Raw genomic sequence first — 57671 nt, forward strand, 5'->3', positions numbered from 1 at the left:
TTTCCCGAAAATCGATAAGGAGAAATGGAAGATTTCTGCCGAAGAATTTCACGAAAAGGACGAAAATCACGAATATTCTTTCACCTATCTCACTTATGAACGGAAATAAATTTTCAGAAATTATAAATACCGCAGCAGAAGAACATGGTTTTTTCATAAAAAGTACCAGTCCGCTCTCCGGAGGGGACATTAATGATGTATTCTTGATTGAAACCGGTACGGGAAAGCTGGTAATCAAAATTAACGATGCCTCCCGCTATCCGGGAATGTTTGAAGCTGAAAAAGCAGGACTGGATGCGCTAAGGAAACCAAAAATTATTGATGTGCCGGAGACTTTATTTACCGGAGAAGCGCATCAGCAATCTTATCTCATGCTGAAATTTTTGGAAACAGGCACGAAAACTTCAGATTTTTGGGAAATCTTCGGAAAGCAAATGGCCCAACTGCATAGAATTTCTGCTGAAACATTCGGATTTGAAACCGACAATTACATTGGCAGCCTTCCGCAATATAATTCAAAAGAAAAATCTGCAGCCGAATTTTATATTAATCAACGACTGGAACCTCAATTAAAAATGGCCGCAGAAAAGTCATACAACCTGGGCAACACTGACGGATTTTTAAAAAATTGTGCCGAAATTATTCCTGATGAAGCTCCCGCTCTAATTCACGGTGACCTGTGGAATGGCAATTACATCACGAATGCTTCCGGAATGCCGGCTCTTATTGATCCTGCCGTGGCCTACGCTCCAAGAGAAATGGACCTGGGAATGATGAAGCTTTTTGGAGGGTTTAATGCCGAATTATTTAAATCTTATGAAGCACATTACCCGCTTCAGGACGGATTTGAAGAACGGGTCCCAATTTGGCAATTATATTATTTGCTGGTTCATTTAAATATCTTCGGAACCGGTTATAAGGCTTCCGTAGAAAAGATAATCCGCTGCTTTAGTTAATTTCACAATTGTTAACAGAGACATTTTAACTTTTAGGAGTTTATTAGCTCAAAACATTGTTCTTGCTTCTTACCTTCCTTTTTCATAAAAAAAACTGCATATGAGTACCAAAAATCTTAATAATAAAGAAGCTAAAGAAAAATTAACCTCACTTGTAAAAGACATTAAAACCGGCTTTTTAATGACCGGCCTGGGTAACAAACCCGTAAGTGCAATACCTATGTCTACAAAAAAGGTTGATGATGAGGGTAATATTTGGTTTTTAAGCAGCATGGCCAGTGACCATAATGCAGATATTGCCAAAGATGATGAAGTGCAACTACTTTACAGCAACACTTCAGATATGGAATTTATCAGCATTTTTGCGAAAGCTACAATTGTGACAGATAAAGAAACTCTTGAAGATTTCTATTCTAATGTAGATGATGCATGGTTTTCAGGATCAGATGATCCCAATCTTTCAGCGATAAAGATACGACCACAGGAAGCTTATTACTGGGATTCTAAGCAAAACAAGTATATCACACTATTTAAAATGGGGCTTGCTGCCTTAACCGGTGATCAGAAAGACGTTGGTGAAAAAGGAAAATTAGACATGTAAACCTTTATATGTTAGAAAAGACCTTGTAATATAACGATTATTATGAGGTCTTTTTTATTATCTCTATTTTAGCTTCATAAAATTTATAGGAATGAATGCATATATTTTCCCGGGCCAGGGAGCGCAGTTTTCAGGAATGGGTAAAGACCTTTATGAAGGTTCTGCAGCGGCAAAAAAACTCTTTGATGAGGCAAATAAAATCCTTGGTTTCTCTTTAACCAATACTATGTTTGAAGGTTCTGCAGAGGACCTGAAACAAACAAAAGTTACCCAACCCGCAGTTTTTTTACACTCGGTTGTTCTTAGCCAGGTAATGGGAGATAAATTTAAGCCCGATATGGTTGCGGGACATTCACTAGGTGAATTCTCTGCCCTTGTGGCCAATAAAGTTCTAAGTTTTGAAGAAGGCCTGCAACTGGTGTATAAAAGAGCAATAGCCATGCAGGAAGCTTGCGAAATAAAACCTTCCACCATGGCCGCAGTGTTAGGTTTGGAAGATGAAATGGTTGAAGCAATATGCGCCGATGTTGATGGTGTGGTGGTTGCTGCAAACTATAATTGTCCCGGCCAGCTGGTAATTTCAGGGGAAGTTGATGCCGTAGAAAAGGCCTGTGAAGCTTTAAAGGAAAAAGGGGCACGCAGAGCCATGTTATTGCCTGTGGGAGGTGCCTTTCATTCTCCCTTAATGGAACCGGCCAGACAGGAATTAGCAGATGCTATTGAAAAAGTAAAATTCGGACAACCTATTTGTCCTGTTTATCAAAATGTAAGCACATTTGCAGTAACAGATCCTGAGGAAATCAAAAAGAACCTGGTTTTTCAACTTACTGCGCCGGTAAAATGGACCCAGTCTGTTCAAAATATGATAAATGACGGAGCTAAAACATTTACTGAAATAGGACCAGGAAAAGTATTGCAGGGACTGGTTAGAAAAATAGACCGTAGTGTCCAGGTAGGCTCAGGAGAAATTAAATAAAAAAGATACAATTTAAAGAAAGCCCGGCTTCTTATAAAAACCGGGCTTTTATATCTTAAAAGGTAGATAAATTCTACATATTAAAAAATTCTTTAATTGTCCTGGTAATATAAGTAATCTGTTCATCGTCCAGTTCTGTATGCATCGGTAAAGAAATCACCTCTTTCACAAGAGTATTGGTAACGGGAAAATCTGCTTCCTTATAACGTTCATCCACATAAGCTTTTTGAAGGTGTAGCGGGATAGGATAGTAAATTCCAAAAGGAATGTTTTTCTCCTGTAAATGTTTCGCCAGCTCATCTCTTTTACCATTGGTAATTTTTAATGTATACTGATGGAACACATGCGCATCACGATCTTCTTCTCTTTTGGGAATTTGAATATCTGACTGCCCTTTAAAGGCCTCATCATATTTATCTGCTGCTTTCTGCCTGGCATCATTATAAGTATCAAGCAGCGGGAGCTTCGCTCTTAACACTGCCGCCTGTAGACTATCTAACCGTGAATTAACCCCCACAACATCATGATGATAACGTTCGTACATTCCATGGTTAACAATCCCTCGAATAGTATGGGCAAGCTTATCATTATTTGTAAAGATAGCACCTCCGTCTCCATAGCAACCAAGGTTTTTAGACGGGAAAAATGAAGTAGCTGAAACATCTCCCATTGTTCCGGTTTTATAAACATTGCCATCTATTGAGTGAAAATTTCCTCCAATTGCCTGCGCATTATCCTCTATAACATTAAGATTATGTTCTTTGGCAATTTCCATAATAGCATCCATATTTGCCGCCTGCCCAAAAAGATGCACCGGTACAATGGCTTTAGTTTTGGACGTAATTGCCTTTTTAATGGCTTCAGGATCTATATTAAAAGTATCAGGTTCCACATCTACCAATACCGGGGTAAGCTGCAAAAGGGCAATTACCTCGACTGTTGCGGCAAAGGTAAAATCGGCAGTTATTACCTCGTCCCCTGGCTTTAATCCAAGTCCCATCATGGCAATTTGCAAAGCATCGGTACCATTTGCACACGGAATAACATGTTTTACGCCTAAATAATTTTCTAATTCTTTCTGAAACTTCTGAACCTCCGGCCCGTTTATAAAAGCTGTGGAATCTATTATTTCTTCAAAAGAACGGTTAACCTGATCTTTTATAGATTCATATTGAACCTTAAGGTCCACCATTTGTATCTTTTTCATAATTTTTTTATTCTGGAGTACGAAAATACAAAATATCACTCCTATCGCCAATGCTATTCTGGGGAAAGGCCTATTTTAGCAACCTCTAAAAACACTTGAGCCTTGCATTTCTTTTATAATCTTTTTATTTGTTTTGCTGAAAAGCTACTGCCGCTTTTTGCCATTTTCAATTCAAAACTTAAACTGTTTGTAAAGGGCAGAAAAGCAGTTGCACAGCAATTGAGGGATAATATCAGGAAAAATGATAAAATAGTCTGGTTTCATGCGGCTTCCCTGGGAGAGTTTGAACAGGCTGTTCCCGTTATGGAAATGTTTAAAAAAGAACGGCCGGAATATAAAATTTTGGTAAGCTTCTTTTCTCCTTCGGGATTTGAAAATAAGAAAACGCACCCCCTGGCCGATGTTATCGTTTACCTCCCGTTGGACACCCCAAAGAAGGCAAAACAATTCCTGGACCTGGCCCATCCTGAAATGGTGTTTTTTGTGAAATATGAAATCTGGCCAAACTATTTAAAGGAGTTAAAAGAGAGAGGAATTCGTACTTTTCTGCTATCCGGCGCCTTCAGGGAAAATCAGATTTATTTTAAAAGCTACGGAAGCTGGATGCGAAAATCCCTGCAGACTTTTGAACATTTTTTCCTTCAGAACAAACAATCCCAGGAGCTGCTGAAGTCCATAGGCTTCAACAATACCGGCATTAGCGGTGATACCCGTTTTGACCGTGTTTCCCGACAGATTGAATACGACAATAAACTTCCTTTTATTAAAGAGTTCCTGCAGGAAAGTTTATGCCTGGTAGCCGGAAGCACCTGGCCCGAAGATGAAAATTATCTGTTGGATTATATTAATAAAGGTCCGACCAATGTAAAAATTATCATTGCTCCCCACGAGATAAAAGAAGACAAAATTAACAGTCTTCAGGAAAAATTGAAGCATAAAAATGTACGGTATACTCAGCAAAAAGAGAATCTCAAAGAATTCAAGGTGCTTATAATAGACTCCATAGGCCTGTTGGGGAGAATCTACAGTTACGCCGATGTAGCGTATGTAGGTGGTGCTGCCGGAACCACCGGCCTTCATAATATTCTTGAGCCTGCAACTTTTGGAATTCCTATAATAATAGGCTCTAATTTCTCCAAATTTCCTGAAGCCATCCAGCTTCAGCAGTTGGCAGGATTATATTCGGTTTCTTCCGCAGAAGAAACTGCTTCCCTTCTTGAAAAGTTTATGCACGATGAAAATTTCAGAAAAAATACAGGAATGATAGCGGGACATTTTATCAATACTAATACCGGTGCCACTGAGACAGTAAGATCTTATCTCTTTTAAGTAATTCATCTAGCCTCTGCATTTCAATGAAATACAGTTTTACGTAATTTTATGAAAAATTTAGCAGGAACTTTAAAGATTTAGATAAATACATGACTAATTTTGAACATTAATAACCTGAAATTATCAAATAATGAAACGACAACTTTTATTACTTGCTTTTATATTTACTCTTGGCACCACATTTACCTCCTGCCGGGATATGGAAAATGACAATCCTGATGATGTTAGACTTGAAAATCATGATGAGGAAATGGAAGAAGATGAAATGCAGATGAATGAGGAAAATGATCTGGATGAAGTAGAGCAAGATCTCGAGAATGCAGCAGAAGATACAGGGGAAGCCATAGAAAATGCCGCTGAAGAAACAGGCAATGCAGTAGAAAATGCCGGCAATGAAGTAGAAGAAGAACTTAATGGAACTGACGATTATTAATATAAATCACTAAAAACTGAATTATGAAAAAAGTAATGTTAATATTGGCGCTGGTATGTTCAACCACTGTTTTCACTTCCTGCAGGGAAGAAAAATCCGGAGTAGAACAGGCAGCCGATGATGTTGAGGATGCCGCAGAAGATATTGCGGACTAAACGTTATTATGCCTATAAATCAAGAAGCCCTTTTACAGGGCTTCTCTTATTTTTATTTCTTAGGAGGGTAACCTTCAAGTGCCTTTTGCACTACCTTATCAAATAATGCCTGGCGATCTTCAGGGCTTGCGTTGGGGTTAAATTTAATATCTATAATTGCCTGCCACACCAGACTATCTCTGTTTTTATCTATAAAATCCAAGGTTAACCTTAGGAAAGTTTTAGAACTTCCCAGTGGTATTCCGCCGGATACTCCAACTCCTACACCACCTCCCCCGCTTCCAACTCCTAGGCCTAAGGAATTATTGCTCTCCTGTTGATATTTCTCAGTATATGCATTTACATAAATTCCAGGATTATCGGCAGTGGCAAAATCCTTTTGTGGCATTGCATTGTCTAATGCCCTTATAAGCCTTTGCTCATCCAGCTGACTTAAGCCCGTATTAAATTCAGGAAAAAGCGCATAAGTGGAATATTTGCTGAAATTGGTATTCTGATCATAATCGTAAGCAATTTTAGGAGAATTACATCCTGCTAAAATCGCACAAATAATTAAAATTTTTACTATTCTCATATTAGTAGTAGGATTATAAAGAAGCTATAATAATCTCTCGTATTGATTTTTCTACCAGAAAATAATCAAAAATCAGCCCAGAAAAGGAAAAAATAAAAGGAAGTTTATACCGGCGGTTTATTAAGCATTTCCCACAGCCGGTCTTTTAATTCAGCAAGACCTTGTTGAGCTACAGAGGAAATAAATAAATAATCGGCTTCAAGCTTTTCATCCAGCTCCTTTTTTAATTCCGCTTTTAACTCGGTGTCCAGCATATCACTTTTAGAGATAGCAATTAACCGGTCCTTATCCAGCATTTCAGGATTATACCTGCGTAGCTCATCTACAAGAATTTCATATTGTTTCTTAACATCGGGGGCATCTGCAGGAATTAGAAAGAGCAAAGTGGAATTTCTTTCAATATGGCGCAGAAAACGATAGCCCAAACCTTTTCCTTCGGCAGCGCCTTCAATAATGCCGGGGATATCAGCCACCACAAAAGTTTTAAAGTCACGATATTGAACAATTCCCAGGTTTGGCTTTAGCGTGGTAAATTCATAATCTGCAATTTTTGGCTTAGCCGCAGTGATTACCGAAAGCAACGTGGATTTACCTGCATTTGGAAAACCTACAAGACCAACGTCTGCAAGAACTTTAAGTTCAAGTGTAATGTCCACTTCCTTACCTTCGATCCCGGGTTGGGAATAGCGCGGAGTCTGATTGGTGGAACTTTTAAAATGCCAATTCCCAAGACCTCCTTTTCCTCCTTCAGCTATTACATACTCTTTTCCTTCCTCAGTAATTTCGTGGATTATCTCCTGGGTTTCGGTATCCCGAATTACAGTACCCAGTGGAACATCTATATACTCATCGGAACCATCGGAACCGCTACTTCTTTGTTTCCTACCATTTCCACCATGTTCTGCACGCACATGCCTTTTAAATTTGAGATGAAAAAGGGTCCATAGATTTTTACTCCCGCGAATAATCACATGACCGCCCCTGCCACCGTCCCCACCATCGGGGCCACCTTTGGTAATATATTTCTCCCGGTGTAAATGGGAAGAACCGCTGCCGCCGTTTCCAGAAGAAACGTGAATTTTTACATAATCAACAAAATTACCTTCAGTCATATTTGTATTTTCTCCTTTGCGGGAAGTTTATATTCGGCGGCCAAAATTAACAGTAATCTCTATTAAATAAGCTTTTCAATAACTTTACTAAGCCTCCCTGTTATATCTTCAATAGAGCCTACTCCGTTAACTCCGTAATATTTATCCTGTTTCTGATAGTATTCCTTTAAAATGGCGGTTTCTTCATAGTAAACCTTTATTCTTCTTCTTACCACGGTTTCATCTGCATCATCTGCCCTTCCAGAAGTTTTGCCTCGTTCCAGCAGTCGCTGAACCAGAATTTCATCATCAACTTCCAGCGCAATCATGGCATCAACATCTTCTCCCATAGAAGCAAGCAATTCAGCTAAAGCATCAGCCTGGGCTACTGTTCTTGGAAAACCGTCAAAAATAAAGCCTTTGGCATCTTTGTGCTCTTCAACCTTTGCCCGGAGCATATTTATTGTTACCTCATCGGGCACAAGCTGGCCTCTGTCCATAAAGGATTTGGCGCTCAGGCCGAGTTCAGTTTGATTTTTAATATTTTGCCTGAAAACATCTCCGGTTGAGATGTGAACCAGTTGATATTTCTCCTTTAACACGATAGCCTGTGTTCCTTTACCGGCTCCTGGAGGGCCAAAAAGCACCAGATTTGTCATTTTTTATTCTTTGCGTTTATAAACTTTTGTAAGATTTCTGCCCAGGCCATCGTAATCCAATCCATACCCAACTATAAATTTATTGGGAATTTCAAGGCCTGCATATTTTATATTAAATTCTTTCTTGTAGGCTTCAGGTTTAAAAAAGAGAGTGGCAACCTGATAATCGGCTACCCCTTCTTTTTTCAGAATCTTATTTATTTCTTCCAGTGTATTTCCTGTGTCTACAATATCTTCAATAATAATTACCCTTCTCTCCTTTAATTGTTGATTGAGTCCCAGCAAAGTTTTTACCGCCCCGGTAGTAGACGTACCTTCATAAGAACCCAGTTTTACAAAACTCACCTCACAATCGCCTTCAAATCTCTTAATCACGTCTGAAGCAAACATAAAAGCTCCATTTAGGACACCTAGGAAAACAGGGTTTTCATCTTTATAATCCGCGTTAAGCTGACTGGCCACTTTCGCAATAGCTTCTTCAATTTCTGCTTCTGAAATAAAAGGTTCAAATTGTAAATCGTGAAGTTGAATCAAAACATTAAAATTTTAAAGAGGCAAAGATAAGGATTCTCAATTATTCACCCTATCAGATTTCTATAGAATAAGTGGCGGTTTCCACCGTAAAAAATTATTTTTGCTTAAACCTGAAATTTATATGCTAAATTACTTTTCTTCAGATTTTAAACTGGGTATTCTTGGCGGGGGACAGCTGGGAAAAATGATGCTTTATGAAACCCGTAAATTCGATATTCAAACGCATGTTATAGATCCAAATCCTGAAGCTCCATCTAGGATTGCCTGTAATTATTTTGAACAGGGCGACCTCATGGATTATGAAACCGTGCTCAAATTTGGGAGAAATGTGGATGTGCTTACTTTTGAAATTGAAGGAGTAAACATTGAAGCCTTGAAAAAGCTCGAAGAAGAGGGGATAAAAACCTATCCTTCGGCTGCCACGTTGGAAAAAATTCAGAATAAGGGAATTCAGAAAAATTTCTATCTGAATAATAAAATTCCTACTGCAGGTTTTGATATTTTCAGTAGCAAAAAAGCTCTTTTGGATGCAATTGAAGAAGGAAAAAGGAAATTTCCGTTTGTTTGGAAAAGCACTACAGGAGGCTACGATGGGAAAGGTGTGGCTGTAATAAAATCTAAAGCAGATCTGAAGGAATTATCTGAAGCAGAATGTATTGCGGAAGAGATGATTCCCTTTAAAAATGAACTTGCCGTAATTGTGGCGCGAAATCCTTCAGGAGAAGTTAAAACTTATCCTGTGGTAGAAATGGAGTTTCATCCTACCGCCAACCAGGTGGAATATGTAATTTGCCCTGCAAGAATAGATCCTGAAGTAGCTAAAAAAGCAAGAAATCTTGCCAAAAAAGTTTCCGAAGCCTTTCAACATGTAGGCTTGCTTGCGGTAGAAATGTTCCAAACCAAAGAAGATAATATTCTTGTAAATGAGGTTGCGCCGCGACCCCATAATAGTGGTCATTACAGCATTGAATCCAGCTACACCAATCAGTTTGAACAACATATAAGAGCTGTTCTTGATTTGCCATTAGGAAATACTAACAGTAAGGTAGGCGGAATTATGGTTAACCTTGTTGGGGATGAAAATCATGAAGGAGAAGTTCTTTATGAGAATATTGAAAAAATAATGGCCATTAACGGGGTGACACCCCATATATACGGAAAGAAAATTACAAGACCTTTCCGCAAGATGGGCCATGTGACTATTATAAACGAAGAAATTCAGGAAGCCAGGAAAATAGCCGAAGAAGTAAAAAATTTAATAAAGGTAATTTCAAAAAAATAAAATGGGAAAAGTAGCAGTAATTATGGGCAGCACCAGCGATTTGCCGGTGATGCAGGACGCAATAGATATTCTTGAAGGTTTTGACATTGAAGTTGAGGTAGATATAGTTTCTGCACACCGTACACCTGAAAAATTATTTGATTATGGAAAAAACGCCCATAACAGGGATATACAGGTAATTATTGCAGGTGCCGGCGGGGCAGCCCATTTGCCCGGGATGATTGCCTCTCTCTCTCCACTTCCCGTTATAGGAGTGCCTGTTAAATCCAGCAACTCTATAGATGGCTGGGATTCGGTTTTATCTATTTTGCAAATGCCCGGTGGCGTACCCGTGGCAACGGTAGCATTAGACGGTGCTAAAAATGCAGGTATCCTGGCGGCACAAATTATTGGCTGTTCAGATAAATGTGTATTGGATAAAATTCTGGTTTATAAAGAAGGTCTTAAAGAAAAAGTAATTGAAGGCGCCAAAAAAGTGCAGAAATAAAACAAGCCGCATAAAATGCGGCTTGGGAAGTAGTAGTTTTTTAATCTTGTAAATTCTATTTATTAACCATTCTAAATATATTAATCCAAAACTTTAAACTTACTACATTTTAAATGTTTTCTAAATGAAAGCGTAAAAGTAGTTAAAAAATATACAAATCCTCGTTTAGATTATAAAAAATATCAATAACGTTAATTAAGAAATTTATGAATTCCATATATAATCCACTTTTAGAATCATTTGAGGAAGCTCCTTTTTCAAAGATTAAAGATGAACACTATAAACCTGCTATTCTTGAAGCAATTAAAACAGCAGGTAAAGAAATAGATGCAATTGCAAATTCTCAGGAAGCTCCAGGCTTTGAAAATACTGTGGCTGCGCTTGATTTTGCCGGCAAACAGCTGGACCGGGTGACCAGTGTTTTCTTCAATTTAAATTCTGCTGAAACCAATAAAGAAATCCAGCAAATTGCCCAGGAAGTTTCTCCATTACTTACTGAATTTAAAAATGATACTATTCTTAATAAAACGCTCTTTGAAAGGGTAAAAACAGTATTTGAAGAGCAGGAAAACCTTCAACTTAATGTTGAAGAAAAAACTTTACTGGAGAAAAAGTACAAAGCTTTTTCCCGCAACGGGGCAAATTTACCTGAAGAAAAACAACAGGAACTTCGGGCTATTGATAAAGAACTTTCTTCTTTAAGCTTAAAATTTGGAGAAAATGTACTGGAAGAAACCAACAAATTTGAACTTCAAATTCTTAATGAAGAAGACCTGAAAGGCCTGCCGGAAAGTTTTAGAGAAGAAGCTAAAGCAACTGCGGAAGCAAAAGAAAAACAGGGCTGGATTTTTACCCTTCAATATCCAAGCTATATCCCTTTTATGAAATATGCTGAAAACCGGGAATTACGCAAAAAAATGTCCGTAGCTTTTGGAGCCAAAGGTTTTCATGGTGATGACCTGGACAACCGGGAAAATGTGCTGAGTATAGCAAAACTAAGGCACCAAAGAGCAAATCTACTGGGCTTTGAAACGCATGCACATTTTGTACTGGAACAGCGCATGGCTGAAACCCCGGAAAAGGTGAACAATTTTCTTAACGAGCTTCTGGAAAAAGCGAAACCTGCTGCAAAGCGAGAATTTACCGAACTGGAAAATTTCGCAAAGAAACTTGATAACATTGAGAGGCTTGAAAAATGGGATGCAGCCTTTTATGGAGAAAAACTGAAACAGGAATTATTTGACCTTAATGATGAAAAACTAAAACCTTATTTTAAACTGGAGAATGTAATTGAAGGCGTATTTCTTGTTGCCAATAAGCTTTATGGCCTTAATTTTACCGAAGTTTTTGATGTGGACAAATATCATCCTGATGTAAAAACCTATAAAGTAACAGATGAATATAATGAAATAATAGCGCTTTTCTATGCCGATTTCCATCCAAGAGAAGGTAAGCGCAATGGTGCCTGGATGACAATATATAAGCAACAATATATTCAAAATAACCAAAATGAACGGCCGCATATTTCTATTGTGTGCAACTTCACCAAGCCTTCTAAAACCGAGCCTTCCTTACTTACTTTCAATGAGGTTACCACACTGTTTCACGAATTCGGCCATGCACTGCACGGGATGCTTGCAAATACCACCTACCCCAGTTTGTCCGGAGCAAATGTATATTGGGATTTTGTAGAACTACCAAGCCAGGTGCTGGAAAACTGGTGCTATGAGAAAGAGGCTTTGCAGCTGTTTGCCAAACATTATAAAACCGGGGAAGCCATTCCTATGGAATTGATTGAAAAAATAAAGGAATCTGCTAATTTCCATGAAGGAATGGCCACTGTAAGGCAGCTGAGTTTTGGTATGCTGGACCTTAGCTGGCATGGTATAGACCCAACAAACATTACCAATGTTAAGGCACATGAAGATAAAGCTTTTGAAGCTACCAAATTATATCCCAACGTTCCGGAAAACTGCATGAGCACTTCTTTCTCGCATATCTTCCAGGGCGGGTATTCCGCAGGATATTATTCCTATAAATGGGCAGAAGTACTGGATGCAGACACTTTTGAATATTTCCAGGAACAGGGGATCTTCAGCAGGGAAGTTGCCAATAAATTCAGGGAAAACATTCTTTCTCAGGGCGGCACCGAACATCCAATGGAACTTTATAAAAGATTCCGCGGAAAGGAACCTCAGCCTGAAGCCCTGCTGAAAAGAGCAGGATTAATTCCGAAGTAAAAAAATGGAATCAAAATGAAAAAAACGGCTGGCATTCAAAACTTTGAATCCTAGCCGTTTTTTGCCTTCAATCTTATCATTTTTATAACTCATTTGATGCTATCTTTTTCTATTTTTGGATAAGACATTCAGCAAAACATCATGCCAGTTCATAACCTCGACCCTACCAAGTGGGTGGATAAATATTCCGACTACCTTTTTAATTATACGATTGTTCGGGTGAATGATCGTGAGATCGCCAATGATCTTATTTCGGAAACATTTCTGGCCGGACTTAAATCAAAAAAGAATTTTAAAGGAGAAGCCAGTGAACGCACCTGGCTGATTTCTATTCTGAAACGTAAGATTATAGATTATTACCGCCGGATAAATTCAAAAAAAGGAAAGGCAGAAGTCCACATTAATTATTCTGACGATTACAGCGACGGTGAATGGCTGGAAGAGCAGGTAGCAGATGCATCTGACCGGAATGCTGAAGATGAAATGGAAAATACCGAACTGGGAATGGCCATACTGGAATGCCTGGATCAACTTAATGAAAAACAGGCTGCAATCTTTAAAATGAAGACTATAGATGGTGCAGACACAGAAGTAATTTGTAATGAGTTTAATATCACCCCGTCTAACCTTTGGGTGATTATACACAGATCGCGAGTGGCACTGGCTGAGTGCATGCAAAAAAATTGGTTTTAATGATGTTTAGAAATTTCTCTTTTCTTATTGATTGTTCCAGGGCAGAAAACTGTTGTGACAAAGCACAATATAAAGAACTCAGCAAGGCTAATAAAATTAGGTTGCTACTCCACATTGCCATGTGTCGCCGCTGCAAAAAGTATACTACCAGAAATACCCGCCTCACAAAACTGATTAAAAAATCCAATTTGAAGAGCTGCAGTAAGGTAGATAAGCAGGTCTGGAAAGAACGTATAAGGGAAGAAATGGCTAAAAAAGAGTCATAACTAAAATGGTAATTATAAGCCAGATTATGGGAATACCCTCCACCCAGAAAGAAGAAAAGTAGATGTTTTGCTTTATTATACTTTTATAAAGCAATATTGCTGTGATTATAGACAGCATGAGTAAAGAAAAGAAGTTGGCAGGCAAAACATGCTTTTTAGCTGCTTCGGAAACTACAGCCATTCCTAATAAGATATAACCCAGAATTTTGGTTCTTTTAACTCCCAGCCGTTGAGGAATCGTCCCTAACTGCAGCACATCATACCTTAAATCCCGAATTTCAAAAGGCAACATTAGCACCAGTACCAGAAGCAACCGCTGGAAGAATTCTAATAGGATATCCCTGCTTTGAACTTCATACAATTGCTCTAACGGCAATAATACGCTTGCCCCTGCCCAAACCACCGCAATTACAAAAACTTTGGTGCCATTTAAACTCCTGAGATTTGCCTTACCTTTCCAAAAAGGCACCGCATAAAGAAAAGTAAACACTCCTAAAATTGCTGAAATAATCAGGACCCTCCACGGCTGCAGCAAAAGAAAATAAGCTCCAGCAAGAAAACAAAAAAAGGAAAACACCTGGATAATCCTGAGATTTCGGGTGAGACTTAAGTGATGAAGTTTTGCAATGCCTGCGTATTTTACAAAATTATAGCCTGTTATTGTTCCGAAGAAGATAAAGAGCAACAATTTATAATCAGGCAAAAGCTGAAATTTCCAAAAACTTACCATACTGAAAGAAACTACTGCCAGAGCTACATGAATACTGCTGTTTATGTACAGGGCTAATAAGTTCTTTAAATGGCGCATTCAGTAAAATTACGAAGTTAAAACTTCAGAAGTAGAGAAGGAAACTTATTCATCCGGAATGCTACTGTGCCTCCATATACATATAATGCATTAAAAAAGATAATAATTTGTAGGATTAATAAATTAATAATGTATTTCAAAGATTATTTTCTACAATTAATCTTTTTTAACATTAAAATTAAAACTCTTTTTCATCCGGCTTCGTAAATATTATTAACCCCTCGAAATTTATTAACCATTCTAATTCATTTAATTATGAAAAAACCAATGATTAAGGTGCGTCAATCTGATGTTGCACCAAAAGGGAGCAATGCAGCCCGACGTAAATTTTTAAAGCTTGGGGGGCTCGCCCTGGCAGGAACCAGTTTATTTCTCTACTCCTGTAGTGAGGAAGAAGTAAGAAACCAGGAAGGCATTACCGCTACAGATGCCGGAGGGGAATCGGCTTTTGACCTGGGAACAGGAGATTTAGGAATTTTAAATTATGCCTATATCCTGGAACAACTGGAGGCCGCGTTCTACACCAGAGTTCTGGAAGGTTCCTATTGGGCATCGGCTGAGCCGGTAGAAAAACTCTATTTAGAAGATTTACAGGCTCACGAGGTAATTCACAGGGAATTTTTTAAAACAGTATTAAATGCAACCTTTTCTTCTGATCAAGTTGCGCCAGATCTTGAATTTGATTTTAGCACCATTGATTTTGGTGACCGGGATTCGGTTTTGGGAACATCAATTGTATTGGAAGACACAGGTGTTTCAGCATATAACGGAGCAGGAGATTTAATATCAGAACCAGCTTATCTGGTAGTAGCCGGTAAGATTGTTTCTGTTGAAGCAAGACATGCTTCAGCTTTAAGATCCCTTTATCTCCCTGGGTTTACGGAATTTGCCGGAGATGATATTATAGATGAGAACGGCTTAGATCTTGTTGCTGAACCAAAAGATGTTTTGGACACAGTAGCTTCTACAGGTTTCATAGAAACCCAGCTAACTTATAATAATATTCCTAACGGGTAATTTCTTCAACTTTTAAAAAAATAAGATTATGGATATAATAAACTTTTTAAACGAATTTACCTCGCATGACCTCATAAAAAAAACTTCTTCGAGGCGTGAGATGCTGGGAACTTTTGGATCTCTCGGAAAAAAAGCGGCTTTGGCAGCCCTTCCGTTTGGACTTGCCTCTACCAGGGCCAACGCAGCAACACAGGCAAACGAGGCCATAAGTGCACTACAGCTTGCACTAACTCTTGAATATCTGGAAGCCGATTTTTATATGAAGGCTTTAGATTCCGGTGTGCTTCCATCAGGAAGAGCGGAAGCCGTTTATATGCAAATTTCAAAGCATGAAACCGCACATGTGAATTTTCTGAAGGCCGGCCTTGGGGATGCCGCTTTCGATTCCCCGGATTTCGACTTTACCGTAGGTGGTGCATTTGACCCTTTTAATACAAACAATGATGCTGCTTATGCCCAGCTGCTTGTGCTTGCACAGGCCTTTGAAGATACCGGCGTAAGAGCCTATAAGGGGCAGGCCACAAATTTAATGGGAACTCCATTTTTACAGCCGGCGCTTAGAATTCATTCTGTAGAAGCAAGGCATGCGGCTGAAGTGAGAAGGCTAAGAGCAGATTTTCTGAATGAACCTTTAAACCAGGATTTATTACCCTGGATAACGTTGGACAACAGAGGTCCTGGTATGCCGGAGGTTACTCAACCGGTTTATAATGGAGAGGAAAATATTACACAGGCAGGAATAGACCTCACCGCCATCACAGATTTTGGTGCAGTTTCTGCATCCCAGTCCTATGACGAACCAATTTCCGGCGAAACCGCATTGCAAATCGCCACCCTTTTTATTGACAGCTGCGACAAATGTCCTTCTTTCTAACCTGATTTTTGTTCACAATTGGTAAATACTTTCTCCCCCCGGGAAAGTATTTTTTATATATCACATTTTGCCTGTTTTCCCACGTACTTTTTCTTCAATTCCCTTTCTTCCAAATCTTAACAACTGCCCGACTGTAAATCACACCTTTTTACATTTAAAATATGTAATTTCGCAGCACAAAAACCACAACTATATTTTAATGAGGACAGATTCTTTTGCACTGCGCCATATTGGCCCCAGGGAAAGCGAACTAAAAGAAATGTTGGACACCATAGGAGTAGAAACTCTTGAGCAGTTAATCTACGAGACTATTCCGGATGATATTCGCCTGAAATCTCCCTTAAATTTACCTGCTGCTTTAAGTGAAAACCAGTATGCAGAACATATTGGAAAACTTTCAGCCAGAAACAGAGTTTTTAAAACCTATATCGGGCTGGGATATCATCAGGCTATTTTGCCTGCGGTTATCCAACGCAATGTTCTGGAAAACCCAGGCTGGTACACTGCTTACACTCCATATCAGGCTGAAATTGCCCAGGGGCGTCTTGAAGCTTTACTGAATTTCCAAACTATGGTGAGTGATCTTACCGGAATGGAAATTGCCAACGCTTCCCTTCTGGACGAATCTACGGCGGCGGCAGAAGCCATGGCTTTACTACATGCTGTTAGGGATAGAAAGCAAAAGAAAGATGATGTAAATAAGTTTTTTGTTTCTGAAGAAACTCTGCCTCAAACAATCTCCCTGTTGAGTACAAGAGCTGACTTTCTAGGTATTGAACTGGTAATTGGCGACCATAAAAAATTTGATTTTTCTACGGAATATTTTGGTGCTCTTTTGCAGTATCCGGGAAAATTTGGAGAAGTGCATAACTATTCCTCGTTTGTTTCCCAATGTAAAGAAGCCGGAATTAAAATTGCCGTTGCGGCCGACATCCTGAGCCTGGTGAAACTTAAGGCCCCCGGAGAACTGGGAGTAGATGTTGTGGTTGGAACTACCCAACGCTTTGGAATCCCGTTAGGTTACGGTGGACCTCATGCTGCATATTTTGCAACAAAAGATGAATATAAAAGAAACCTGCCCGGAAGAATTATTGGAGTAACCAAAGATGTTGATGGTAACAATGCACTGAGAATGGCTCTCCAAACCCGGGAGCAACATATAAAGCGGGACAGGGCAACTTCCAATATCTGTACTGCACAGGTGCTGCTAGCCGTAATGGCTGGAATGTATGCTGTTTATCATGGCCCTGAAGGATTAAAATATATCGCTGATACAGTGCACTATTCAGCTACCAATCTTTCTGCTGAACTGGTAAAGCTAGGGTTTGAGCAGGTAAATTCTGTTTATTTTGATACTGTTCAGATTAAAGCTGAAGCCGAAACGGTGAAGAAGATAGCTGAAGAAAACGAGATAAATTTTTATTATCCGGATGCAGATACTGTTTCCATTTCAATAAATGAAACCACTTCTCTGGAAGATGTAAATAACATTATTGCAGTTTTCGCCAAAGCTGCCGGTAAGGAAGCCGAACCTTTGGAAGAGCTTCTTCAAAATACTGTTATTCCCACTGAACTGCAGCGAACAAAAGACTTTCTTACTCATAAAGTTTTTAATTCATATCGTTCTGAAACAGAACTGATGCGTTATATAAAAAAACTGGAACGCAAAGATTTATCCCTGAACCATAGTATGATTTCCCTTGGCAGCTGTACCATGAAGTTGAATGCAGCTTCAGAAATGCTTCCGCTAAGCAATCCGCAATGGGGGAATATTCATCCTTTTGCGCCAGTTGATCAGGCAGAAGGTTATCAGATTGTTCTAAAAAGACTGGAAGATTATTTAACTGAAATCACGGGCTTCTCCGCAACGTCCCTTCAGCCAAATTCCGGCGCACAGGGAGAATATGCCGGTTTAATGGTAATAAGAGCATACCAGGAGTCAATTGGGGAAGGGCACCGTAATATTTGTCTAATTCCATCCTCTGCGCACGGCACCAATCCAGCTTCCGCAGTAATGGCAGGAATGAAAGTGGTTGTTACCAAAGCTGCTGAAAACGGGAATATTGATGTAGAAGACCTTAGGGAGAAAGCAATAAAGCACAAAGATAATCTGGCCGCTTTAATGGTAACTTATCCTTCAACACATGGCGTATTTGAATCTGCAATAAAAGAAATCACCAATCTTATTCACGACAATGGCGGGCAGGTCTATATGGATGGTGCAAATATGAATGCCCAGGTTGGCCTTACCAATCCCGGAGCCATAGGTGCCGATGTTTGCCATTTAAACCTGCATAAAACTTTTGCCATTCCACATGGTGGCGGTGGTCCCGGAGTAGGCCCTATTTGCGTTGCTGAACAATTAAAACCATTTTTACCAGGTAACCCGGTTATTAAATCGGGCGGGAAAGAGGCCATAGGAGCAATCTCATCGGCACCCTGGGGATCTGCATTGGTTTGCCTTATCTCTTACGGTTATATAAGGATGCTTGGAACTAAAGGAATTCAAAAAGCGACTGAATATGCCATTTTAAATGCAAATTATCTTAAGGAGCGTTTAAACGAGCATTATAAAACCCTTTATTCCGGAGAAAGAGGCCGTGCCGCCCATGAAATGATTGTGGACTGCCGCCCTTTCAAAAATAATGGAATTGAAGTTACTGATATTGCCAAAAGGCTTATAGATTACGGATTCCACGCACCAACGGTTTCCTTCCCTGTAGCCGGCACCGTAATGATAGAACCTACAGAAAGTGAGAGTAAGGCGGAATTGGACCGTTTTTGTCAGGCTTTAATTTCTATTAGAAAAGAAATTGATGAAACCTCATCTAAAGATCAAAATAATGTTTTGAAGAATGCACCGCACACTCTTCAAATGCTTACTTCAGATGAATGGAACCTGCCGTACTCAAGGGAGAAGGCTGCTTATCCGCTGGAATATGTTAGGGACAATAAATTCTGGCCCAGTGTAAGAAGGGTAGATGAGGCCTTTGGGGACAGAAATCTGATGTGTACCTGCCCTCCTACCGAGGAATATGCAGAAGCTTAAAATTAATAGGCTGGATGAATAATAATTTCTGCCGTCTGAACTTCACACAGGATAAAAAATGAACCTGAAGAGATACTTTGAAATTTTGATAAATTCAGGTAACGGCTTTAGCTATTTTTTAAACAGCCTCTGTCTCTAACTTTAAAAATTTAAATCAGCCATCGTAATTTCATGAGATGCCGCAACAAAAATTCCCAACATTTCGTTAAATTAGATAAATAACAAGTTTCGAATAAATGAGTATCAAAATAACCGGCACAGGAAGCTATATTCCCAATGTAATTACAAGAAATGCTGATTTTCATCAACATGAATTCTTTAATACAGACGGCTCAACTTTTCCGCATGACAATGAAACCACTATAAAGAAATTCAGGTCTATAACCGGAATTGAAGAGCGGAGATATCTGGAAGATAATTTAAATACTTCTGAAATAGCAGTAATTGCAGCTCAAAAAGCCATTGAAGCCTCTGGAACAGATCCTGAAAGCCTGGATTATATTATTGTTGCCCATAATTACGGAGATGTGAAATTTAATTGTCTCCAAAGCGATACTGTTCCCAGTATTGCCACTCGCGTTAAACATCAGTTACGAATTAAAAATCCGTCCTGCGTAGGTTACGATGTGCTCTTCGGCTGCCCCGGGTGGATAGAAGGCGTAATCCAGGCCCAGGCATTTATAAAAGCCGGGATGGCCAAAAAATGTTTGGTGATAGGAGCTGAAGCCCTTTCAAGAGTTGTTGATAAACATGACCGCGATTCCATGATTTTTTCTGATGGAGCAGGAGCAACAGTAGTGGAAAATTCAGAAGAAACCGGTGGAGTCCTCGCCCATGAAAGTGCAACCTATGCCTACAATGAAGCTAATTATATCTATTTTGGGAAATCTAACAATGCTGAAGCACCTCAGGATGTACGGTATATAAAAATGAACGGGCGTAAAATTTATGAATTTGCCCTGATGAATGTCCCCAAGGCGATGAAATCCTGCCTTGAGAAAAGCGGAAAATCTATTAAAGATTTAAAGAAAATTTTTATTCATCAGGCAAATGAAAAAATGGATGATGCCATTATCAAGCGCTTTTATAAGCTGCACGGGATGGATGTTCCCCAAAATGTCACTCCCATGACCATTAAGGAACTGGGAAACAGCAGCGTGGCTACTGTTCCTACTCTGCTTGACTTAGTGGTTAATGGCGAAATTGAAAATCAGGAGCTGGAGAAAGGTGATATAATTATTTTTGCAAGCGTTGGTGCCGGCATGAATATTAACGCTATAGTTTACGAATACTAGCATGTACGAAAACAGCTTTCCGAATAAAAGATATGGGAAAACTATTGAATTTTTAGAGAAGCATGTTTCCTCACCTGCAAAAATTTTAGATCTGGGAGTAGAGAATCCTTTTTCTGAAGTAATGGGCAGGCAAGGTTATGAAGTTAGCAATACTTCCGGAGAAGACCTGGACCTTGATACCTCTGCTGTTCAAAAAGATGGGTTTCATGTGGTTACCGCCTTTGAAATTTTTGAACATCTTGTAGCACCTTTCAATGTACTGAAGGATATAAAAGCTGAAAAACTCATCGCCACCATCCCGCTGAATTTGTGGTTTTCACCCGCTTACAGAAGCAAAACAGATAAATGGGACCGGCATTACCATGAATTTGAAGACTGGCAGTTTGACTGGTTACTTGAAAAGGCAGGCTGGAAAATAAAAGATACCGCAAAATGGACAAATCCCGTAAAGAAAATTGGGGTGCGTCCTTTATTAAGAAAAATCACGCCCCGCTATTATGCTGTTTATGCCGAAAGGTAATTTTTCAGTTTCATCATCCAATTCTACAGTAAAAAATCATTACTTCTTTTTTAGAAGGCGAACCTCCTGTTGAGCAAGACTATAGCCCCAGACTAAGTCGCTTATTAGCAGAATAGTCATACCACAATTCTAAGGACTTTCCCAAAAGTACTTCCGATAATTTTCATATTTGAATCTACCAGGACTGAGACCCCATAAGGTAACCTTGCTTTCTTTGAGTTTGTTTAGAATTGAAGGAGAAAAAGACTTATTCCGAATTTAATCATTAAAACCACAAATATTAACAGAAGCTATTTCATAAGCTACAACAGGTAAAATTGTAAATTAGCAGTTGAAAATTCATCTCTGTGAGAATTTATATTGTTATTCCTGCCCATAATGAAGCTGAATTTATTGGCCAGACTTTAGAATCACTGGTACAGCAAAGTAAAATACCGGAAAAAATAGTGGTTGTTGACGATAATTCTACTGACGGTACTACGAAAATTGTAGATTCTTTTATCCGCCGGCATCCGTTTATAAGCCTGATTAAAATCAGTTCTGAGGCTGCTCATCTTCCCGGCAGCAAGGTCATTAATGCTTTTAATAAAGGTTATAAGAAACTGGATGAAAATTACGACCTCATCTGTAAATTTGACGCCGACCTGGTTTTTCCGAAGAATTATCTTGAAAAGGTTGCATCGCATTTCGAGGCTTCAGCTAAAACGGGAATTTGCGGAGGTTTTTGTTCGGTTTATGAAAAGGAAAGCTGGGTTTTGGAAAATTTAACCGGAAAAGACCATTTACGCGGCGCCCTTAAAACTTATCGTAAGGAATGTTTCCTTGAAATTGGCAAATTAAAGTCCGCTATGGGTTGGGACACGGTAGATGAGTTACTTGCGCAGTATCATGGCTGGGAAGTAAAAACAGATAAAAGCCTGTTGGTAAAGCACCTGAAACCTACAGGCAAAAATTACAATAAATCATCTAAATTCAAGCAGGGAGAAGCATTTTACCGCTTGCATTATGGATTGTTGCTCACTGCAATAGCTTCAGCGAAGATGACGCTTAAAAAGAAAAATCTTCAGTTTTTTCTTGATTCACTAGGCGGGTATTTTAAAGCAAAAAAAGAAAAGCAGCCTTTTCTCGTTTCCGAAGAAGAAGGCTGCTTTATAAGGAATTTACGATGGAAAAATATCCGTAAAAAATTATTTTAATTTCTGGTCCAGCATAATATATAAAGGATGCCCTGTTGCCGCATTCGGGAAAGCAATACCCAGTAGTGCGGAAATAGTTGGTGCAACATCTGTAATTTCAGAACGCTGGGTAGTGCTGCCGTGTGGAATTCCTTTTCCGAAGAAAAGAAGCGGCGCATGGGTATCGTAAGTGTAGCCGCTGCCATGGGTGGAACCTCTGGCATAACCGCTGCCGGGATTTAATACAAAAACCACATCTCCACTCCGTTTCTGATTAAACCCATTCTGAATTAAAGCTCCAATGCCGGTAGTAAGTCCACCGTTTTCCAGCTGTGTCCTGGTAAAAACTTTATCAACCTGCTCCTGCTGAAGGATGTAATGAGCAATTCTTTCCTCCAATTCTTCAGAACTAATTTCTGCATTTTTAAGAGCATCATAATTAAAGAAAACCTGGTTATTAGAAATATTCTTAATTAAGTTATTTTGCCCATATTCTTCAGCTACAAAAACGTTCAGCTTATCTGAAAATGATGAAAAATCGAAGTACCCTGCAGGAATCTTTACAGATTCCAGGTAACCTGATACCTCACCCCCACCGTGATCGGCAGTAAGAAAAACGGTGTATTCTCCATCACCCACATTAGAATCCAGATATTCAAGCAGTTGCGCAAGGTTCCTGTCCAACCTCAAATAAGTGTCTTCAATCTCTTTTGAATTCACCCCAAAGTTATGCCCCACCTTATCGGTACTGGAAAAACTCACATCCAGAAAGTCGGTATCCTCATCCTGCCCAAGTTGCTCGGCTTCTATAGCCATAAGGGTAAAATCCAGCGTAAGATCGTTGCCATATGGAGTTTGCGGAATAATATCATAATTGCCATTCTGGTTTTTTAATTCTGCCAAATTATATGGAAAAGAAGCTGTTTCCTGCCCATTAAAACCACCTTCAAAATTGTTTACATCTATTCCACTTTCCCGGTAAGATTCTATGTTCTCCAGGGTATTCCATGTTTTAAAATATTCCTCTGCCGCGTTAGAATTATTAAAATCTTCAACCCACTGCGGCAATTCTTCCATGTAATAGGAACTGGTAATAAATTTGCCTTCATCACCGCCATGATACCAGTAAGCAGCATTGGCGGTATGACCGGCCGGCAAAATAGAACCCCTGTCTTTTATGGAAATTCCTATGGTTTTACCCCTCATTTGTGTATGAAGGCGGTTTTGATCTGAAACTGTGGTGACTTTCATACGTTGCGGAGACATTTTGCCTGCGGAAGAGCTGGTACCAACAGGTTTCACCGAAGAATCTCCGGCGCAATAAACTTCCTCTTCGGCAAATTTATCATACCAGCTGTTACTAATGATCCCGTGGTTCATGGGGCTGGTGCCGGTATGTACCGAGGCATGACCAGGGCCGGTATACGTAGGCACATAATTAAAATGATTATTTTTAAAATTATAGCCCTCGTTAATCATTCTTTTAAAGCCTCCTTCGCCAAACCTGCCCCAAAACCGGGTAAGATAGTCATACCTCATCTGGTCTACTACAATTCCAACCACCAGTTTTGGTTTTTCATTTTTTACTTCCTGGGATTTGACGGGCGAAAGAAAAATCAATGCCAGGAACAAAAAAAGTATACGTTTCATATTAGGATTTTTAAGAACACAAAGTTAAAGGTTACTACGGCAAAAACTTTAATTCTACGTTAATAAGTTTGGCCGCTCTTTTTTGTATTTTAGCTTTACAAAAATTGTTGAATGAGTTATCTGCATTCCATTGGCGAGTATATTATAATGATTAAAGGGGTCTTTGGAAGAATGACCAAGCGCTCTGTATTAAAAGAACTAATTTTTAAGGAAATTGATGAGCTTATTATTGGTTCTTTGGGAATAGTGGCTTTTCTCTCCTTCTTTATTGGAGGAGTTGTAGCACTTCAAACCGCTTTGAACCTTAATAACCCGCTTATCCCCAAATCCCTTGTAGCCTACGCAGCAAGACAATCTATAATCCTGGAATTTTCCCCTACCTTTATTTCTATAATTATGGCAGGGAAAGTAGGTTCTTTTATTACTTCCAGTATAGGATCTATGAGGGTGACCGAACAAATAGATGCTCTGGAAGTAATGGGAGTGAATTCCCTGAACTACCTCATTTTCCCTAAAATTGTTGCAATGCTTACTTATCCCTTTGTAATTGCAATATCAATGTTTTTGGGAATTACGGGAGCTTATGCAGCGGCAGTTTTTGGAGGTTTTCTTAGCCCTGAAGATTTTATAGGAGGATTACAGGACGATTTTATTGGCTTTCATATATTTTATGCATTTTTCAAAACATTCCTTTTTGCCATGATCCTGGCAACAGTTCCTGCCTATCATGGTTATTACATGACTGGGGGATCGCTTGAGGTGGGAAAAGCCAGTACCACCTCTTTTGTATGGACCAGTGTGGTAATTATTGTTACCAACTATATAGTAACCCAATTATTACTTAGCTAACATGATAGAAGTTAAAGACCTACATAAGAGTTTTGCTGAACAGGATGTGCTTAAAGGTATTGACTTTGTTTTTGAAAACGGAAAGACAAACCTTATAATAGGACAATCCGGTTCCGGAAAAAGTGTATTGCTGAAGTCCATGTTGGGTATATTTACTCCGGAAAAAGGAATAATAGAATATGATGGAAAGGCTTATTCCGATTTTAGTCCTGAACAAAAAAGAGAATTGCGAAAAGATATAGGAATGTTATTTCAGGGAGGGGCACTTTTTGATTCCATGACCGTTGAAGAAAATGTTATGTTCCCCCTAAGAATGTTTAAAAAAGGAAGGAAGAAAAATCATCTTGACCGTGTTCACGAAGTACTTGAAAGGGTTAACCTGGGTACAGAAAGTCGTAATAAATATCCAGCCGAGATAAGTGGGGGAATGCAAAAAAGGGTAGCCATTGCAAGAGCTATTGTAAATAAACCAAGATATTTATTTTGTGATGAGCCTAACTCCGGCCTCGATCCTAAAACCGCTACTATTATAGATAATCTTATTCATGAACTAACCGTGGAATATGATATCACTACCGTTGTAATTACCCATGATATGAATTCGGTACTCGAAATAGGTGAAAATATAGCCTTTTTAAAAGAGGGCGTTCTTGCCTGGAAAGGGGATAAAAGCCAGATCTTTAAAACAGATGACGAAACGGTAACCGATTTTGTTTATTCTTCAGATTTATTCAAGAAAGTCAGGCAGGCACAGCTTCAGGGATTGTAATTACGCTAATCAACCGTCTTTACCGCCAAAGTATCAAGTTTCAACCTTAATTTAAGCCATGCCGCGATCCGTTCTTTTTCAGCGGTTTTTTGCGAGCGGGATAAATCCTGGGCCCAGCTTACGGTAAAAGTGGGAATAGTATCAATCTTATTGAAATTTGTGGATATAAGGTTAGAATATCCTATTTCTTCAACCCCTTCATAGTTGATCTTAATTTCCTCACTCAACTCTCTAAAAGCAAAGGAATTTCCTTCAATTCTGGCAAGTTCCTTCTCCAGCAAAGCTATTCTTGCATCCTTATCTTCAATAGCCTGCCTGTTTTTTTCATAAAGATCTTCCAGTATACCTGTTCTTACCTGCGAAGAAAGTAGATCTATATCGCCGGTCTGATCTTTTCCCTGGTGTACCGTTAACTGAGTTTCCTTCAGGGCTTCCACATCTCTCATGCGGCCCCTCCATGTTTCAATAGTTCCTCCCGGAACGCGTTCACCAATTAGGAAAACATCCAGGGTTTTATTTTCATAGTCTTCAACCACCTTAAGGGTCTCCGTACCCTGATATCGTATCTCATCCTGTACAAACTGCCTTACCCTGGAAGTAAAAAGTTGTTCATCCAAAAGCTGAAAAAAAAGATATATACTGGGTACCATCACTAAAATTGCAACAACCGAAGCTACCTGCGCAATAAATTTTCTTCGCTTACTATTTGCGTAACGAACTAATGGAAAACCAAGCAATTTAGCTACAACAAACGTAGAAAGCGCAATAAAAACAGCATTAATTGAAAAAAGGTAAAATGCACCCCCGGCAAATGACCAGTTTCCTACGGCAAGTCCATATCCCACTGTACATAAAGGAGGCATAAGGGCCGTTGCTATAGCAACACCAAGGATTACACTTGCAATAGTTCCTTTTTTAGTTTTCCCTATTATTAATGCCAGTCCGCCAAAAATTGCCACCAGCACATCCAGGATTGTCGGGGCCGTTCGTGCCAGCAGCTCAGGATTTTCTTCCTTCACGGGAGAAACAAAAAAGTATACATAGGCCGTAAGTACACTAAGCCCAACCATTACTCCTAAATTAATAAATGACCTTCTGAGTGTTTCCACATCGTTTATTGCTATGGACATACCCACACCAACAATAGGCCCCATTAAAGGAGAAATAAGCATTGCGCCTATAACCACTGCAGTGCTCCCCACATTTAAACCTATGGAAGCCACGAAAATTGAAAAAATAAGAATCCAGGCATTGTGGCCTTTAAACGATATATCCCGTTTTACCGCCTCCATAGTAGACTCACGGTCGGTATCCTGCCTTATATCTAACAATTCTGAAAAAAAAGACCTTGAGTTTTTCATCAGATCCCTGGCATTTGCCGAGAGATTATTGTCTTCAGCATCGGGCGGGACTGAAGTATTTTTATTTTCTGCCATTCAGTTAATTAACCTAGTTTATCTCCAAATTTCTTCATCACTTTTTCCCTTATCTCCTTGATACCCTGCTCGTTTTTTTTGGGCATTACAACTAGCACAAGATCATTTTCAAGAACGATGTAATCTTTAAGTCCTTCTATTATCACTACTTTATTTTTTTCTGTTCTTATGATATTTCCTTCTGCTTCAAAGGAAAGGAAACGGGAATTAATTACCGTATTCTCATTTATATCCTGGGGCAATTGTTCCTGCAAAGAACCCCAGGTACCTAAATCGTTCCACTTAAAACTGGCAGGAATCATAAAAACATTTTCCGCTTTTTCTATTATGCCGTAATCAATAGAAATCTTATGCGCCTTGTGGTAATTTTCATCAATAAAATCCTGTTCTTTTTCGGTATTCCATACAGGGTTCCCCTTCGCAAAAAGGTGATACATCTCCGGCAGTAATTTTTCAAAATTCTGAAGAATAACATTGGCGCTCCATATAAATATCCCTGCATTCCATACATAATTCCCTTCTGCAAGAAAGGATTCTGCTTTTTTAAAATCAGGCTTTTCAGTAAAAGCTTTCACCGGCATTAGCCTGCTATTCGGGGGGTTATCATACTTTATATAACCGTAGCCGGTATTGGGAAAAGTAGGATTAATTCCCAGGGTAATAAGTTTTTCGCTATTGGCCGCCGCTTCAAAAGCAAATTCCAAATCTTTAGTGAACTGTTGCTCCCCCTGGATCCAATGATCACTGGGAGCCACCATCATAACAGCATCTTTATTTTTCTGATTTATCTTCATGGCTGCCAGTAAAACACTTGGAGCGGTATTTCGCATTACCGGCTCCAGTACAATCTGCTCCTGTTTTACCCCTGGCAATTGCTCTTTTACCACTTCATTGTAATTCTTATTGGTAAGAATGTAGATGTTTTCCCTTGGTATAATTGAGGCAAGCCTTCTAAAAGTAGTCTGTACCAGCGTTTCCCCTGCTCCAAGCACGTCCTGAAACTGTTTGGGACATGTTGCAGTACTTACAGGCCAAAATCGGGAACCTACCCCTCCGGCCATTAGTATTGCGTAATAATTATTATTCATTCTTCTCCAGATTTAATTCTTTATAAGTTCAACCTCTGCATTGGGCTGGAACAAATATATCTTTCCGGTAGCCATTTCCAAACATTCATAGCGTTTAACCCTCTTCTCCCCTCTTCTAAACACCTTTCCATTGTATATTCTGAAAACTGCTCCAAAAGGCACCTCAAAAATATAGTTTTTATCATTCTGCGGATCAAAACTTTTAAGGGCCACTGATAATCTGGCATCGGTATCACTACTGGCTTTTGGATTCCTGAAATGACTCGCGATTAATGGTAATAATTTATGCGGAAAGATTTCCGGCCTTATGAAAGGCAACATTAAATTTCTGAAAGCAATTTTCCATTCATCCCCGTGCGGTTTAATATTTCTTCCGAATTTTTCAAATGCCAGTAAATGCGCAATTTCATGCACCAGGGTAATCAGGAATCGGTATTTGTTAAGGTTTGCATTAATGGTAATTTGTTGTGCCCCATCAGGCATTCTCCTGTAGTCCCCATGCCGCGTCCTTCTTTCATTAACAATCTTAAGATGTACATTATTATTTTTAATGAGTAAAAAGGCCGGCTCCAGCGCATGACTTGGCAAATATTTCTCAAGAATGTGCTTCATTCAAATCAGGGAGTACTGCTGGAAACCTGTAAGAGTTTTCCATTATAAAATTTATTACCGGTTAAACTGAAATTTACTATGTAGGCCGCCATTTCTTCTGCGGAAAGAGGGGCTTTAAGGCCGGGAAATGCCTCTTCCAGCATTTCGGTTTGTACAGCTCCTAATGCCAGGACATTAAAAGATGGCCCCGCTTCTTTATATTCCTCCGCCAGTAACTCGGTTAGAGTGATTACCGCTGCTTTGCTGGAACTATAGGCCGATAATCCCGGAAATTTAACACTGCCCTGAACGCCGCCCATAGTACTAATATTTACCACATGGCCTTCTTTTCTCATATACGGCAGTATATTCCGGATTAATTCAACAACGCCCATCAAGTTGGTTTTATAAACCGAGTCAAAATCTTCTGAAGTTAATTCTGCAAAAGGTTTATTAATGAGTTTACCAGCGTTATTTATAAGAATATCTACGCTTTCCCATTGCGAAGAAACAAAATCAGAAACCTTTGCAAGGTCTTGTTTTTTGCCAATATCACAGGAAATAGCGGTTACATTTTCAAGTTTCATTTTCTCCACCGGCTCTTCATTTCGCGAAAGGGCCAGAACACGGTGTCCGGCTTTGGCAAAAATAGAAACCATTTCATAACCTATACCCCTGCTGGTTCCGGTGATTATAATATTTTTCATAGAAATTATTTTACAAGTAAAGACTTCCGAAGATTACATCAAAAACGAAGAAATATCTTAATCTCTATTCATTCAATTTAATTTCTTTTTCTGAAGTGTTCGCCATTTTAGAAATTGCCGGTACAATAGCTTCAATTAAAGTGGTCATATGTTCAAAATTCATCTTACCGGCTTCATCTTCTACATGATGATAATATTCATAATTGGTAAAATCGAAGGTACTAATGGTTTGTGCAGGCACACCGAATTGTTCAAAAAACGGATAATTGTCGCTTCTTTTAAAAAGATTATATTCCTGAGCCTGTGGTAAAAACCCCAGTACATCCTCGCCGGCATATTCATTAAATTTTTCAGCAAAATTAGAGTTTTCGTAACCGGTGAGGTAGGCCATATATTCTTTGTCTTGCATTGGCACGCCTATCATTTCCAAATTTACCACTGCGTATAAATCAAGATTTTCCTGCTTTAGTACTTCAGCTAAATGTGCCGATCCTGTCAGTCCTAATTCCTCTCCTGAAAACAATGCGAAAATAATGCTTCTATCATTATCTTTTATATTAGCCAATTCTTCAGCCAGTTCCATCACTGCCACGGTTCCAGCCGCATTATCATTAGCTCCGTTGGCTATAGAATCGCCTTCCACGGCTTCCTGTATCCCAATATGGTCATAATGTGCACCAATAATAATAAATTCATCTTTTAATTGCGCATTGTTCCCTTCCAGAAGACCGACAATATTAAAGGCTTTTTTACCCTGAATTTCAAAGTCATCCCTGTAATCTTCAAAATATGGTGCAACTCCATTCTCCCTAAAATATTCTTCAATATATGTAGCTGCCTTTTCTATACCTTCAGTTCCCGTAGCTCTTCCCCGCAGTTCATCTGAAGCAAGATACTCCAGACTCTCTCTTATATCGGAAACAGAAATTTCAGGTTCTGAGACAGCATTTTCTTCAGAAGCAATTACAGCACCGGAAGATTTATCTTGTGCAGAATTACAACCGATTATTAACAAAAATGAAGCTATGGCTCCTATTCTATAAAAGGGGATTTTCATTTTCAGAAAAATTAAAGAAGATTTCAAAACGACCAAAATGGCCATACAAATTCGTTGACACTAAAGATAAAAAAATCCCACGCTATAGTGGGATTTTTGTAATAAATATTGGTTAATACAGCATCTATGCAAGCATAGTTACCGGATTTTCCATATAGGTTTTAAGTGTTTGCAGGAATGAAGCTCCCGTAGCACCATCTACTGTCCTGTGATCGCATGCCAGAGTAAGTTTCATTGTATGTCCCACCACTATTTCACCGTTTTTAACAACCGGCTTCTCCACTATGGTTCCTACGGAAAGAATAGCGGAATTTGGCTGATTGATGATACTGGTAAATTCAACGATACCGAACATTCCAAGGTTAGAAACAGTGAATGTACTGCCTTCCATTTCCTTAGGCTGTAATTTTTTATTCTTGGCTTTACCTGCAAGATCTTTCACATTTCCATTAATCTGCGTCATAGACATCTGGTCAGCAAACTTCAACACCGGTACCACAAGGCCTTCTTCCACGGCAACAGCTACTCCCATGTGGATGTGCTTTGCCATTTTCATGGATTCACCCGTCCACTGACTATTCACCTGAGGATGCTTTCTAAGCGCCATGGCACTCGCCTTGATCACCATATCATTGAAGGACACCTTCACATCAGGCATTTCGTTAATCTGCTTACGGGACGCCATGGCGTTATCCATATTTACTTCAATGGTAAGATAATAATGAGGGGCATTAAATTTGGATTCTGCCAGCCTCTTCGCAATTGTCTTACGCATTTGCGAATTTTTAACCTCTTCAAAACTTTCCTCTCCCGCAGGAACGTATGGTTGTACAGAGGCACGTTTTTCTTCACTGCCTGCAGTTTGTTGAGCGGCAGGTTTTTCAGAAGGTTTAAAGGACTCTATATCTTTCTTGACAATCCTGCCGTTTTCTCCGGAACCATCTACGTTTGCAAGATCAATTCCCTTTTCTTCAGCCATTTTCTTAGCCAGGGGAGAAGCAAAAATGCGTCCTGTGTCTTTGGATTCTGAAGTGGTAGCACTTTTTTCTTCAGTTGCAGCAATTTCCTTTTGCTTTTCTTCGTCCTGATCTTCTTTTTTCTCTTTTTTAGCTGAAGATTTTTTCGGGGCTCCATCAGCACTAATTCCGGAAACATCAGTTCCTTCCGGGCCAATAATTGCCAGAAGGCTATCCACTTTCGCCGATTCACCCTCCTGAATTCCAATCTTTAGCAAAGTACCCTCATAGAAGGATTCAAACTCCATAGTGGCCTTATCGGTTTCTATTTCAGCAAGAATATCTCCTTCTTCAACCTTATCGCCTTCCTGTTTAAGCCAGCTCGCCACGGTTCCTTCTTCCATAGTATCGCTAAGACGTGGCATATTAATAATCTCAACACCTTCAGGAATTTCCCCGTCACCTGTTTCTTCGTTTTCTTCTTCAGAAGTATCCTGTGATTCTTCCTTTTCCTCAGATTTATCCTTTTTATCTTCAGATTCATCTTCAGAAGATTTTTCTTCTTTTTCTCCTGAAGAAGAATCTCCTCCTTCAATAAGAGAAGAAATATCTTCTCCTTCTTCACCTATTATGGCCAACAAAGTATCAACAGGAGCAGAATCACCTTCTTCAATCCCAATATGAAGCAGCGTCCCATCGTAGAAGGATTCAAACTCCATAGTTGCCTTATCAGTCTCAATTTCGGCAAGAATATCTCCTTCTTCAACCTTATCACCTTTTTTCTTTAGCCATTTTGCCACAACACCTTCTTCCATTGTGTCGCTTAGGCGTGGCATATTAATTACTTCAGCCATAATTTAGTCTACTTTATGTGATAAAAACGGATAATCTTTTTGTTCGTATACCACGTCATACATGATACTTTTCTCAGGGAAGTCAGATTCGTCAGCGAATTTCTCACACTCTGATACTTTATCTTTAACGCGTTTATCAATTTCTTTAATTTCTTTATCAGAAGCGTATTTTTTCTCCTTGATAACATCCCGCACCTTAGTAATAGGATCCAGCTTCTGATATTCGGCAACCTCGTCTTTAGTACGATATTTCTGGGCATCACTCATGGAATGTCCACGGTAACGATATGTCTTCATTTCCAGAAAAGTTGGACCTTCTCCTTTTCTTGCACGGGAAATAGCCTCATCCAGGGCTTCAGCCACTTTAACAGGATCCATTGCATCTACAGGACCGCAAGGCATTTCATAACCATTCCCTAACTTCCAGATATCTGTACCTTTTGAAGTACGCGCTACAGAAGTACCCATAGCATAACCATTGTTCTCCACACAAAACACCACCGGAAGATCCATCTTCACCGCCATATTAAGAGTTTCATGAAGCGAGCCCTGCCGGGTAGCCCCATCTCCCAAAAAGCAGAGAGTTACAGCATCTCTTTTAAAATATTTGTCTGCAAAAGCAAGTCCGGCACCAAGAGGAATCTGCCCTCCTACAATTCCGTGTCCACCATAAAAACGGTGTTCTTTAGAGAAAATATGCATAGAACCCCCAAGACCCTGGGAAGTCCCGGTTCCTTTTCCATAAAGTTCTGCCATCACTCTTTTAGGATCCACTCCCATCCCAATAGGCTGAACATGATTTCTGTACGCGGTTATCATACGATCTTTTTCGGTATCCATCGCATGAAGCGCTCCGGCCAAAATAGCCTCCTGCCCGTTATAGAGGTGTAAGAAACCCCTAACTTTTTGCTGAATATAAACCTGCGCAAGTTTGTCTTCAAATTTACGCCAAAAAAACATATCCTCGTACCACTTTAAGTAGGTGGCTTTTGTGATTTTCTTCATATCAAAGTAAAAATTTTAGGCCGGACAGATGGATTTTGCCAAGCGGATAACAAAAATACTATTTTAAGTAAGAATGAAAAACAGTTTTATAGCAAAAATATGAAAACATTACATACAGCTATTATCAAAAATAAAAGGCAGTAAGTCCTGAACAGATTTGGCCCTGGCAACTTTTCCAGCTTCCCCCATAAAATAAAGCTCAATGGGAGCAGCCTGTTTCACCTCATATTCAACCATCGCCTGACGGCAGGCACCACAGGGAGGCACAGGAGATTCTATAAGTCGCTGAAGGGATTTTGCTGAAATAGCCACTTTTTTCATTTCCATCTCGGGATGTTTTGCCCCTGCAAAAAAGAAAGCAGTACGTTCTGCACAAAGACCGGAGGGATATGAAGCATTCTCCTGGTTACTCCCTATTACTGTTTCGCCATTCTCAAGAAGAATTGCCGCCCCAACACTAAATTTTGAATAAGGAGCATAAGCGGTATCGCGAGCCTTAAAAGCTTCCAGCATTAAATCCTGAACATCCCGGGATAATTCTTCAAGAGAATCATAAACTTCCAGGCTGGAAGTAAAAGTCAATGGTTTCATAAAAACTTATTGGAAATACAAGGTAGATGAAACAAAAAAAAGTATCAAACGAAAAGTGGGAATTTTAGTAATTATGTGAAGAGGATTAATTATAGTATTCTTCACCAAAGTTAAAGGTAAGGCCGAATCTAAGTGTACCTTCTAACGGACTTGGGACGTTTGAGGTGGAGAACAGATAAGAAATATCTATATTCACCATTTCATACCTGAAGCCAGCCCCAAAAGAAACGAATCTGCGCGCACCTTTATTCTCATTTTCATTAAAGTAACCTGCTCTAAAAGCAAACACATCCTGATAATTATATTCGGCACCCAAAGCCCAAGTTACTTCCCGGAGTTCCTCCCCAAAACCATCGGGAGCATCTCCAAAAGATTCAAAAATACCTTCAATTGCACCTATATCATTGTATGTTTCTTCATCTTCACTATCCATATCTCCATCGCCATTAAAATCCTGAGGCGTTGGCACAAGCAGTTTATTAAATTCCACGTAAGCTCCCAAACTGTTGTCCTGGTCCAAAAGAAAATCAAAACCTGCCCCTGCTTTAAAGTTAGTAGGAATAAAATTCTCCTGACCGGTATCATCATATTTAATTTTAGGACCGATATTTGAAATATTGGCACCTATTCTCCATTGCCCCGCAAAATTATCCATAAATATTTCTGGACTCTGGTAAAATGCAGCAATATCAACTCCAAAACTACCGGCAGCCCCCCAATCTTCATTATCCTGCAGCCCAAGGTCTGAATGCAGATATCTACCTGCAACTGCCATAGATACAGTTTCGCTTAGTTTTAGGGAATAAGAAAGATCAAAGGTGAATTCCTGAGGATTTACCGGCAAGGGATCTTGTTCAAAACTACTTCTAGTTTCTATTGCCCCGTAACTAAAATAGCGAAAGCTGGAGGCAAATGCACTCCTTTCGTTAAGCTTATAAAAATAATTCAGGCTACCTAAAAAGATATCATTTACAATATTACTTAAGTAAGGAGTATATGCAAAACCAACCCCTTGTTGCCCATCAGCAAAGGCATATTTGGCAGGGTTCCATTGCTGGGAATACACATCCATAGAAGTAGCCACCCCCTGGTCTCCCATACCTGCAGCACGGGCATCTGCCGCGACTTGCAGAATTGGAATAGCCGTGGTGATTACCCTGTTCCTTTCTTCCTGCGCAAAAGACGAAAAGCCTGAAAGCAAGCCAACTCCAAGTAGTACAATTTTAATTTTTTTCATTCCGAACGTTATCTGTAACAAAGATATATTTTAATTCTTTTTAAGAAAGAACCTTCCTACCAAAAATTAAAAGCAGTTTCCTTTAAGGGTTAAAATAAGCTCTTAAATCGATAATCTAATCCTTGGCACCCTCATTTAAACAATAATAACTATTATATGGCTAAAATATTGCATACCGTTATATTACAGCAGGTTGAATTCCGCATTAAAAATTATAGACATGTCAGAAAAAGCCGTAATTTTGCCGTGTCAAAAAATTAAAAATCTGTCTGGATTTTGCAGCTTGCTTACTCCGAAAGAAACAGGTAAGTCTCAAGCGCATCAGGCACTTAAAGAGATTTGGCGACTTTTTTAATATAATGAAATAATCTTGTACATTTCGCGTTAATTACTATATTGCAAAGCCTAAAATTCTATCAAAAGAGACGATGAACATGAGAACCGATATTGCTGTTAGAGCACTATTTACAATAGCCTTTGGGATTGGCCTGATAAGCTGTAACAATTCCAGGGATTATAAAAACACATCCCGCGCCACCGGATGGGACATCAATTCTGAAGACGGTGGTTTCCAGTATAATGATGACTTTAAGGAGCAGGAGACTATGCCGGGACTGGTTTTTATTGAAGGTGGAACCTATACCAAGGGCCGGGTTCAGGATGATCCTATGCACGACTGGAACAACAGCCCAACCCAGCAACATGTGCAATCTTTTTATATGGATGAAACCGAGGTAACCAACAAAATGTACCTTGAATACCTGGAATGGATTAAAAGGGTGTTCCCTCCTTCTGAAGAAAGATACCGCAACATTTATCAGGGTGCAGTTCCCGATACGTTGGTTTGGAGAAATCGTTTAGGATTTAACGAAACAATGGTAAATAACTATTTACGCCACCCTGCCTATGCAGAGTATCCTGTTGTTGGAGTTAGCTGGATCCAGGCAGTGGAATTCAGCAAATGGAGAACCGACAGGGTAAATGAGCTTTTGCTGGAGGAAGAAGGGATTATTGCAGAAGGCGCCAGATATCAGGCAGAACCAGGACAATCTTTTAGTACCGAAGCCTATATTTATTCGCCTACAAATGCGTACGGCGGAAATACAGAACTCAGCCAGGGAGAAGAAATTCAGGACAGGCTGGAAGATACTAATGAGGATGGCAATCCCGTACGTAAAGTATATCCGGGAAGGGAAAGCGGACTTGTTTCTCCTGAATACCGATTACCTACTGAAACTGAATGGGAATATGCCGCACTCGCTCTGGTAGGAATAAGAAATTATAATGTTTACCGTGGTAGAAAAAAATACCCATGGGACGGGCAGTACACCAGAAACGGTGATGTAAAAAGAATGGGAGACCAGTTGGCAAACTTTAAGCAAGGTGACGGGGACTATGGTGGAATTGCAGGATGGAGTGATGATGGTGCCGATATTACCGCTGAAGTTAAATCTTACGAACCTAATGATTTTGGACTGTACGATATGGCCGGAAATGTGGCAGAATGGGTTCTTGATGTTTACCGCCCTATAGTTGATGATGAGTTTAATGACTTCAACTACTACAGGGGTAACGTGTATACCAAAAATGCCATTAATGATGACGGAAGCGTGAAAATACTTGGAGCTGAGGAAATTCAGTACGACACCCTAAGCAACGGAAAACTTGTAGCCAGAAACCTTCCGGGAGAAATTGCACAGACACCGGTAACAGGAGAAGATACTTATATGAGGACTAATTACACGGAAAGTGACCAGAGGGATTTCCGTGATGGGGACAAGAGTTCTACGAGGTATTATCAACCTTTTCAGGATGCTACCGAGCCATCCAAAAGAATGTACAACTCACCAACCTATAACAATGTAGAATATAGTGACAGTACAGGTACAATTGCAGAAAGAGGCTACGATTCGGAAAAAAGGACCACTCTTATCAGCGATGAAGTTCGTGTCTATAAGGGTGGTTCCTGGAGAGACAGAGCATACTGGCTGGATCCTGCACAAAGAAGGTTTTTCCCGCAGGATATGGCTACTGATTACATCGGGTTTAGAAATGCAATGTCCAGAGTAGGCTCAAAATCAAAAGAAGCTAATAAAACAGCCCGAAATTAACAATTTTGGTTAAATAACTTTTAAAGCCCTATTTTTAAGGGCTTTTTTTATAGTTTTATTTTATGAACACAGCACAAATACATCAGCGTTTCCTGTTAAGCTCGGGAGCTTTTACAGACACACGGAATATCAAGGAAAACGGAATTTATTTCGCCTTGCGGGGAATAAATTTCAACGGTAACAATTTTGCCCGTGAAGCTATTGAAAAAGGAGCCAGATATGCTGTGGTAGATGAGGAAATTTATGCCACCAATCCGGAACATTTCATAGTAGTAAAGGATGTTTTAAAGGCGCTGCAGGATTTAGCTGCTTTTCATCGTAAATATTTAAATTTAACTATTATTGCCATTACAGGCAGCAATGGTAAAACCACAACCAAAGAACTCACTAATAAAGTCTTATCTAAAAAATATAGAACCGTAGCCACAAATGGCAACCTCAATAATCACATTGGTGTGCCCCTTACCCTGCTTTCTATGGATGAGGAAACTGAAATTGGCATTGTGGAAATGGGAGCCAATCATTTTAAAGAAATTGCCCGGTTAGCACAAATTGCAATGCCTGATTACGGATATATTACTAACTTCGGAAAGGCACACCTGGAAGGTTTTGGAAATATAGAAGGAGTTATTCAGGCAAAAAGTGAACTTTACGACCACCTCAAAAAGAATATGAGGCTTATTTTCCTAAATGCTGATGACCCGGTACAACGTGAGCATTTTAATTATAAACATACTTTTTCTTTCGGAACAGCTGAAGATTCCAGGGTGCAGTTTACTTATTCTGGAAACCAGTCCTACGCAAGTGTGAATTTTAACGATACAGATTTCAAAAGCAAAATTACCGGAAAACATAATGCCATTAATATAGCTGCGGCAGTATGCATGGGGTTATATTTCAAGGTGCCTTTTAATGAAATAAAAAATGCAATTGAAGAATATTCACCTGCAAATAACCGATCTCAAATCACAAAAAAAGGTAGTAACACTATTTTTATGGATGCCTATAATGCAAACCCTACCAGTATGCATGCAGCCATAAGTAATTTTCAGGAATTGGAAACCACAGAGCCAAAAATTGTTATTTTAGGAGATATGCTGGAAGTAGGTTCTTCAGCAGACACAGAACACCAGGTAATTGTAAACCAGCTTGAGAACGATGATTTTACAGAATGCTACCTGGTAGGAGAACATTTTAACCGCACTCAAACCAACAGGAGCACCATTATTAAATTTAAAAGCGTTGAAAAACTAAAAGAACATTTACAGGAGACAAAATTTGATAATTGTCATATTCTGATTAAGGGCTCCAGAAAACTTGCACTGGAGAATTTACTGGAAGCTATCTAAAAATAAACCTATACCGATACAATATTTTAGATTCCTGAGAATGGTGGCGTACCACTTCAATTTTCATAATCAATGGGCCGTAAGTTTATATTTAATTTGAAGACTCCGCTTTTAACCTTTTCAGATTTTACAACTAACGCTTTTTCTTTTCTGGAATGTACCTGTCAAGTTCCTGTTGCCATAACGTAGAGTTAATCACCTGCAATACAGTACGATTTAAAGATTCTCTAAGAGAGTCTTGTTGCGAAAGACCAAAAGCATAATAATGCGGATTTACATTAACCGGTTGCACCCTTAATCCAAGATCTGGATCATTATTTATGGTGTACCTCATTACTGGCAGACTATGTAGTACAGCATCTGCATCCTGATTTTTCACAATCTTTAAAGCTTCTGAAATGTTTGATGATGCTTTAAAAGGTATCCTTTCATGTTGCAGGTAATTTGCTGCGGAAGAGCCTTCAACCGCAACCATTTTCATACTCCTCAAGTCCCCCGGTATACTAATTTTCCCGCTGGAATTTCCCATAACAGCAGAAACCAAAGAAGCAGTAAGAACTGCCGTTACAGCCATTGCCACCAGCATCCAGATAAGAGCAACAGCCCTGCCCCAAAAGGTCACCGGAGATTTATCCCCATAACCAATTGTAGTCATGGTCACACCAGCCCACCAAAAACCGGAACCTATCCCTCTTGCAATAGAACGCTCCCCTCCAAAGTTATCCTCGTTGCTTTTTCGCTCAATAAAATATATAATGGTACCCACAATTAACAGCAAAACAGAAAGCATCCCTGTTATATACCAGAAGCGCTGGTTAAAAAACGCCTTTAAAATTGATGTTAATTGCATAGATTGTGCTGCCGCTATACCTAACTCTGCTTTATGATATATATGCGTGAAATCTATTTTTTCCTCGGCAGCCACAGTTACATCCTGAAGCAGCACTATATCAGCCTTTTGTTGTATTAAAACGCTTACTGCAGAATCATTTGCAATTTCCTTTAGCTTATAGTTCAAATCCATCCTGTCGGCCACTGCACGCCATAGTCTGATGCTGATTCCGTCCCAATTCCCATTATCATCAGAAATCATATAAGGAGGCTGAGAAAAAACTCCTACAACTAATTGATTCCCATTTGGTTGTGGAATGCTGTCGGATTGAGCATAACTACCTGAAGAGAAAATAAAAGTAAGAAACACCCCTAGAAAAACAAGAGATTTCTGCATAATACTGAATTTTAAACGGCATCCTGGACCGCTGGAATTAGAAGTAATTTTATCTCTAAAATAAAAAAATCTTCAGCAAAAGAAATTTTAGCAGCCCTTTTCCTAAAGAAAGCAATTCTGCAGTTTTAATTGATACAACTAATCAGCCTAAATGGAATCCTACATAATATCCCAAGATTCACTGAGAAAGTTGATGAGCCTGTATTATTAAGCTTTTAATCTGATCAGGGATTTGACCCGAACTATCATTTTTCATTTTTTCAATATCAAGATCATTCCTAACCAGGTACTGGTGTTTTCTTTCGCTGTTTGCCAGGATGGTTACTATCGCAACATTATTTATCTTAGACATCTTCGTAGCAATGCCTTCAGCTAAAACTTCAATATCAATATTAAAATTATGGATGTTCTCTTCAACTTTATCTTTCGAATGAGTTAAACACAGGCCATTCATTACCTCAGCATCTATTCTAAAACCAAGTTTTTCACCATTTTCAGTTTCTAATTCAATTGTTGGATTTTCCATTTTGAAAGTGATTTAAGTTTGAAGGAACAATGATAACTGAAAATTATTGATTTTTAAGTTGTAATTTATAAGTACAATCAATAATCCCATAAAAAAATAAAACCCCGGAAAAGTAAATTCCGGGGTTTAAGATGTAGTGGTGAGTGATACTGGATTCGAACCAGTGACCCCTACCCTGTCAAGGTAATGCTCTGAACCAACTGAGCTAATCACTCTTAAAGCGGCAAATATAGTAAAAAGTAGTTTTTATTTGGAAAAAACAACACATTAACAAGAACCTACCTGCTCCAATTAAAAGGTAAGTTATCATATTATCCGGTGGTCACCAAAACAGCTTTTCCCATTGAACTTATACTATAAATGCTTTCATAGAATTGTACCGTTACCCTTTCCGGAGATTTAAATCCTTTCACAGAAGCACAGAATCGAATGGTTAAGATAAATAAAAAAGGGTGCCTTCCAGACACCCTTTTTTATTTATCTTATATTAATTCTCTTCTTTATTCCACCACATTAAAATGGGCACTTTCTGAATGTGTATTCCCATCATGATCTATCACCTCCAGAGATAAATGATATTCCCCGGCAGCGGCATCAGCAGAAATATCAATATGCTCATTAAAATCGATCTCTGTTTCGTCAGAATAAGCGAAGGTATCTTCATAGCTCCAGCCATTTTCTTCATCTTCTTCTGAATGAATATGAAGGTGGATTTCTTCCACTCCATGTTCTGAAGCTATTCCGGCTTCAATATGTAACTCCTCACCTGCAGTAACTTCCTCATCAATATGAAAATCAGAAATTGCTATACTGGATTCAGTTCCTTCTTCAGTTACATGAAAATGAACCCCTTCAGCATGCGTATTTCCTTCAGTATCCACAACGGTAATTGACATATGGTATTCCCCAAGTGCTGCATTTGCCGGCACATCAATATGCTCATGGAGTTCGGCGGTACTTCCACTGTAAGAATCAAAAACTTCCTCAAAAGTCCATGCAGTTTCTCCTTCTGCAGGCTCCAGATCGTGACCATGAATACTTACTGAAACCGAAGCTATTCCATGCTCTGCTGTTAGCTGAGCTCCCACGTGCAAATCTGATCCACGATTAACATCAGAGCTTTCAATATTGGTTATAGTAAGCCCATGATCTTCACCGGTATGGTCTTCGCCTACAATAAATTCAACATAAACCTGGTTTTGATTCCCCTCAACATCTATAACGGTAATCCCAAGGTGGTAAGGCCCTTCTGCAATATCAGCAGGAATTTCTATGTGCTCGTGAGCATTATATGTTCTCGGGTTTCCTTCTATTTCAAAGGTTTGGCTCATAGACCATGGAGACAGCTCAGAAGCCTGTTTTGAAACTACTCCCGGCGAAGTGCTTAAAAGACCGGAATGGGTATGCCCATCAAAATTGTTATGAATATCTACTTTGTAAGATGACAGTGCATCATTATCTGAGAAATCCACATCAAAATGCAGCTCCCCACCAGCCTCAAAACTTTCTCCTTCGGTTGGCTCGTTTACAGTTATTTGAGGCTTCTCATTGTCCAGCATCGCATCGTCATCACTACTACAGGAGAATAAGGAAATTGCCAAAAATAAACTTAAACTAAATATTATTTGCTTTTTCATATTATTGAATATTAAAATGTAATGTGTAACTATTGTATTATTTAAACCTTGCAATCAGGATTAACAGGTGGCCCCCTTAGGTAATAGGTGATTGTATCACCAGGGTAAAGGCTAATTCTATACTCTAAAATTTCAGGTTTTTTGGATACAAGGGGAACAGGCGTTTTTTCTTTTGATGCAAAAAACAACCAGCCTTTATATTCCCCAGGCAAATAATGTTGACAAAGATGACCTGTTGTGAGCTCTCCAAATTGGTAACCCTGCACTTTATCCAGCCCGGGATGCTCCACAAAAACCATGTGGTAAGTCTGAAACAATGGTGCAGACAGAAAAAAGCTGATAAGAAACCGGCTAATATATGTTATTGCGTACCTGCTCATAATCTTGTATTACCAAAGGGAATTTTAATGTTCAATTGAATATTCCTCCCAGGTTCAGGAATTTGCAGGCGGCGATAAAAGCTGGTATGGTTAAAAAACCTTGTATTCAAAAGATTATCTACACGAAGGTTAACAGCAGCCTCAAATGAACCCAGCTGAAATTCGCCATGCCAGCCTAAACCCAATATTTGGTACCCAGGCGTAGTATCTTCGCCCTGGGCAATCCTATCCTGATTCATTACCAGCCTTGTGTTTACAGTAACTTCGGAATTTGATATAAAAACTTTATCATTAAGAACACTGTATCCTGCTTCAATAAACAGATTATTTGCAGGAGTAAACGGCAGAGGAAAGTTTCTTGAAGCGCTTGAAGTTAACTGCTGGTTATATAAATATTCTCCAGCCACATTCAGCCTGAAGTGTGAGGCAAAAGTTTTCTCCAGCTGCAATTCTATTCCGCTAAGCAAAGCTTCTGATGCTGTATATTGATATAACTGCCCGGAATGGGGTAGCAATGAAAATATTCCGGTAGGTTTCAGAAATATATAATTGGTGAAATAATAGGCGTAAGGGCTTATTGTCACATTCCAGGTCTCCTTTGCATAAGAGATACTAAGATCGGCCATAATTCCCTTTTCCGGTTCCAGGCCAGGCTCACCTCTTTCATGCCTGAAAGAACCATGATGTATACCATTGGCACCTAATTCTATAGCCGTGGGCAGGCGAAAAGCTGTACCAATATTTGCCCTTCCCTGCCAGTACTCATTAAAATGATGAGAATAGCCCAATCTAAGGTTAAAACTTGAAAAGTCTCTTTCTAAATTCCGGCTGCGTTGCGCATAATTTGATGCCGTATTTTGATTTTGTCCGTTTTCAATTAAATATTCGAAAAGCTTCGGATCATAAAACCCACTCATCTCAAAATTCCCATAATCAAACCTAAGCCCAAGGCTCCATAAATCTGAAGAAGAAGGCTGATATTCATGAATTGCAAAAAGCCCGTAATTTCCTGAGCTGTACTCCGGCAGTAAAAAATTGAAGCCTTTTATTCTGTTATCTTTCCATTGCAGGTCAATACCAAGCTGTGTTTTATGCTGCTGCCCGAAAGCCCGGTGATAGGTACTTTTAATGCTGTAGGTTTTTAAGCTAAAATCCAGCTCCAGATTAGGATCTACCTCAGGTGGTTCCTGGCCTGCGTAATGAGTATGGAACAAGCTCCATTCCTGCCGGTGATTGTCCTGGTAAGAAAGGCCCAGCTCCAGTCTCCCTTCTTCCAGAAAGAAAGTGGAATTACTTAAAACTTTGAAATGGGCAACCCTTTGAAAAGGCAAATCAATATTCCGGGGATCCCCATCCCGCTGTACCCGTGCTATATCCGGCACACCATGGGAGCCGGGAAAAAATCCTGATTTTTGGTAAACACGGCTAACCGTAAGACTGGAATTAAAGTTCTTTGTTATAAACCCTAATTGTGAAGACCAGTCTACTTCTTTGCCTGCTGTATTCTTCAGGCTATGGTCAAAAACCGGAATATTAAAATTTAGATAGGAGATTTGATCGGTGGGTAAATTATAATCTCCATAGCTAATGCCCGTAAATTTCCCCTTGGCAAACCAATGCTCATCTTTAAAAGTCAATCTTGCGGAAGTTCCCAGGCTGTTGTTCACACTCTGGCCAACTCCATAGATGCTCCCGCTAAGACCTTCTTGCACCGGCACCCTGTTGTTATTAATTTGAACAACGCCTCCAAGGGCATCACTGCCATATGCTATGGCACCAACACCTTTAATTATTTCAAGATCTTCCACCTGCAGGGCATCTATTTCCAATCCGTGATCTGCCCCCCACTGCTGGCCTTCCTGCTTTATTCCATTTTCAGCTACAGCCACACGATTTAAACCCAATCCGCGAATGATAGGTTTAGATGCCCCCGCACCAATCTGCATGGCATTAAAGCCGGGCAATTTTTCCAGGCTTGAGGCCAGCGATCCTTTAAACTCCTGTTCCAGGTACTCCCGCTCTACCCTTAGCTTTTGCTGCGTACTTTGTTGATGTTGTCTTCCTTTAACCAGCACTTCCCCAAGGTCATCAACAGAGGCTTTCAGTACAAAATTCACTTGTCTGTCTCTGGCTATGCTTATTACAGTATCCTGTTCCTGGTAACCTAACGTAGTTACCTTTATATTGTAATCCCCTGTTTCTAAGGTTGTGCTGTATCTCCCGGCACCTGAGGTCCAGATATAATTTTCGTTTATAGCGATGTAAGCACCTTCCAAAGGTTCTCCTTTTTCCGAAGTCACAGTACCTGATAACTGATGATTTTGACTGTAGCTAGAAAAGAAAAGCAGGGAAAAGACCGTGCTTATCCAAAATATTTTCATGATGTATGCGTGTGAATAATTTAAAACGATACCACATCAGGTTCATCTTTTAAAAATGAAACTATGAGTATTTAGAAATCGGAATTAAACACATTGCACCGGAGGAGCCCGAAGCGAAAAGAGAGTTTTTGGAGAGATGGATACGGTTTGCGCCAGAGATAAAGCATACACCGTTTCTTTAAAAGGTGCATAAATATCAAAAGTCAGGAATTCAGGCGCATGGGAATTTGAAAAATGAAAATCACATATTTTACAATCAATATTGGATTTTACAATTTTCCCAGCATTTTGCGCAATCTGATCAGACTGATGTTGATTATCATGTTGCAGATTGTGCTCGAAAACATGAACAGAGGGATATACCAGGGCAAACACCAGTAACAGTGCCATTACAAAACCCAAATGTTTGTTTACCTCTTTCATACTTCCGCGAAGGTAACATTATTTTTTTACCAAGCGGATATCTTCGCTCATAAGAATACTTTTTCCCTCTCAAAATCTACTGGTATTCTTATTACTGCACTCTTCCTTTAATTGCACCCACCCAGGATAGTATATTATATGGATTATCACAGAATAAGTATGATATTATGTGGAAATTAATTTATTCCGATGATATTGATACTGCATTATTCCTCTTAAAATTTGTGCGACTAAAGAAAGTACACTGCCCAAATGAGGAAAGCCCTGAATATTTTCCAGAGCTCCTTCATTATTTTCTGAACCTGTGATTATCAGTTTCAGCTAATTCATTAAAATTGGGATATTACAGCGGTACTCCCGCATATTTTAGCAAATCTGAGATATTTTTAATTGGTTGGCTGGCCCCGGGCATAGTAATCCCATTCTCACTTACCGCACTATGGTTCATATTGTTTAGATAACTATTGAAGTCTCCCTTAATTAATCCTATCAGTGTTTCGGCTACAAGCATACTACCAATATATCCAAGTGAATTACCGTCAGACTGAACTTTGGCTTCCTGTAATACATAATACCACAGAGGAGTGCGCGCAGTAAACCCGGAATCGTACATCACACATTTTTGTTCTTCGTTAAGGCCTTCAACAAGTTCTTTATGTTTCATCGGCTCAACTCTCATTGCCCGCGCAACAGCCTGCCCGCTGGGAATACCAAGCAAATATCCCCTAAGCAGATTTCTTTGTGATAAACTGGCTAAAACAGAAGGAGGTGCAGGCTCGCCTACCGAACTTAAATTGAATAGCCCTTTCGCAATAAATGGACTAATCTTCCTCGCTACATTTTTTGGAGTTTCACCATTTAATTTTGCAAAATTTGACCAGTGTACTACATTTCCGGGTTTTAATTCTCCTGTGGAGCCATCTAAAAGGTTGCCCATAGAAGGTCCTAATAATTCCATGATTGTCTTTTGTGTACCATTATTTAAATTATAAAAAGGCCTGATCATTGCATGACCAAAACGAAATCCTGCAACCGAAAATTCCAAAGGCATAAAAGGAGCACTTGTTTTGTAAAAGAATGGTCCGTTGTATAGCACATTAGACACCACTCCCGGCAGGCAAACCTGTTTAAGATAATCATTAAGAACAATATATTGATACGCCCACCGGGTTAACTGCCTCGCCCGGCAATAGGTTTCCTCATTAGAAAGATTAGGTTCCAAAGCCTGGCTTATCTTGTTGAATGTCTTTATAAATGCCGAATGCAGCTGACTTACAATTAGATTTTCATCATTCCTGGCATCGGCTATTTTTGCACGATAAATAGCCTTCTTGTTCTCTCCTTCATTATTTTCAATTTTATATCTTCTAAGATCTACATAACCGGGTTTATCATTTAAGAAAAGTTCCAGGTTTGAGTTATGATAAAGGTCATCTGCTTCTGCAGTATAAGATGAATTAAAGCTGGGCCCTTCTCCAAAAACACTGTCAAGATCAAGGTGCGGCCTACGTCCATTGCGCAAATTTGCAATTACCTCCTCCGGTTTCTTCGGTTGTATATCCTGAACCGGTGTAATTTTACTAAAATCAGTTTCCCGATCTGTCCTGGCCGTTATATCGTGATCTATAAACTGTCCCAGGTAGGTATATACTGAAGGAATTGAAGAATTATTCTCTGGCATAATATCTTCAGGAGTACCATTATCTGCCATTATTTTTCCCAGTTCCTGCAAATAATGAATTGTTTGCGGCCCTTTTGCGAGTAAATGATGTTCGCATCCACATAAATACTCAAACATATAACCAAAGGAAGTATCATATAAAATTTCAGAATCATTACGTTCTCCTACAAAATGTGATAAATTGGAAATCATAGCATAAGTTTAAAAGTTAAACAAACCGGAAAACCAGAACGACGACGAATTAATGCCCTTCAAGCCTCTCCCTCTTTGAAATATTAAATTTCTTCACTGCAGTCTATGCTTTCTATATCATTAATAGCTTCTTCATAGTTTGCTCCCCAAAGCGAACAGTCCCTGTAATCTTCAGAAAAATCCAGCAATGCATTTTTATAATTTTCACAATTTTGTGAGGTGGGATCTTCTGAATATACGGTAAGGGCATTTACCACCTCTTCATATTCCTCCTGAAAATTGGCACATCCCGCAGAATTATTCTCATCTACACCTGAATCATCTTCAGAACAGGACCAGAAGCCAAACAAACTGAAGAAAAAAAGTGCTATAATTATTGATTTGATTTTCATGATATTGTTGTTTTTGAATTTTATTTTATTAGATATTTTTAAACCATTCCTTAAAATTGTCTCCCAGAAGAGGCACAGATTTTCGCCTGCCATTAATGGCATTTATGAGCCCCATAATCCACAAGTACAATAGGAGTAATGAACCAAAGAAACTTGCAATCCATCCCAGAATTGGAATAAGCCCTACTACAAATATTACTATTCCACATAAACAGAGTCCCAGTGATTGCCGGATATGAAAGGCTGAAAATTTATCTTTTTTTTCCCTGTACATGATAAAGGCTATTATTAACCCTATAATAGTTATGTAAGCCATTATTGCCAATGTTTTATCATCTGCTACCTGTGTTTCGCTTTCTGTACTTGCTGATTCCTGTTCCATAGATTTAATTTTAGAGGTTAAAAGCTGACCTGGCATTATTTATAATCTGACTTATTAATCGAAAATTGCCTTTTTTCAATACCAATACAGGTGATCACCACATCTTTTGAAGGATCTCCTTTATCTTCCATCTGCATCTGCATCACCAGACCTTCTCCATTTTTTAATAAATTTAAATTTCCATCAAATCCTTCAGGAAACTTTTCCTGATGGGCCTGAAAAATATCACTGAAGCTTATTCCCGCTTCATCAGTGACATAAAAGGTGAAAACACTGTTCTTATTTTCAGTTTTATAGCCCCTACACTTATAGCCGCGGATGCTTTTCCTGCCAATCTCTTTGAACTGCATATCAACAAATTCCTTGTTCCCTTCCGGGTTTTCAGATGGCTCTGTAAACTTGGTGGCCATGACATGGTTTTTTTCTTCAGAAGATATATACATCACACTAATTTTATTCCCTTCATCCAAAACAGTAAACATTTGAGGTGCCTGTGGGATTTTCATACCAAAATACCCGGCATCTTTTTTAAGGAAATAGATCATTTCCATCTCAGTTCCTGCGGTTTTCATATTTAATTTGTACTCCCAGTCAAAGCTGTAGGTTGCGGGAATTTTAGCAGGATCTATCATTTTTGTCCCAACCGGGAAAGAAGTATTATTTAATTTGGTTTCCCATAATTGATCAAGTTTCTTATTAGTTTCATTTTCGGCTTTGTCTGAAACATTTTTAACAACCGCGTCTTCCACTTTTTCTTCAACTTTTTTAGTCAGTTTTTTGAACAATTGTGCTTCAGCAGAAAAAACGGATAGGATGAAAATGCCGAGACTTAAATACAGTAACTTTTTCATATTTGTGGTTTTTATGCAATCACTTCCCGAAGAACAATACTACAACTGCTTTTATTAGTACACCTACTGAGAGAAGCACCAACAACAAGAATAACAGGCTATGCTTTGACTCCGGAAAGCCTTTCATTGCTGTTTTTATAAATTGAATTTCACGCCGGCCCCAATTACAAGCTGGCCACCGTCAATAATCACGTATTTTGCTTCAGCAAAGGGAATAATACTACTGCCTATACTAAAGTTAGCACCCGCCCCCAGGTTTAAGCCAAAGCGGCCATCACTTACTCCCATAGAACTACCTCCAAAGCTGTTACCATCATAATCAACTTTTACATGGGAATAATTAAGGCCTCCCAACCCATATAAGCCAAGATTGTCGTTATTAACAAAATAGTAATTTGCATTTCCGTTTATTTCCCACCACCTCAAATCTATGCCTGCCTCATTTTTAGGAAAATAATAGATAAAGCCGGGAGAGATACTAAGGTTTTCCATTATCGGAAGTTCGGCATTAACCCCTACACCTAAATTCTCTATTTCTGTTCCATAGGCCAGCATTGCTCCCAGCCGGGTCTCATTTTGTGCAGAACTGGTAAGAATACCTCCAACAAAAAGGAACATCATCGTAAATAATAATCTTGTTTTCATTTTAAAATTGTTTCTGATTAATAATAGTTTGGATTTTTCTCTCCTAATTTTTTTCTTAATGCATGGTAAAGATGAAAAAGATGTCTCCTATTGGCAATAAGCATTGAGCATAAGACGGTTATGGATGAGTAAAGACCAAAAAATAATTATTGAATTAGTTGTTTTAAGATAATTTAGTAAAAAGGGCTTTAACTAATCCATAAAGGACTTACACTCATGAAAAACAGGTTTTTAGCTCTAATTTCTTTAATGTTTGTAATAGAAAACTTATTTTTAAGATGATTTTCTATAACTACAATTTATTCGAAGCAACCTTTAATCCTACCGGTAATGAGAATAGCCATTATAGATGACGAAGTACATTGTGTGGAGGGGCTTGTGTTGCACCTTAAAAAAATGTTTCCGGAGATCCAGGTAGTATTTAAGGGTACTCAACCGGAAGAAGCACTAGTCTCTTTAGCCGATACCCGACCGGATTTGCTGTTCCTGGACGTGGAAATGCCGGGAATCAATGGTTTTGAGTTGCTGGACCAATTTCCTGATGGCTCATTTGATGTAATCTTCACAACAGCTTATAGCCAGTACGCTGCACAGGCTTTTAAAGCCAAAGCCGTAAATTATCTCCTAAAACCTATTGATGAAATGGAACTTCAATCGGCTGTACTACAGTGGAAAAAAGAAAGGGAGATGAAAAACAGTCTTTCTTCTGATAGGATGAAAGAGCTTCTTACGCATATGAAACGTGAAGGAATCCTGAAGAATAAAATAGCCGTTCCGGTCTCAGAAGGTTTTGAATTTATAGAAACAAATGAAATTCTATACTGCCAGAGCCAAAACAATTACACTTTATTGTTTACAGCAGACAAGCGTAAACTGGTGTTAAGCAAAACACTTAAGGAATTTGAGAAGTTACTTGACAAATATTTCTTTATCCGCATTCACAAATCCTTTCTCATTAACCCAAATTATATGAAAAAATACTACAGGAATGATGGTGGCTACCTTGTAATGCAGGATGGAAAATCTATTCCGGTGAGTAAAAGTAAAAAGGAACTAATTACCAGTTTGTTTGATGCAATTACCAATACAGCATAAATTTTTAGGTAATCCCGGTTTAACTGATTGATATATGTACACTTCTGAAAATTCATTTCGCAGACTTCTGTGGAACATAATCATTTTGTTGTTTTTATTAGCTTCATATATTTTATCGGCACAATCCCGTACCGATAGCCTTAAATCAGTTATAAAATGTCAAACAAATGATTCTTTAAAGATCATACAGAAACTGCAGCTCAGCAGGGAATTACATAAAAAGGAACATAATGAAAAAGAGGAATATGAATATGCACAAGACGCAATTCAGGAAGCATTAAAATTAAATGACACCTTTTTATATGCGAAAGCTTTAGACAATTTAGGTTTGCTTTACCGGTATCATCAGCATTATGATGAAGCCATGCCATTGCATATTAAGGCATTTAAGCTTATTAGGAATAAAAATACGGACCCGTTATACAAGATGATCTTTGCCAACAATGCAGGAGTGGCGGCCCGGTATAATGAAAAATATGATTCGGCTATTTCACATTATGTAAAAGCTCTAAAAATTGCCGAAGAAGAAAATGACCTTAAGAATATTGCAATTTCAAGTAACGGGATAGGAAATGCCCTTGGAAATATACATGGACGTGCAGAGGAGGCTTTAGAATATTTTAAAAGATCACTTGAAGCGGAAAAGAAGCGCAACAACAGTTTGGGAATTGCTATGAACTATCTCTCAATCGGTGACTATTATATTGATAAACAGCAGTTCGACAAAGCCCGGAGATACCTCAATGAATTACTTGAAATCAATCAGCAACGCAATGATTTATATGGCCTGGCTATTACCTATGAATATCTGGGAATTGCTTATTTGGAAGAGAAAGAAAATTTGGAGAAAGCTGCTTCCTATTTTAAGAATTCCCTCCAGCGCTTCAGGAAATTGAATGATAATCATAAACAGGCAGAGCTCCTTGTTAGCCTAGGAGATATTGAACTAATACAGAACAAACCGTTAATTGCCGAAGATTACTATCAAAATTCTCTTATCCTAGCCAAAGATTTAAACCAGCAGGGATTAATTAGGGAAAATTCCCTAAAACTGGCTGGTATTATGGAAAGGGATAACAAACCCGCAGAAGCATTGCGGTACTTTAAACAGGGAAAAGCTTATGAAGACAGCATTGAACTCTCGGAGCAAAATGTAGAAATTGCGGCGCTAATTAGAAAATATGATTTGGAGAAGAAAGAAAATCATATTCAATTACTGGAAAAGGATAGAGCGCTACAACAAACATTATTGACCAACCAGGAACAAAAACTGAACAGGCGTAGAATTTTCCTATTGCTAATGGGAACAGGACTTCTATTTATTTTAACTATTGTTTTGTTACAGTACCGTAATTCACGGACAAAAAGGAAAACAAATGCGCGGGTATTAAAAGAGGAAAAAGAAAAAATGAAAGCCATTTATGAACGTAACCTCGCCCGGGCAGAAATTCTAGTTACAAGATTACGGATTAATCCTCATTTCCTGTTTAACAGCCTCAATGCCATTACTTACCTGATACAAAGTAAACAGAATTCAAAAGCTATAAAATACCTGGTGGTTTTTAGCCGTTACACCAGGATGGTTTTGGAAACTTCTCAAAAACACGTGGTATCATTAATTGAAGAAATTAAACTAACGCAGTACTACCTCACTTTAGAAGAAAACCGATTTGAAAAAGATTTTACTTTTAAGGTAACAGGAAATGATTCTCCGTTAATTGAAAAGATCTTTATTCCTCCGTTATTGTTACAGCCTTTTATCGAAAATGCGATCTGGCATGGACTATTACCCAGTAAAAGGAAGGAAAAAACTTTGCTGATAGATATAATTTCTCACACAAATAAAATCCAGATTATCATCGATGATAATGGGGTTGGCAGAAGAAATTCAACAGCAGAGAATTCCGCTAAAAAACATAAAAGTATGGGAATAAAAATAATAGAGGAACGAATTGAATTATTCAACAGCAGTTACTCCGGAAAGATCAGTTATAAGATTATTGATAAAAAAAATGAAAATGGCCAATCGGAAGGTACCCGTATAATCTTAGATTTACTGCAGAAAAACTGACTTGCCTCAATAAGGATTGAGGGATTAGATTCTAAATAATTTATCTCAGCAAATTGAAAGCACTCCGTGGTTTATCTGTTCACTTCTATGGCCACTATGTTATATGGTATTATTGCTAATAATTAAATACTTACCAGTTGATTTTCAGAAAATTATATTTTTAGAACCTTATCCAAAAAAGGTTATGGCATTTTGGTAAAAGATAGACATTAATCATTCCCGAGCTCGACTTTATGCACAATAAATTCTGTTAGCTTATTCCACTGAAACTTTTGAAATCCAGCCCAACCTCCTTCCGCCATTACTATATTGATAAGCTTACGGATGTTTTCATCTTTATCAGCCTTATTTATTCCCTCATTTTTACCAACTTCGCAAGCTTTAATGGTTTTATCCAGGAGCTCTACCCTAAAGGTGCTGGTTGCTTCATCAATAAAAAAATGTTCTACTTTATCTTCATCTTTATTAGTAGGATTCACACTTGGACTAACGGTGAATTCAGCCAGCTTCTCTTCCTCCTGCACACCGATTACCACTACCCAAACCTCCGGAGCAGGCCCAGGCAAATCAATCTTTATAAAATCCCTAATTTCCGGTTTGGCCGCGTCCTTTTTCTTTCCATGGGAGTTGTAAAGGCTAAAACCAGAGGAGATTCCCGGCATTTGTGACCATTGGTTTACGTTGAACAGCTTTTCTACAGATCTATTAAACTCTGTTGAAGCCTTTTCTGCAGTAGAAAACTTATTTTCACTGCAATAAACTTTATCTTTGGTATCCTTGCCAAGGATAAACTTTTTCTCTCCTTTTAACCTATTTAAAATCTCCTTGAATTTCATCTTCTAACCTCATTGTTATTAGCCTATTATTATCCTGGAAGATAAAGGTTTAATATGATTTTGATTTATACTGAACACTTAAACTCTAATTATCGCCGAACTTTCCAGACAAAAAATCAAATAAATATAAAACGAAATACGCATCCATAAAAGTATCTTTAAATATAAATATTCTTCCGAAATTCACTAATTCAAGCCACTCAGGTAAAATTGCTGGTGAGATATTTCTTGTGAAATGGCGCACGGAGAGCTCATTAGAACAGCCTATCATGAAGCATAGATATACAGCTCATGCTACAGGAGATTAAAAAATTCACAGACTTCTTGATGAGTTTAATTCCCTCTAACAAATTAGAATAGCTCTGAGGATATACTCATTATTGCCTTCGTTAAAGTAAATGAGATGTACCAATATCATTCATAATGTATCCCACCCTACATATCCTAGTATCTAATAGGATATAATTGTCCAACTATACCAATCGATATAGTTCACCACGATTGCTTTTCTGAATCTGAACAATTTTTTATTGTTCTATGCTGGTAATTAGTGGAATTCTATCTGCAGGCCATTTTCCATTTTGTATAGGATAAGTTTTTAGCTTCTCTGGATCAATGACCACATGTTTTATCCTTTTGCGATGCCAAGTATAGGCTATATGTACCAATCCATCACTGGTCTGAATGACCGCAGGGTAGGAGAATTGTTTTCCTGATTCATCGAGATAATCGAGTACCAGAGCTGCTTCCCAATTTTTTCCATCCTGGCTGATTGACACATTGAGAACTCCTCGTCCTTTGTGTCCCATCCCGGGCTGTTTTCGAGTAGAATGGTTATATACTATTAGTTGACGGCCATCTTTAAGGGTTACAGCATCAATTCCGGAATTATTATTAGGAAGATCCGTCACGCTCATTTCTGACCAGGTAAGGCCACCATCGTTTGACCAGCTTTGGGCAATGTGTTCAATCTCAGTGCGTGTACGGCAGAGCATCTGAATACGGCCATCTGAATGCTTTAACAATGTGGGCTGAATTGCACCCATTTCTTCGGCATCATTAATTGGCCCAATAAGATCCCAGGTCTCTCCCCCATCCGTACTACGTTCAATGTGAACCTGCCATCCATTGTCTTCCGTACTGGAACCTGAAAGAATGATACCATTTCCAATTTCTATAGGTTTGTTCTTGACCGGACCTATTACATTATCCCTAAGCCTCTTAGCCTGACTCCAGGTATGGCCACCATCGGTAGATGTCTTCATCATTCCCCACCATTCACTTGGACTCGGACCAACTTTATAAAACAGCATTATCTTCCCTTCAGAATTTTGATAGAGCACCGGATTCCAGGTAGGCAATCGGTCGCCTTCTGATTGTACTCCGTCAGCAATACTTACTGGGGCAGTCCAGGTTCCATCCGGATTCTTACGTGATAACCTTATTTCCACATCAGGATCTCGCTCACGAGTACCACCAAAAAAAGCGCAGAGTAATTCACCATCCTCAAGCTCCAAAAGGGTTGCGGAATGACTCTGCGGAAAGTCAGCTGTCTTATAAACAAATTCTTCCAGAACGATTCCATTCTGATGTTCGGACTGATCTTTTTTTGAATTAAATATTCCGCATGAATAAAAACAGTTTACTGCTATCAGTATACCTAATACCGGAAAAATCCTTATAACTTTTTGCATTGCTTAAATTTAGTTTGTAATCTATTTATAATTCTTATTTTTTCGCTAATCGTCTTTATCCCTTAGGTTAACACAGATTTACAAATTGGATGTAAAAGAATATTTGCCGGATCCTACTTCAAAAATAGCTCTACCGCTTTCCATCCGCATAAACTTGATTCCTTTCACAGAAAAAATAGATTCTCCTCCCTCTTTCACACCTTGTTTAGAAGCTGCCGGGATATATACCAATGCAGTTGTATTTCCGGGAACACTAATATTCCATGAAAAAATTTTGTTATTTTTTTCCCATGTACTATTAATAGTTCCATACACAGATTCATAGGTTGCTCCTACATGATCAAGACCGTCTATAAAAACCGGATTCATTTCAATCTTCCTGAAGCCTGGTTGTGCAGATTTGATACCCGCAAGGTTCTCATAATACCAGATGATAAGGTCTCCAAGTAACATTACATGATTATAAGAATTCATACTTGGGGCAGCTGTATTACCATTCCATAATTCCCAGATAGTAGTAGCACCGTTTTCAACCATGTAGCCCCAGCTAGGGTAAGTGGTATTGGTAGCAATTTGATAGGCAAGATCTGCACGGCCATTTTCAGTAAGACTGCGCATGAGCCATTGGGTGCCAATAAGCCCTGTACTTAAATGACCATCATTCCTTTTCTCAATAATATTGGTGATGGTTTTAAATACAGCCTCTTTATTACCCTCTGGAATCATTTTGAAATACAGGGGCAGCAAGTTATCAGTAAGTGTGTTCTTACCATAGCTATCTTCTTTTACATTATAAAATTTATTATTGAAACCTTCCTTTACTTTAGAAGCCAATTGTTCATATTCTTTAATATCTGCATCATTGCCTGTAATACCAGCAAATTTTTTCATGAGTTGCAAGTAGTAATAATGATAAGCCGTTGAGATCAACTCGCTAGGATGCTTAACATTAGCGGTCATGCCCCTGCCCTCTTCAATAGTCTGCGGAGGCGCAACCCAATCACCATAGCTATCTTTAGTAAGAATATAATTCTCATTCATATAGAGTTGTTCCATATATGCCAACCACTTCTTCATGGAAGGATAATGTTTTTCTATCGGTTTCACATTGCCAAACTGACGATAAATCATATCAGCAATCATAAGGTATGTTCCCGGCCAGGTCATATTATCACTGTAGTACCTCCAGTAGGCAGGCGCCACATCGGGAATGGAACCATCAGCCTTCTGGGAATACTGAATATCATTTAGCCATTTACTATATAGCTTTTCATTATCAAAAATAAAGCTTTCTCCATAGGCACTGGTTGAACGATCACCAAGCCAAGGCTGCCGTTCATTGCGTTGTGGACAGTCAACAGGCATTCCTTTATAATTACCTCTGATCCCCCAGAAGGCATTTTTGTACACCTGATTGATTACAGGATTTGATGTCTCAAACGATCCTGTTCTCTCCAGAGCATCATTCACTACACGCCCTTGAAAATCTTCAATCTCAGGCTTATCAGGATATCCAGTAATTTCTACATAGCGAAAGCCATGATACACAAATGAGGGTTCCCAAATTTCTTCTTCTGCTCCTTTGAGCGTATATATATCCGTAACCTTGGCATCCCGCAGATTTTCCATTGCCAAACCCCCGCTTTTTTCTAAAACCTCAGAAAAGCGTAGTGTTACCTGGTCACCTTTATTTCCTTTCACCTTCATCCTAATCCATCCTACCATATTTTGCCCCATATCCAAAATATAAGTATCAGGTTTAATTTCATTTATAGAAACAGGTTTAATAGTTTCTACTATTTTCATATGTTCATTCATCTGAGCTTCAAACAAACCCTCAGCCTCCTGAACATATTCAGCATTTAACCACTTGCTGTCATCATAACCATATTTCTTCCAGCCTGGCATTTCTTTACGAGCATCATATTCTTCTCCATCGTATTCATTATTGGTGCGGATTGGACCATCGGCAGTCATCTTCCAACTGTTATCCGTCCGCAATGTCTCTGTAGTACCATCATCGTACTCCACGAATATATTAAGCAGCATTTTAGGATAACCGAATGTTTTGATTTTATAAGGCTTGTAGGATTGTCGCATAGTATAGTACCGTCCGTTTCCTAATATTGTAGCAACGGCATTTTCACCTTGACGTAATTCATCGGTTACATCAAAAGTGTTATACTTCACATTCTTCGAATAATCCGTAGGAGCAGGTGCCAACACCTGATCTCCTATTTTATTTCCGTTTATATAAAATTCATACAATCCCAAGCCAATAATATAAGCTTTGGCACTTATTATATTTTTTTTAAGGTCATACTCTTTACGAAAGTACCTTGCTGATAAACGTGAGAACTTTTCTTCCCGATCCCAAGGAAAAGCACGATCCATTCCGATCCACCGGCCAGACCAATCATTGTAATGCAATTGACCCATGCTCCAGTATGCGGGTTCGCTCCATGAGCTTTTGCCATTAGTAGTCCACACCTTTACTTTCCAATATGCATTTTCACGACTTTCAAGTCGCTGACCTTTATACTTGACCGAAACGGATTTAGAAGAATTAACTTTTCCTGAATCCCACAGGTCAGCCTCATCAGCAGATAATTTTTCAACAGAAGAGGCGACCAATATCTGGTAACCAGTTTGTTTTAATCCCCGTTCAGTCCCGGATAATTTCCAACTCAAAGCTGGATTTAATACGTCTATCCCTTCGGGATGCACCATCATTTCAGTTTGAAGATCACTTATGTAAATATTTTCTCCCTTCTTGAAAGAAG

The 57671-nt window shown here is 39.0% G+C and carries 54 protein-coding genes and 1 tRNA gene (2 of these 55 running past the window's edge); 24 read left to right on the top strand and 31 right to left on the bottom strand.

Annotated features, from left to right (window positions below; genetic code table 11):
* The 4 genes from RM539_RS11095 to fabD form a co-directional block, all read left to right on the top strand.
* Positions 1-109: the final stretch of a dihydrofolate reductase gene (locus RM539_RS11095; protein ID WP_311503466.1), read on the top strand. It extends 374 nt beyond the left edge of the window; the window shows 109 of its 483 coding nt (coding positions 375-483); the start codon falls outside the window, past its left edge; the stop codon is at positions 107-109.
* Entirely contained in the window at positions 96-956 is an 861-nt protein-coding gene (locus RM539_RS11100) for a fructosamine kinase family protein (RefSeq protein WP_311503467.1), read from the top strand. Before RM539_RS11095 ends, RM539_RS11100 begins: the two co-directional genes overlap by 14 nt.
* 100 nt (positions 957-1056) lie before the next feature.
* Positions 1057-1557, top strand: coding sequence for a pyridoxamine 5'-phosphate oxidase family protein (locus tag RM539_RS11105; RefSeq protein ID WP_311503468.1), 501 nt, complete (start codon positions 1057-1059; stop codon positions 1555-1557).
* 91 nt (positions 1558-1648) lie between these two features.
* The gene (gene fabD / locus RM539_RS11110; RefSeq protein ID WP_311503469.1) at positions 1649-2533 is read left to right on the top strand and encodes an ACP S-malonyltransferase; all 885 of its coding nucleotides are present in this window, start codon (positions 1649-1651) and stop codon (positions 2531-2533) included.
* Positions 2534-2606: 73 nt separating this feature from the next.
* Here fabD and RM539_RS11115 read toward each other — a convergent pair whose 3' ends face one another.
* A complete protein-coding gene (locus RM539_RS11115) occupies positions 2607-3740 on the bottom strand; it encodes a DegT/DnrJ/EryC1/StrS family aminotransferase (protein ID WP_311503470.1) in 1134 nt (377 codons plus the stop codon).
* 102 nt (positions 3741-3842) lie between these two features.
* On the opposite strand from RM539_RS11115, the gene RM539_RS11120 reads away from it, so the two are divergent.
* The 3 genes from RM539_RS11120 to RM539_RS11130 all read left to right on the top strand — a co-directional run bounded on the left by RM539_RS11120 (position 3843) and on the right by RM539_RS11130 (position 5660).
* Positions 3843-5069 carry a 3-deoxy-D-manno-octulosonic acid transferase gene (locus RM539_RS11120; RefSeq protein ID WP_311503471.1) on the top strand — a complete coding sequence of 409 codons (1227 nt, stop codon included), beginning with the start codon at positions 3843-3845 and terminating at the stop codon, positions 5067-5069.
* Positions 5070-5202: 133 nt separating this feature from the next.
* On the top strand, positions 5203-5505 hold the full coding sequence (locus RM539_RS11125) for a hypothetical protein (protein ID WP_311503472.1): 303 nt from the start codon (positions 5203-5205) through the stop codon (positions 5503-5505).
* Positions 5506-5528: 23 nt separating this feature from the next.
* On the top strand, positions 5529-5660 hold the full coding sequence (locus RM539_RS11130; RefSeq protein WP_311503473.1) for a hypothetical protein: 132 nt from the start codon (positions 5529-5531) through the stop codon (positions 5658-5660).
* Between the two features lie 52 nt (positions 5661-5712).
* Here RM539_RS11130 and RM539_RS11135 read toward each other — a convergent pair whose 3' ends face one another.
* The 4 genes from RM539_RS11135 to hpt form a co-directional block, all read right to left on the bottom strand.
* On the bottom strand, positions 5713-6234 hold the full coding sequence (locus RM539_RS11135) for a DUF4136 domain-containing protein (protein WP_311503474.1): 522 nt from the start codon (positions 6232-6234) through the stop codon (positions 5713-5715).
* 104 nt (positions 6235-6338) lie between these two features.
* On the bottom strand, positions 6339-7346 hold the full coding sequence (gene obgE, locus RM539_RS11140) for a GTPase ObgE (protein WP_311503475.1): 1008 nt from the start codon (positions 7344-7346) through the stop codon (positions 6339-6341).
* 62 nt (positions 7347-7408) lie between these two features.
* On the bottom strand, positions 7409-7984 hold the full coding sequence (locus tag RM539_RS11145) for an adenylate kinase (RefSeq protein ID WP_311503476.1): 576 nt from the start codon (positions 7982-7984) through the stop codon (positions 7409-7411).
* 3 nt (positions 7985-7987) lie between these two features.
* Complete coding sequence (gene hpt, locus RM539_RS11150; protein WP_311503477.1) at positions 7988-8518, bottom strand: hypoxanthine phosphoribosyltransferase; 531 nt, start codon at positions 8516-8518, stop codon at positions 7988-7990.
* Positions 8519-8639: 121 nt separating this feature from the next.
* On the opposite strand from hpt, the gene RM539_RS11155 reads away from it, so the two are divergent.
* From RM539_RS11155 to RM539_RS11170, 4 genes are all read left to right on the top strand, one after another.
* Entirely contained in the window at positions 8640-9800 is a 1161-nt protein-coding gene (locus tag RM539_RS11155) for a 5-(carboxyamino)imidazole ribonucleotide synthase (RefSeq protein ID WP_311503478.1), read from the top strand.
* 1 nt (position 9801) lies between these two features.
* Positions 9802-10287 (top strand): 5-(carboxyamino)imidazole ribonucleotide mutase, encoded by a 486-nt coding sequence (purE, locus tag RM539_RS11160; RefSeq protein ID WP_311503479.1) that lies wholly within the window; start codon positions 9802-9804, stop codon positions 10285-10287.
* Between the two features lie 206 nt (positions 10288-10493).
* Positions 10494-12527 (top strand): M3 family metallopeptidase, encoded by a 2034-nt coding sequence (locus RM539_RS11165; RefSeq protein ID WP_311503480.1) that lies wholly within the window; start codon positions 10494-10496, stop codon positions 12525-12527.
* 141 nt (positions 12528-12668) lie between these two features.
* On the top strand, positions 12669-13220 hold the full coding sequence (locus tag RM539_RS11170) for a sigma-70 family RNA polymerase sigma factor (protein ID WP_311503481.1): 552 nt from the start codon (positions 12669-12671) through the stop codon (positions 13218-13220).
* A 249-nt stretch (positions 13221-13469) separates the two neighbouring features.
* On the opposite strand, the gene RM539_RS11175 is transcribed toward RM539_RS11170, so the two are convergent.
* Positions 13470-14294: a UbiA prenyltransferase family protein gene (locus RM539_RS11175; RefSeq protein ID WP_311503482.1), complete on the bottom strand. Its 825-nt coding sequence runs from the start codon at positions 14292-14294 to the stop codon at positions 13470-13472.
* Positions 14295-14549: 255 nt separating this feature from the next.
* On the opposite strand from RM539_RS11175, the gene RM539_RS11180 reads away from it, so the two are divergent.
* The 6 genes from RM539_RS11180 (at position 14550) to RM539_RS11205 (ending at position 22245) form a co-directional block, all read left to right on the top strand.
* Entirely contained in the window at positions 14550-15311 is a 762-nt protein-coding gene (locus RM539_RS11180; protein WP_311503483.1) for a ferritin-like domain-containing protein, read from the top strand.
* Positions 15312-15339: 28 nt separating this feature from the next.
* A complete protein-coding gene (locus tag RM539_RS11185; RefSeq protein WP_311503484.1) occupies positions 15340-16185 on the top strand; it encodes a ferritin-like domain-containing protein in 846 nt (281 codons plus the stop codon).
* A gap of 199 nt (positions 16186-16384) precedes the next feature.
* Entirely contained in the window at positions 16385-19234 is a 2850-nt protein-coding gene (gene gcvP, locus RM539_RS11190) for an aminomethyl-transferring glycine dehydrogenase (protein ID WP_311503485.1), read from the top strand.
* Between the two features lie 236 nt (positions 19235-19470).
* Positions 19471-20529 (top strand): 3-oxoacyl-ACP synthase III family protein, encoded by a 1059-nt coding sequence (locus tag RM539_RS11195; protein WP_311503486.1) that lies wholly within the window; start codon positions 19471-19473, stop codon positions 20527-20529.
* Between the two features lies 1 nt (position 20530).
* Positions 20531-21049, top strand: a complete 519-nt coding sequence (locus RM539_RS11200; RefSeq protein ID WP_311503487.1) for a class I SAM-dependent methyltransferase — start codon at positions 20531-20533, stop codon at positions 21047-21049.
* Positions 21050-21396: 347 nt separating this feature from the next.
* Positions 21397-22245, top strand: a complete 849-nt coding sequence (locus RM539_RS11205; protein ID WP_311503488.1) for a glycosyltransferase family 2 protein — start codon at positions 21397-21399, stop codon at positions 22243-22245.
* Here RM539_RS11205 and pafA read toward each other — a convergent pair.
* Positions 22237-23874, bottom strand: coding sequence for an alkaline phosphatase PafA (pafA, locus tag RM539_RS11210; RefSeq protein WP_311503489.1), 1638 nt, complete (start codon positions 23872-23874; stop codon positions 22237-22239). The genes RM539_RS11205 and pafA overlap by 9 nt on opposite strands.
* Positions 23875-23985: 111 nt before the next feature.
* On the opposite strand from pafA, the gene RM539_RS11215 reads away from it, so the two are divergent.
* Complete coding sequence (locus RM539_RS11215) at positions 23986-24723, top strand: MlaE family ABC transporter permease (protein WP_311503490.1); 738 nt, start codon at positions 23986-23988, stop codon at positions 24721-24723.
* Between the two features lies 1 nt (position 24724).
* Positions 24725-25492, top strand: a complete 768-nt coding sequence (locus RM539_RS11220) for an ABC transporter ATP-binding protein (protein ID WP_311503491.1) — start codon at positions 24725-24727, stop codon at positions 25490-25492.
* A gap of 5 nt (positions 25493-25497) precedes the next feature.
* Here RM539_RS11220 and RM539_RS11225 read toward each other — a convergent pair whose 3' ends face one another.
* The 9 genes from RM539_RS11225 to porV form a co-directional block, all read right to left on the bottom strand.
* Positions 25498-26928, bottom strand: coding sequence for a DUF389 domain-containing protein (locus RM539_RS11225; RefSeq protein WP_311503492.1), 1431 nt, complete (start codon positions 26926-26928; stop codon positions 25498-25500).
* 8 nt (positions 26929-26936) lie between these two features.
* On the bottom strand, positions 26937-28016 hold the full coding sequence (locus RM539_RS11230) for a mannose-1-phosphate guanylyltransferase (RefSeq protein WP_311503493.1): 1080 nt from the start codon (positions 28014-28016) through the stop codon (positions 26937-26939).
* A 12-nt stretch (positions 28017-28028) separates the two neighbouring features.
* Complete coding sequence (locus tag RM539_RS11235) at positions 28029-28628, bottom strand: SprT-like domain-containing protein (RefSeq protein WP_311503494.1); 600 nt, start codon at positions 28626-28628, stop codon at positions 28029-28031.
* A 5-nt stretch (positions 28629-28633) separates the two neighbouring features.
* Positions 28634-29314 (bottom strand): SDR family NAD(P)-dependent oxidoreductase, encoded by a 681-nt coding sequence (locus tag RM539_RS11240; protein WP_311503495.1) that lies wholly within the window; start codon positions 29312-29314, stop codon positions 28634-28636.
* 64 nt (positions 29315-29378) lie between these two features.
* Positions 29379-30371 (bottom strand): M20/M25/M40 family metallo-hydrolase, encoded by a 993-nt coding sequence (locus RM539_RS11245; RefSeq protein ID WP_311503496.1) that lies wholly within the window; start codon positions 30369-30371, stop codon positions 29379-29381.
* Between the two features lie 124 nt (positions 30372-30495).
* Positions 30496-32181 carry a pyruvate dehydrogenase complex dihydrolipoamide acetyltransferase gene (locus RM539_RS11250; protein ID WP_311503497.1) on the bottom strand — a complete coding sequence of 562 codons (1686 nt, stop codon included), beginning with the start codon at positions 32179-32181 and terminating at the stop codon, positions 30496-30498.
* 3 nt (positions 32182-32184) lie between these two features.
* Positions 32185-33186, bottom strand: coding sequence for a pyruvate dehydrogenase (acetyl-transferring) E1 component subunit alpha (gene pdhA, locus RM539_RS11255; RefSeq protein WP_311503498.1), 1002 nt, complete (start codon positions 33184-33186; stop codon positions 32185-32187).
* Positions 33187-33294: 108 nt separating this feature from the next.
* The gene (locus RM539_RS11260; RefSeq protein WP_311503499.1) at positions 33295-33777 is read right to left on the bottom strand and encodes a cytidine deaminase; all 483 of its coding nucleotides are present in this window, start codon (positions 33775-33777) and stop codon (positions 33295-33297) included.
* Between the two features lie 85 nt (positions 33778-33862).
* Positions 33863-35014, bottom strand: a complete 1152-nt coding sequence (gene porV, locus RM539_RS11265) for a type IX secretion system outer membrane channel protein PorV (RefSeq protein ID WP_311503500.1) — start codon at positions 35012-35014, stop codon at positions 33863-33865.
* Positions 35015-35234: 220 nt separating this feature from the next.
* On the opposite strand from porV, the gene RM539_RS11270 reads away from it, so the two are divergent.
* The 3 genes from RM539_RS11270 (at position 35235) to RM539_RS11280 (ending at position 38474) form a co-directional block, all read left to right on the top strand.
* Positions 35235-35369: a hypothetical protein gene (locus RM539_RS11270; protein WP_311503501.1), complete on the top strand. Its 135-nt coding sequence runs from the start codon at positions 35235-35237 to the stop codon at positions 35367-35369.
* Positions 35370-35442: 73 nt separating this feature from the next.
* A complete protein-coding gene (gene gldJ / locus RM539_RS11275) occupies positions 35443-37125 on the top strand; it encodes a gliding motility lipoprotein GldJ (protein WP_432264625.1) in 1683 nt (560 codons plus the stop codon).
* A 62-nt stretch (positions 37126-37187) separates the two neighbouring features.
* Complete coding sequence (locus tag RM539_RS11280; RefSeq protein ID WP_311503502.1) at positions 37188-38474, top strand: UDP-N-acetylmuramoyl-tripeptide--D-alanyl-D-alanine ligase; 1287 nt, start codon at positions 37188-37190, stop codon at positions 38472-38474.
* A 133-nt stretch (positions 38475-38607) separates the two neighbouring features.
* Here RM539_RS11280 and RM539_RS11285 read toward each other — a convergent pair whose 3' ends face one another.
* The 12 genes from RM539_RS11285 to RM539_RS11340 all read right to left on the bottom strand — a co-directional run bounded on the left by RM539_RS11285 (position 38608) and on the right by RM539_RS11340 (position 49192).
* Positions 38608-39702 carry an ion channel gene (locus RM539_RS11285; RefSeq protein WP_311503503.1) on the bottom strand — a complete coding sequence of 365 codons (1095 nt, stop codon included), beginning with the start codon at positions 39700-39702 and terminating at the stop codon, positions 38608-38610.
* 178 nt (positions 39703-39880) lie between these two features.
* Positions 39881-40228, bottom strand: coding sequence for a hypothetical protein (locus RM539_RS11290; protein ID WP_311503504.1), 348 nt, complete (start codon positions 40226-40228; stop codon positions 39881-39883).
* A gap of 137 nt (positions 40229-40365) precedes the next feature.
* Positions 40366-40443 (bottom strand) — tRNA-Val (locus RM539_RS11295).
* 285 nt (positions 40444-40728) lie between these two features.
* Complete coding sequence (locus RM539_RS11300; RefSeq protein WP_311503505.1) at positions 40729-41865, bottom strand: DUF4625 domain-containing protein; 1137 nt, start codon at positions 41863-41865, stop codon at positions 40729-40731.
* A gap of 41 nt (positions 41866-41906) precedes the next feature.
* Positions 41907-42245: a hypothetical protein gene (locus tag RM539_RS11305; protein WP_311503506.1), complete on the bottom strand. Its 339-nt coding sequence runs from the start codon at positions 42243-42245 to the stop codon at positions 41907-41909.
* Positions 42242-44626, bottom strand: a complete 2385-nt coding sequence (locus RM539_RS11310) for a TonB-dependent receptor (protein ID WP_311503507.1) — start codon at positions 44624-44626, stop codon at positions 42242-42244. The genes RM539_RS11305 and RM539_RS11310 overlap by 4 nt, the downstream gene beginning before the upstream one ends.
* Positions 44627-44710: 84 nt before the next feature.
* Positions 44711-45049 (bottom strand): hypothetical protein, encoded by a 339-nt coding sequence (locus RM539_RS11315; RefSeq protein ID WP_311503508.1) that lies wholly within the window; start codon positions 45047-45049, stop codon positions 44711-44713.
* 343 nt (positions 45050-45392) lie between these two features.
* Entirely contained in the window at positions 45393-46922 is a 1530-nt protein-coding gene (locus RM539_RS11320; RefSeq protein ID WP_311503509.1) for a peroxidase family protein, read from the bottom strand.
* An 83-nt stretch (positions 46923-47005) separates the two neighbouring features.
* Entirely contained in the window at positions 47006-47314 is a 309-nt protein-coding gene (locus tag RM539_RS11325) for a hypothetical protein (protein ID WP_311503510.1), read from the bottom strand.
* Between the two features lie 28 nt (positions 47315-47342).
* Positions 47343-47696 carry a DUF4870 domain-containing protein gene (locus tag RM539_RS11330; RefSeq protein WP_311503511.1) on the bottom strand — a complete coding sequence of 118 codons (354 nt, stop codon included), beginning with the start codon at positions 47694-47696 and terminating at the stop codon, positions 47343-47345.
* A gap of 35 nt (positions 47697-47731) precedes the next feature.
* Complete coding sequence (locus tag RM539_RS11335) at positions 47732-48547, bottom strand: DUF4412 domain-containing protein (protein WP_311503512.1); 816 nt, start codon at positions 48545-48547, stop codon at positions 47732-47734.
* A 135-nt stretch (positions 48548-48682) separates the two neighbouring features.
* Positions 48683-49192: an outer membrane beta-barrel protein gene (locus RM539_RS11340; RefSeq protein ID WP_311503513.1), complete on the bottom strand. Its 510-nt coding sequence runs from the start codon at positions 49190-49192 to the stop codon at positions 48683-48685.
* A gap of 330 nt (positions 49193-49522) precedes the next feature.
* Between RM539_RS11340 and RM539_RS11345 the strand changes: the two genes are divergently transcribed.
* The gene (locus RM539_RS11345; protein ID WP_311503514.1) at positions 49523-50287 is read left to right on the top strand and encodes a LytR/AlgR family response regulator transcription factor; all 765 of its coding nucleotides are present in this window, start codon (positions 49523-49525) and stop codon (positions 50285-50287) included.
* 34 nt (positions 50288-50321) lie between these two features.
* Positions 50322-52358: a tetratricopeptide repeat protein gene (locus RM539_RS11350; RefSeq protein ID WP_311503515.1), complete on the top strand. Its 2037-nt coding sequence runs from the start codon at positions 50322-50324 to the stop codon at positions 52356-52358.
* Positions 52359-52567: 209 nt separating this feature from the next.
* Here RM539_RS11350 and RM539_RS11355 read toward each other — a convergent pair whose 3' ends face one another.
* From RM539_RS11355 to RM539_RS11365, 3 genes are all read right to left on the bottom strand, one after another.
* Positions 52568-53194, bottom strand: a complete 627-nt coding sequence (locus RM539_RS11355; protein WP_311503516.1) for a hypothetical protein — start codon at positions 53192-53194, stop codon at positions 52568-52570.
* 527 nt (positions 53195-53721) lie between these two features.
* A complete protein-coding gene (locus RM539_RS11360) occupies positions 53722-54888 on the bottom strand; it encodes a sialidase family protein (RefSeq protein ID WP_311503517.1) in 1167 nt (388 codons plus the stop codon).
* Positions 54889-54966: 78 nt separating this feature from the next.
* Positions 54967-57671 carry the 3' portion of a glycoside hydrolase family 78 protein gene (locus RM539_RS11365; RefSeq protein WP_311503518.1) on the bottom strand. It continues 55 nt past the right edge of the window, so the window shows 2705 of its 2760 coding nt (coding positions 56-2760); the start codon falls outside the window, past its right edge — the gene reads right to left on this strand; it ends in the stop codon at positions 54967-54969.

Source organism: Autumnicola musiva (assembly GCF_031846585.1).
GTDB classification, from domain to species: Bacteria; Bacteroidota; Bacteroidia; order Flavobacteriales; family Flavobacteriaceae; genus Autumnicola; species Autumnicola musiva.

Coding starts and splice junctions, on each gene's coding strand:
- RM539_RS11100 (WP_311503467.1), top strand. CDS start 96: ATGAACGGAAATAAATTTTCAGAAATTATAAATACCGCAGCAGAAGAA.
- RM539_RS11105 (WP_311503468.1), top strand. CDS start 1,057: ATGAGTACCAAAAATCTTAATAATAAAGAAGCTAAAGAAAAATTAACC.
- fabD (WP_311503469.1), top strand. CDS start 1,649: ATGAATGCATATATTTTCCCGGGCCAGGGAGCGCAGTTTTCAGGAATG.
- RM539_RS11115 (WP_311503470.1), bottom strand. CDS start 3,740: ATGAAAAAGATACAAATGGTGGACCTTAAGGTTCAATATGAATCTATA.
- RM539_RS11125 (WP_311503472.1), top strand. CDS start 5,203: ATGAAACGACAACTTTTATTACTTGCTTTTATATTTACTCTTGGCACC.
- RM539_RS11130 (WP_311503473.1), top strand. CDS start 5,529: ATGAAAAAAGTAATGTTAATATTGGCGCTGGTATGTTCAACCACTGTT.
- RM539_RS11135 (WP_311503474.1), bottom strand. CDS start 6,234: ATGAGAATAGTAAAAATTTTAATTATTTGTGCGATTTTAGCAGGATGT.
- obgE (WP_311503475.1), bottom strand. CDS start 7,346: ATGACTGAAGGTAATTTTGTTGATTATGTAAAAATTCACGTTTCTTCT.
- RM539_RS11145 (WP_311503476.1), bottom strand. CDS start 7,984: ATGACAAATCTGGTGCTTTTTGGCCCTCCAGGAGCCGGTAAAGGAACA.
- RM539_RS11155 (WP_311503478.1), top strand. CDS start 8,640: ATGCTAAATTACTTTTCTTCAGATTTTAAACTGGGTATTCTTGGCGGG.
- purE (WP_311503479.1), top strand. CDS start 9,802: ATGGGAAAAGTAGCAGTAATTATGGGCAGCACCAGCGATTTGCCGGTG.
- RM539_RS11165 (WP_311503480.1), top strand. CDS start 10,494: ATGAATTCCATATATAATCCACTTTTAGAATCATTTGAGGAAGCTCCT.
- RM539_RS11170 (WP_311503481.1), top strand. CDS start 12,669: ATGCCAGTTCATAACCTCGACCCTACCAAGTGGGTGGATAAATATTCC.
- RM539_RS11175 (WP_311503482.1), bottom strand. CDS start 14,294: ATGCGCCATTTAAAGAACTTATTAGCCCTGTACATAAACAGCAGTATT.
- RM539_RS11180 (WP_311503483.1), top strand. CDS start 14,550: ATGAAAAAACCAATGATTAAGGTGCGTCAATCTGATGTTGCACCAAAA.
- RM539_RS11185 (WP_311503484.1), top strand. CDS start 15,340: ATGGATATAATAAACTTTTTAAACGAATTTACCTCGCATGACCTCATA.
- gcvP (WP_311503485.1), top strand. CDS start 16,385: ATGAGGACAGATTCTTTTGCACTGCGCCATATTGGCCCCAGGGAAAGC.
- RM539_RS11195 (WP_311503486.1), top strand. CDS start 19,471: ATGAGTATCAAAATAACCGGCACAGGAAGCTATATTCCCAATGTAATT.
- RM539_RS11200 (WP_311503487.1), top strand. CDS start 20,531: ATGTACGAAAACAGCTTTCCGAATAAAAGATATGGGAAAACTATTGAA.
- pafA (WP_311503489.1), bottom strand. CDS start 23,874: ATGAAACGTATACTTTTTTTGTTCCTGGCATTGATTTTTCTTTCGCCC.
- RM539_RS11215 (WP_311503490.1), top strand. CDS start 23,986: ATGAGTTATCTGCATTCCATTGGCGAGTATATTATAATGATTAAAGGG.
- RM539_RS11220 (WP_311503491.1), top strand. CDS start 24,725: ATGATAGAAGTTAAAGACCTACATAAGAGTTTTGCTGAACAGGATGTG.
- RM539_RS11225 (WP_311503492.1), bottom strand. CDS start 26,928: ATGGCAGAAAATAAAAATACTTCAGTCCCGCCCGATGCTGAAGACAAT.
- RM539_RS11230 (WP_311503493.1), bottom strand. CDS start 28,016: ATGAATAATAATTATTACGCAATACTAATGGCCGGAGGGGTAGGTTCC.
- RM539_RS11235 (WP_311503494.1), bottom strand. CDS start 28,628: ATGAAGCACATTCTTGAGAAATATTTGCCAAGTCATGCGCTGGAGCCG.
- RM539_RS11240 (WP_311503495.1), bottom strand. CDS start 29,314: ATGAAAAATATTATAATCACCGGAACCAGCAGGGGTATAGGTTATGAA.
- RM539_RS11245 (WP_311503496.1), bottom strand. CDS start 30,371: ATGAAAATCCCCTTTTATAGAATAGGAGCCATAGCTTCATTTTTGTTA.
- RM539_RS11250 (WP_311503497.1), bottom strand. CDS start 32,181: ATGGCTGAAGTAATTAATATGCCACGCCTAAGCGACACAATGGAAGAA.
- pdhA (WP_311503498.1), bottom strand. CDS start 33,186: ATGAAGAAAATCACAAAAGCCACCTACTTAAAGTGGTACGAGGATATG.
- RM539_RS11260 (WP_311503499.1), bottom strand. CDS start 33,777: ATGAAACCATTGACTTTTACTTCCAGCCTGGAAGTTTATGATTCTCTT.
- porV (WP_311503500.1), bottom strand. CDS start 35,014: ATGAAAAAAATTAAAATTGTACTACTTGGAGTTGGCTTGCTTTCAGGC.
- RM539_RS11270 (WP_311503501.1), top strand. CDS start 35,235: ATGTCAGAAAAAGCCGTAATTTTGCCGTGTCAAAAAATTAAAAATCTG.
- gldJ (WP_432264625.1), top strand. CDS start 35,443: ATGAACATGAGAACCGATATTGCTGTTAGAGCACTATTTACAATAGCC.
- RM539_RS11280 (WP_311503502.1), top strand. CDS start 37,188: ATGAACACAGCACAAATACATCAGCGTTTCCTGTTAAGCTCGGGAGCT.
- RM539_RS11285 (WP_311503503.1), bottom strand. CDS start 39,702: ATGCAGAAATCTCTTGTTTTTCTAGGGGTGTTTCTTACTTTTATTTTC.
- RM539_RS11290 (WP_311503504.1), bottom strand. CDS start 40,228: ATGGAAAATCCAACAATTGAATTAGAAACTGAAAATGGTGAAAAACTT.
- RM539_RS11300 (WP_311503505.1), bottom strand. CDS start 41,865: ATGAAAAAGCAAATAATATTTAGTTTAAGTTTATTTTTGGCAATTTCC.
- RM539_RS11305 (WP_311503506.1), bottom strand. CDS start 42,245: ATGAGCAGGTACGCAATAACATATATTAGCCGGTTTCTTATCAGCTTT.
- RM539_RS11310 (WP_311503507.1), bottom strand. CDS start 44,626: ATGAAAATATTTTGGATAAGCACGGTCTTTTCCCTGCTTTTCTTTTCT.
- RM539_RS11315 (WP_311503508.1), bottom strand. CDS start 45,049: ATGAAAGAGGTAAACAAACATTTGGGTTTTGTAATGGCACTGTTACTG.
- RM539_RS11320 (WP_311503509.1), bottom strand. CDS start 46,922: ATGATTTCCAATTTATCACATTTTGTAGGAGAACGTAATGATTCTGAA.
- RM539_RS11325 (WP_311503510.1), bottom strand. CDS start 47,314: ATGAAAATCAAATCAATAATTATAGCACTTTTTTTCTTCAGTTTGTTT.
- RM539_RS11330 (WP_311503511.1), bottom strand. CDS start 47,696: ATGGAACAGGAATCAGCAAGTACAGAAAGCGAAACACAGGTAGCAGAT.
- RM539_RS11335 (WP_311503512.1), bottom strand. CDS start 48,547: ATGAAAAAGTTACTGTATTTAAGTCTCGGCATTTTCATCCTATCCGTT.
- RM539_RS11340 (WP_311503513.1), bottom strand. CDS start 49,192: ATGAAAACAAGATTATTATTTACGATGATGTTCCTTTTTGTTGGAGGT.
- RM539_RS11345 (WP_311503514.1), top strand. CDS start 49,523: ATGAGAATAGCCATTATAGATGACGAAGTACATTGTGTGGAGGGGCTT.
- RM539_RS11350 (WP_311503515.1), top strand. CDS start 50,322: ATGTACACTTCTGAAAATTCATTTCGCAGACTTCTGTGGAACATAATC.
- RM539_RS11355 (WP_311503516.1), bottom strand. CDS start 53,194: ATGAAATTCAAGGAGATTTTAAATAGGTTAAAAGGAGAGAAAAAGTTT.
- RM539_RS11360 (WP_311503517.1), bottom strand. CDS start 54,888: ATGCAAAAAGTTATAAGGATTTTTCCGGTATTAGGTATACTGATAGCA.